Annotated in this window: 52 protein-coding genes, 1 tRNA gene and 1 pseudogene (2 of these 54 running past the window's edge); 19 read left to right on the forward strand and 35 right to left on the reverse strand. The window is 63.9% G+C overall.

Annotated features, from left to right (window positions below; genetic code table 11):
* From ACTJI5_RS01115 to ACTJI5_RS01135, 5 genes are all read right to left on the reverse strand, one after another.
* On the reverse strand, positions 1-2,259 hold the 5' portion of the coding sequence (locus ACTJI5_RS01115) for a BPTD_3080 family restriction endonuclease (RefSeq protein ID WP_440859104.1). The gene continues 756 nt to the left of window position 1, outside the view; the window shows 2,259 of its 3,015 coding nt (coding positions 1-2,259); its start codon is at positions 2,257-2,259; its stop codon lies off the left edge, out of view.
* Between the two features lie 495 nt (positions 2,260-2,754).
* Positions 2,755-3,414 (reverse strand): SOS response-associated peptidase, encoded by a 660-nt coding sequence (locus ACTJI5_RS01120; RefSeq protein WP_440859105.1) that lies wholly within the window; start codon positions 3,412-3,414, stop codon positions 2,755-2,757.
* A 13-nt stretch (positions 3,415-3,427) separates the two neighbouring features.
* Entirely contained in the window at positions 3,428-3,943 is a 516-nt protein-coding gene (locus ACTJI5_RS01125; protein ID WP_440859106.1) for a hypothetical protein, read from the reverse strand.
* Between the two features lie 10 nt (positions 3,944-3,953).
* Positions 3,954-4,283, reverse strand: coding sequence for a hypothetical protein (locus ACTJI5_RS01130; protein WP_440859107.1), 330 nt, complete (start codon positions 4,281-4,283; stop codon positions 3,954-3,956).
* A gap of 1 nt (position 4,284) precedes the next feature.
* Complete coding sequence (locus ACTJI5_RS01135; protein ID WP_440859108.1) at positions 4,285-4,476, reverse strand: DUF6771 family protein; 192 nt, start codon at positions 4,474-4,476, stop codon at positions 4,285-4,287.
* A gap of 165 nt (positions 4,477-4,641) precedes the next feature.
* Between ACTJI5_RS01135 and ACTJI5_RS01140 the strand changes: the two genes are divergently transcribed.
* From ACTJI5_RS01140 to ACTJI5_RS01165, 6 genes and pseudogenes are all read left to right on the forward strand, one after another.
* Positions 4,642-6,861, forward strand: coding sequence for a bifunctional DNA primase/polymerase (locus ACTJI5_RS01140; RefSeq protein WP_440859109.1), 2,220 nt, complete (start codon positions 4,642-4,644; stop codon positions 6,859-6,861).
* Between the two features lie 307 nt (positions 6,862-7,168).
* The gene (locus tag ACTJI5_RS01145) at positions 7,169-7,474 is read left to right on the forward strand and encodes a hypothetical protein (RefSeq protein ID WP_440859110.1); all 306 of its coding nucleotides are present in this window, start codon (positions 7,169-7,171) and stop codon (positions 7,472-7,474) included.
* 72 nt (positions 7,475-7,546) lie between these two features.
* Positions 7,547-7,978 carry a hypothetical protein gene (locus ACTJI5_RS01150; RefSeq protein WP_440859111.1) on the forward strand — a complete coding sequence of 144 codons (432 nt, stop codon included), beginning with the start codon at positions 7,547-7,549 and terminating at the stop codon, positions 7,976-7,978.
* A gap of 63 nt (positions 7,979-8,041) precedes the next feature.
* Positions 8,042-8,194: pseudogene (locus ACTJI5_RS01155) on the forward strand (hypothetical protein); the annotation flags it as partial.
* 20 nt (positions 8,195-8,214) lie between these two features.
* Positions 8,215-9,327 carry a phage integrase gene (locus ACTJI5_RS01160; protein WP_440859112.1) on the forward strand — a complete coding sequence of 371 codons (1,113 nt, stop codon included), beginning with the start codon at positions 8,215-8,217 and terminating at the stop codon, positions 9,325-9,327.
* A gap of 25 nt (positions 9,328-9,352) precedes the next feature.
* Positions 9,353-9,442 (forward strand) — tRNA-Ser (locus tag ACTJI5_RS01165).
* 1 nt (position 9,443) lies between these two features.
* Here the strand turns inward: ACTJI5_RS01165 and ACTJI5_RS01170 are convergent.
* Entirely contained in the window at positions 9,444-10,535 is a 1,092-nt protein-coding gene (locus ACTJI5_RS01170; RefSeq protein ID WP_440859113.1) for a flavin reductase, read from the reverse strand.
* Positions 10,536-10,648: 113 nt separating this feature from the next.
* A complete protein-coding gene (locus tag ACTJI5_RS01175) occupies positions 10,649-11,629 on the reverse strand; it encodes an NAD(P)H-dependent flavin oxidoreductase (RefSeq protein WP_310253481.1) in 981 nt (326 codons plus the stop codon).
* Positions 11,630-11,748: 119 nt separating this feature from the next.
* On the opposite strand from ACTJI5_RS01175, the gene ACTJI5_RS01180 reads away from it, so the two are divergent.
* The 6 genes from ACTJI5_RS01180 to ACTJI5_RS01205 all read left to right on the forward strand — a co-directional run bounded on the left by ACTJI5_RS01180 (position 11,749) and on the right by ACTJI5_RS01205 (position 18,587).
* Entirely contained in the window at positions 11,749-12,930 is a 1,182-nt protein-coding gene (locus ACTJI5_RS01180) for an acyl-CoA dehydrogenase family protein (RefSeq protein WP_440859114.1), read from the forward strand.
* A gap of 110 nt (positions 12,931-13,040) precedes the next feature.
* Positions 13,041-14,135 carry an acyl-CoA dehydrogenase family protein gene (locus ACTJI5_RS01185; RefSeq protein WP_440859115.1) on the forward strand — a complete coding sequence of 365 codons (1,095 nt, stop codon included), beginning with the start codon at positions 13,041-13,043 and terminating at the stop codon, positions 14,133-14,135.
* Positions 14,132-15,337 carry an acyl-CoA dehydrogenase family protein gene (locus ACTJI5_RS01190; RefSeq protein ID WP_440859116.1) on the forward strand — a complete coding sequence of 402 codons (1,206 nt, stop codon included), beginning with the start codon at positions 14,132-14,134 and terminating at the stop codon, positions 15,335-15,337. Before ACTJI5_RS01185 ends, ACTJI5_RS01190 begins: the two co-directional genes overlap by 4 nt.
* A gap of 13 nt (positions 15,338-15,350) precedes the next feature.
* Entirely contained in the window at positions 15,351-16,133 is a 783-nt protein-coding gene (locus tag ACTJI5_RS01195; RefSeq protein ID WP_310253489.1) for an SDR family NAD(P)-dependent oxidoreductase, read from the forward strand.
* A 56-nt stretch (positions 16,134-16,189) separates the two neighbouring features.
* The gene (locus tag ACTJI5_RS01200) at positions 16,190-17,440 is read left to right on the forward strand and encodes an acetyl-CoA C-acetyltransferase (protein ID WP_058538572.1); all 1,251 of its coding nucleotides are present in this window, start codon (positions 16,190-16,192) and stop codon (positions 17,438-17,440) included.
* 16 nt (positions 17,441-17,456) lie between these two features.
* A complete protein-coding gene (locus ACTJI5_RS01205) occupies positions 17,457-18,587 on the forward strand; it encodes a CaiB/BaiF CoA transferase family protein (RefSeq protein ID WP_440859117.1) in 1,131 nt (376 codons plus the stop codon).
* Between the two features lie 4 nt (positions 18,588-18,591).
* On the opposite strand, the gene ACTJI5_RS01210 is transcribed toward ACTJI5_RS01205, so the two are convergent.
* Together ACTJI5_RS01210 and ACTJI5_RS01215 are read right to left on the reverse strand one after the other, a co-directional pair.
* Positions 18,592-19,293: an acyl-CoA dehydrogenase family protein gene (locus tag ACTJI5_RS01210; protein WP_439512296.1), complete on the reverse strand. Its 702-nt coding sequence runs from the start codon at positions 19,291-19,293 to the stop codon at positions 18,592-18,594.
* Entirely contained in the window at positions 19,290-20,429 is a 1,140-nt protein-coding gene (locus tag ACTJI5_RS01215) for an acyl-CoA dehydrogenase family protein (protein WP_440859118.1), read from the reverse strand. Before ACTJI5_RS01215 ends, ACTJI5_RS01210 begins: the two co-directional genes overlap by 4 nt.
* Before the next feature lie 51 nt (positions 20,430-20,480).
* Here ACTJI5_RS01215 and ACTJI5_RS01220 point away from each other — a divergent pair, with 51 nt between their 5' ends.
* Both ACTJI5_RS01220 and ACTJI5_RS01225 read left to right on the forward strand, forming a co-directional pair.
* Positions 20,481-21,284, forward strand: a complete 804-nt coding sequence (locus tag ACTJI5_RS01220; RefSeq protein WP_192645576.1) for a crotonase/enoyl-CoA hydratase family protein — start codon at positions 20,481-20,483, stop codon at positions 21,282-21,284.
* Between the two features lie 2 nt (positions 21,285-21,286).
* Positions 21,287-22,066, forward strand: coding sequence for a tyrosine-protein phosphatase (locus ACTJI5_RS01225; RefSeq protein WP_058538628.1), 780 nt, complete (start codon positions 21,287-21,289; stop codon positions 22,064-22,066).
* A gap of 4 nt (positions 22,067-22,070) precedes the next feature.
* Here ACTJI5_RS01225 and ACTJI5_RS01230 read toward each other — a convergent pair whose 3' ends face one another.
* The 5 genes from ACTJI5_RS01230 to ACTJI5_RS01250 form a co-directional block, all read right to left on the reverse strand.
* Entirely contained in the window at positions 22,071-23,405 is a 1,335-nt protein-coding gene (locus tag ACTJI5_RS01230) for a Xaa-Pro dipeptidase (RefSeq protein ID WP_439512299.1), read from the reverse strand.
* A gap of 74 nt (positions 23,406-23,479) precedes the next feature.
* Positions 23,480-24,103 carry a phosphatase PAP2 family protein gene (locus tag ACTJI5_RS01235; RefSeq protein ID WP_440859119.1) on the reverse strand — a complete coding sequence of 208 codons (624 nt, stop codon included), beginning with the start codon at positions 24,101-24,103 and terminating at the stop codon, positions 23,480-23,482.
* Positions 24,104-24,198: 95 nt separating this feature from the next.
* Positions 24,199-25,596 carry a dihydrolipoyl dehydrogenase gene (gene lpdA / locus ACTJI5_RS01240; RefSeq protein ID WP_440859120.1) on the reverse strand — a complete coding sequence of 466 codons (1,398 nt, stop codon included), beginning with the start codon at positions 25,594-25,596 and terminating at the stop codon, positions 24,199-24,201.
* Positions 25,589-26,017 carry an endonuclease domain-containing protein gene (locus ACTJI5_RS01245; protein WP_440859121.1) on the reverse strand — a complete coding sequence of 143 codons (429 nt, stop codon included), beginning with the start codon at positions 26,015-26,017 and terminating at the stop codon, positions 25,589-25,591. Before ACTJI5_RS01245 ends, lpdA begins: the two co-directional genes overlap by 8 nt.
* Positions 26,018-26,083: 66 nt before the next feature.
* On the reverse strand, positions 26,084-27,412 hold the full coding sequence (locus ACTJI5_RS01250) for a pyruvate dehydrogenase complex dihydrolipoamide acetyltransferase (protein ID WP_440859122.1): 1,329 nt from the start codon (positions 27,410-27,412) through the stop codon (positions 26,084-26,086).
* 160 nt (positions 27,413-27,572) lie between these two features.
* Between ACTJI5_RS01250 and ACTJI5_RS01255 the strand changes: the two genes are divergently transcribed.
* Positions 27,573-28,028, forward strand: coding sequence for a universal stress protein (locus ACTJI5_RS01255; RefSeq protein WP_058538564.1), 456 nt, complete (start codon positions 27,573-27,575; stop codon positions 28,026-28,028).
* On the opposite strand, the gene ACTJI5_RS01260 is transcribed toward ACTJI5_RS01255, so the two are convergent.
* Positions 28,025-28,414 (reverse strand): hypothetical protein, encoded by a 390-nt coding sequence (locus ACTJI5_RS01260; RefSeq protein ID WP_440859123.1) that lies wholly within the window; start codon positions 28,412-28,414, stop codon positions 28,025-28,027. The two genes, ACTJI5_RS01255 and ACTJI5_RS01260, sit on opposite strands and share 4 nt — an antisense overlap.
* A gap of 117 nt (positions 28,415-28,531) precedes the next feature.
* Between ACTJI5_RS01260 and ACTJI5_RS01265 the strand changes: the two genes are divergently transcribed.
* Positions 28,532-29,314, forward strand: coding sequence for a helix-turn-helix domain-containing protein (locus ACTJI5_RS01265; RefSeq protein ID WP_440859124.1), 783 nt, complete (start codon positions 28,532-28,534; stop codon positions 29,312-29,314).
* A gap of 82 nt (positions 29,315-29,396) precedes the next feature.
* On the opposite strand, the gene ACTJI5_RS01270 is transcribed toward ACTJI5_RS01265, so the two are convergent.
* The 4 genes from ACTJI5_RS01270 to phaR form a co-directional block, all read right to left on the reverse strand.
* Positions 29,397-31,766, reverse strand: coding sequence for a ribonuclease R family protein (locus ACTJI5_RS01270; protein WP_440859125.1), 2,370 nt, complete (start codon positions 31,764-31,766; stop codon positions 29,397-29,399).
* Positions 31,767-31,823: 57 nt separating this feature from the next.
* Complete coding sequence (locus ACTJI5_RS01275; RefSeq protein ID WP_440859126.1) at positions 31,824-32,552, reverse strand: hypothetical protein; 729 nt, start codon at positions 32,550-32,552, stop codon at positions 31,824-31,826.
* Positions 32,553-32,684: 132 nt separating this feature from the next.
* Entirely contained in the window at positions 32,685-34,211 is a 1,527-nt protein-coding gene (gene proS / locus ACTJI5_RS01280; protein ID WP_440859127.1) for a proline--tRNA ligase, read from the reverse strand.
* 43 nt (positions 34,212-34,254) lie between these two features.
* Complete coding sequence (gene phaR, locus ACTJI5_RS01285; protein ID WP_058538559.1) at positions 34,255-34,800, reverse strand: polyhydroxyalkanoate synthesis repressor PhaR; 546 nt, start codon at positions 34,798-34,800, stop codon at positions 34,255-34,257.
* 492 nt (positions 34,801-35,292) lie between these two features.
* On the opposite strand from phaR, the gene ACTJI5_RS01290 reads away from it, so the two are divergent.
* Positions 35,293-38,502 (forward strand): TonB-dependent receptor domain-containing protein, encoded by a 3,210-nt coding sequence (locus ACTJI5_RS01290; RefSeq protein WP_440859128.1) that lies wholly within the window; start codon positions 35,293-35,295, stop codon positions 38,500-38,502.
* A 162-nt stretch (positions 38,503-38,664) separates the two neighbouring features.
* Here the strand turns inward: ACTJI5_RS01290 and alr are convergent, their stop codons facing one another.
* Both alr and ACTJI5_RS01300 read right to left on the reverse strand, forming a co-directional pair.
* Positions 38,665-39,714, reverse strand: a complete 1,050-nt coding sequence (alr, locus tag ACTJI5_RS01295) for an alanine racemase (RefSeq protein WP_440859129.1) — start codon at positions 39,712-39,714, stop codon at positions 38,665-38,667.
* Positions 39,715-39,757: 43 nt separating this feature from the next.
* On the reverse strand, positions 39,758-41,383 hold the full coding sequence (locus tag ACTJI5_RS01300; protein WP_440859130.1) for an MFS transporter: 1,626 nt from the start codon (positions 41,381-41,383) through the stop codon (positions 39,758-39,760).
* Positions 41,384-41,493: 110 nt separating this feature from the next.
* Between ACTJI5_RS01300 and ACTJI5_RS01305 the strand changes: the two genes are divergently transcribed.
* The gene (locus ACTJI5_RS01305; RefSeq protein WP_440859131.1) at positions 41,494-42,258 is read left to right on the forward strand and encodes a cyclase family protein; all 765 of its coding nucleotides are present in this window, start codon (positions 41,494-41,496) and stop codon (positions 42,256-42,258) included.
* On the opposite strand, the gene ACTJI5_RS01310 is transcribed toward ACTJI5_RS01305, so the two are convergent.
* From ACTJI5_RS01310 to ACTJI5_RS01365, 12 genes are all read right to left on the reverse strand, one after another.
* On the reverse strand, positions 42,255-42,662 hold the full coding sequence (locus tag ACTJI5_RS01310) for an MAPEG family protein (protein WP_310253538.1): 408 nt from the start codon (positions 42,660-42,662) through the stop codon (positions 42,255-42,257). The genes ACTJI5_RS01305 and ACTJI5_RS01310 overlap by 4 nt on opposite strands.
* Positions 42,663-42,715: 53 nt before the next feature.
* Positions 42,716-43,723 carry an alpha/beta hydrolase gene (locus tag ACTJI5_RS01315; RefSeq protein WP_440859132.1) on the reverse strand — a complete coding sequence of 336 codons (1,008 nt, stop codon included), beginning with the start codon at positions 43,721-43,723 and terminating at the stop codon, positions 42,716-42,718.
* Between the two features lie 67 nt (positions 43,724-43,790).
* The gene (locus ACTJI5_RS01320; RefSeq protein ID WP_058538552.1) at positions 43,791-44,162 is read right to left on the reverse strand and encodes a tRNA-binding protein; all 372 of its coding nucleotides are present in this window, start codon (positions 44,160-44,162) and stop codon (positions 43,791-43,793) included.
* A gap of 89 nt (positions 44,163-44,251) precedes the next feature.
* On the reverse strand, positions 44,252-46,258 hold the full coding sequence (locus ACTJI5_RS01325; RefSeq protein ID WP_440859133.1) for an ATP-binding protein: 2,007 nt from the start codon (positions 46,256-46,258) through the stop codon (positions 44,252-44,254).
* A 5-nt stretch (positions 46,259-46,263) separates the two neighbouring features.
* Complete coding sequence (locus ACTJI5_RS01330) at positions 46,264-46,656, reverse strand: lysozyme inhibitor LprI family protein (RefSeq protein WP_440859134.1); 393 nt, start codon at positions 46,654-46,656, stop codon at positions 46,264-46,266.
* Positions 46,653-47,684 (reverse strand): biotin synthase BioB, encoded by a 1,032-nt coding sequence (bioB, locus tag ACTJI5_RS01335; RefSeq protein WP_440859135.1) that lies wholly within the window; start codon positions 47,682-47,684, stop codon positions 46,653-46,655. The genes ACTJI5_RS01330 and bioB overlap by 4 nt, the downstream gene beginning before the upstream one ends.
* A 19-nt stretch (positions 47,685-47,703) precedes the next feature.
* On the reverse strand, positions 47,704-48,150 hold the full coding sequence (locus tag ACTJI5_RS01340; protein WP_440859136.1) for a hypothetical protein: 447 nt from the start codon (positions 48,148-48,150) through the stop codon (positions 47,704-47,706).
* The gene (gene scpA, locus ACTJI5_RS01345) at positions 48,147-50,294 is read right to left on the reverse strand and encodes a methylmalonyl-CoA mutase (RefSeq protein ID WP_440859137.1); all 2,148 of its coding nucleotides are present in this window, start codon (positions 50,292-50,294) and stop codon (positions 48,147-48,149) included. Before scpA ends, ACTJI5_RS01340 begins: the two co-directional genes overlap by 4 nt.
* A 191-nt stretch (positions 50,295-50,485) precedes the next feature.
* The gene (gene mce, locus ACTJI5_RS01350) at positions 50,486-50,923 is read right to left on the reverse strand and encodes a methylmalonyl-CoA epimerase (protein ID WP_439512319.1); all 438 of its coding nucleotides are present in this window, start codon (positions 50,921-50,923) and stop codon (positions 50,486-50,488) included.
* Positions 50,920-51,378: an OsmC family protein gene (locus ACTJI5_RS01355; protein ID WP_310253555.1), complete on the reverse strand. Its 459-nt coding sequence runs from the start codon at positions 51,376-51,378 to the stop codon at positions 50,920-50,922. The genes mce and ACTJI5_RS01355 overlap by 4 nt, the downstream gene beginning before the upstream one ends.
* Positions 51,379-51,399: 21 nt before the next feature.
* Complete coding sequence (locus ACTJI5_RS01360; protein ID WP_440859138.1) at positions 51,400-52,149, reverse strand: hypothetical protein; 750 nt, start codon at positions 52,147-52,149, stop codon at positions 51,400-51,402.
* Between the two features lie 126 nt (positions 52,150-52,275).
* Complete coding sequence (locus ACTJI5_RS01365) at positions 52,276-53,808, reverse strand: acyl-CoA carboxylase subunit beta (protein ID WP_058538543.1); 1,533 nt, start codon at positions 53,806-53,808, stop codon at positions 52,276-52,278.
* A gap of 204 nt (positions 53,809-54,012) precedes the next feature.
* Between ACTJI5_RS01365 and ACTJI5_RS01370 the strand changes: the two genes are divergently transcribed.
* Entirely contained in the window at positions 54,013-55,422 is a 1,410-nt protein-coding gene (locus ACTJI5_RS01370) for a helix-turn-helix domain-containing protein (protein ID WP_440859139.1), read from the forward strand.
* A 106-nt stretch (positions 55,423-55,528) separates the two neighbouring features.
* Here ACTJI5_RS01370 and ACTJI5_RS01375 read toward each other — a convergent pair whose 3' ends face one another.
* Together ACTJI5_RS01375 and gor are read right to left on the reverse strand one after the other, a co-directional pair.
* The gene (locus ACTJI5_RS01375) at positions 55,529-56,545 is read right to left on the reverse strand and encodes an SDR family oxidoreductase (RefSeq protein ID WP_440859140.1); all 1,017 of its coding nucleotides are present in this window, start codon (positions 56,543-56,545) and stop codon (positions 55,529-55,531) included.
* 61 nt (positions 56,546-56,606) lie between these two features.
* A protein-coding gene (gene gor, locus ACTJI5_RS01380) for a glutathione-disulfide reductase (protein ID WP_440859141.1) crosses the window boundary here: on the reverse strand, positions 56,607-56,711 show its 3' end. Its footprint extends 1,242 nt past the window's final position; 105 of the gene's 1,347 nt are visible here — the last part of the coding sequence; its start codon lies beyond the right edge, outside the window — the gene reads right to left on this strand; its stop codon occupies positions 56,607-56,609.

The following is a 56,711-nucleotide window of genomic DNA, read 5'->3' on the forward strand; positions in this document are numbered from 1 at the left end:
GCGTTCGTCGGCGAGGTGCTCGATCGTGAGATCGGCGGTCTCGCCAATGATGCCGGAGTTCACGGTCTCTGTGGCCCCGACGAGATCGGGGGTCAGCTCCAGCGTCGAGTCTGATGTGAACTCGGCGGTCAGCCGCTCGCTGGGCAATTCGGTGCGATAACCCTCGACACGCGGATAGCGGATCTCCGACACATCGCGCGCAGGGCTGATCGCATGAACGCGGACCATGTCGACGGGCGCTTTTGGTGGCGCCTGCACTGGCTGGGCGGTGAAGTCGAAGGGGATGCCGAGGACATCGGCATACTCGACCGGGAAAAGCCCGTCGTCCTGCAGCTGATAAGATTGTCGCCGCAGCGCGCGGCCGATGACTTGCTCGCAGAGCAGCTGGGTGCCGAAGGCGCGGATGCCGAGGACGTGGGTGACGGTGTTCGCATCCCATCCTTCGGTGAGCATCGACACCGACACGACGCAGCGGATACGCTCGCCAAGCTGTCCCTTACGACCGACGGTGTTCATCACCTCGCGCAAGATCGCGGCGTCGTCGATTTTCTCCGCCGCCATGCGATCGCCAGTGCGCTGGATCAACTCGTCCTTGAACCGCGCGATCTCATCCTTTGCGGCGTCGCGGAAATCGCTGCTGATCGCTTCGCCGCTCTCGAGCTGCTGGCTGTCGATCAGAAGGGTTCGCATACGCGGCAGCGCGGTTCCGTCGGGGTCATAATTCCAGAAGAGCGGGCATTTGCCCTTCATCGGCGTGATGTTGCCGTCATCGTCCTCGATCTCGTAGCCGGCGATATAGTCGTGGACGAGTTTCGAGGTCGCGGTGTTGTTGCAGACAACAATGAATACAGGATCGACACCGATGCCGGCTTCACGCCAAAGCTCGAAGGTCTTTTCGTAGTGGCCATAGAGCGCGTCGATCGCGGTCAGCAGTTCGTTGGGCAGCTTGCGCGGATCGAGCCCCTTCGAGCTGCCGCGGCCTTTTTTGGGAAGATGCTTGCCGACATGCTCCCACAGGTTGCGAAACATCGGGGTGTCGCCACCGGGCACATTGTCCATCACGGGGACGCGGGGCAGCTTTACGATGCCGCACTCGATCGCGTCCATCAGGCTGAAGTCGCTCATCACCCAGCCGAACAGCGATCCTTCGCGGTAGCCCGAGCCGCGGAGGAAGAATGGTGTAGCCGACAGGTCATAGACCATCGACACGCCGAGCTCACGTTTCACGGCTTCGATGCCTGAGATCCACAGTCGTGCGGCTTCGTTATTCTCCTTCGCTTCGGCCAGCTCGTCGCCCTTGAGCGCCTTCTGCTCTTCATCCGTAAGCGGGCGTTCGCGGTAGCAGTGGTGCGCTTCGTCGTTGAGGACGACGATATTCTTGAGCCCCATAAGCTCGCCCGCAACGCGGCGGATCATCGCGCCGTCGCTCTCCGGCTTGAGGGTGGTGCGCAGGGCGGCCTGCTGCACCTTGTTCAGCGAGACCTCGTCCTTCTTCTTGAAGGAATGAAAATTGGTGATGACGATCTTCGCCCGGCCGAGGTCGAGGAGCATGTCATCAGGCACGATCTCGCGGCTCTGGTAATAGCTGTCCGGGTCATTGGGCTGGAGAACGCGCAGCCGGTCCTTGATCGTGATCCCTGGCGCGACAATGAGGAAGCCCTTGGAGAAACGCTTCGCATTGGGATGGCGGACGGCGTTGAGGGTCTGCCACGCAATAATCATCGCCATAACCGTAGTCTTGCCCGCGCCGGTTGCGAGCTTGAGCGCCATCCGCATGAGCTCTGGGTTTGACGCTTCGTTGGCGGCTTCTAGGTGCGTCCAGAAGCGCCGTCCCTGTGAAGACGAGCGCGGCGCGACCTCGGTCAGCCAGATGACCGTCTCGACGGCTTCGACCTGGCAGAAGAAGGGGCGTTGGTTGGCGAATTTGTGCGTGCGCCAGTGGCGGAGCAAGCGCGCGGTTGTCGGCGTCACCCGCCACTGGCTCTCCGGCAGGGAGCGCCAGCTCTCGACTGCGGAGCGGATACCGTTGATGACCTCGGTCGGGTTATATTCCTGGCCGGCTTCGTCGGCGAGGAAGTCGGCCTGGACCGCCTTGCCGCGCACCTTTTTCGCCTTGGGGATTGGGGAAACGAGCGCACTTTGGCGCCTGCGCGGAACGATTATGCTCGTCGGCTGCCCCGCATCGTCGAGTTCCCAATGGCGTCCGGGTTCCTCATACGGCGAGTTGAGGATCGGGGATTGAAAGAAGACATCGCTCATTCAGGCGAGCCTTGACGATACTTGCATTTACATCCCCCAAGACCAAATAGGAGGCGATTTCGACTACCTACGGGCCTCTAGCTCCTAGCGAGGCCATCGACATGCTGCAACGTCGAGTGCGAGCTTTGCGATAATTCCATCGGTGAGATTGGTGCCATTTCGGTTGCGTTTTCGTGGTGCTATCTATTGGTGGGGCGAGAGAGCTCAACGGATCGAAAATCCGAAAAACCGAAAAATTTTAATTTCGGCAGCCTCGGGAGGGTCGGTCTTCTAGACCCCCCATACCCCGTTCATTTAGCCTACTACCCTTCTTGCCAAGTGCAATCAGCTCTAAAGACCGCGCCCGCTACTGTTTCAAAATTCCAATATTGGCGTTGGTGGGCAATCGCCAGAGGATCGACCGACGGTCAACTCGCGCCTCGATGATGCGACCGACCACCGCCACTCGCCATACATAATCCACGCGTGATTTCTGGTTGGTTCCGCTACCGCCCACTAAATTAGCCGCGGCGAAGTTGGTGCGGAGGCCGCACTCCAAGGATCGGACGTCCTCTGGACCACCAGACTTGAGGCAGGATATTTCGCAACCAGCGCCATAGCCTGCTCAGCTGGAGCATGAAGCCAGGCGTCGTGGTCCCGGTGCCGCAAAATCACCGGCATCCGGTCGTGGATGTCGAGCATTTCCGGAACGGCGTCTACCATCACCATGGTGTAGCTATCTCCCCATTCGTCGGTCGGGCGCCAGAGGCCGGCGCAGGCGGCGAGCGGTTGGTCCGCGATGCTGATCCAGGCGCGGGTCATTTGGCCCGCGGGACCGACCGCCTCGGCGAATGCGCTGATCGGGATCAAGCAGCGGTGCGCTGGCTGGAGGAACCATTCGCGCCACATGTTGTAGGGTGACATAAGCTTGTCATCGCGCGCGTTGTTGACGTGCGTCGGCTTGTTGGGCTGCCCTGTTCGCTTGTTCAGCGAGTGCCGGGGGAAGCCCCATACCATCGCGTCGATCTGCCGCCCGCCAGCCACCTCTCGGACGACGAACCCCGTCCCGCCCTTCCAGACTTCGCCGGGGCTCGCGTTCGTCGGCTTCGGTCGCCGGGCCTTGAAGTAGGACGCCACCTCATCGACCGAGGCTTTCAAGGTGATCAGGTTGCACATTCGCGGCTCCGGTTCAGGCGGCGCCGAGCAGTCCTTCGAAGCTCTCCTGGATCGGCGGCGTGATCGTGAAGCTACTTTCCGGGAACCGGCGCAACATATCCAGCGCCGGCCGCTCCTGCAGAAGCCAGTCGAACCAGTCGTCGGGGTGGACCACGGCGACATGTCGATCCTTGTGCATGGCGAGATCAGGATAGGCCGGCACGGTCAGCGCGGCGAAGGCGTCGGGGTAGTCGCGCGTGCCGCGCTGCCAAACGCCCGCGATGCAGAAGAAGGGGATGTCGGTGACGAGGCTCGCGGCATAGAGCGTCTTCCCGTCGCGCTTGATGCCGAACTCGTTCGCGAGGATCAGGCACGGGTTCTCGATGCGAGCCGTCTCGGATTTAAGAAGCGGAATCTGGCCGATCTCGGGATCGCGCGACATCAAGCCCCAATGCGCTTCGATTTGCCGCTCCTCGCGGCCGTCCCAGATCATGATCCGGTGACCGCCCTTGCCGACGCCCTGCAGCGTGTCGTCGAAATCCCGGTCCATCATCTAGCTCCTAGCTGCGGTAGCGGCTGATCGCCCGCTTCCACTCGCGTTCATCGACCAGTTCCTTAATCTGGATCGCATCCTTGTCCCACGCGACCACTTCGAGACGCAGTGGCTGGACCCGGTGACCAGCCTTCCACGCGCATTGCCGACACCGGAAATGGCGGCAGGCAGAGCGAAGATTATCGTCCCAGCCTTTTCGGTGGAAGCGATACCAGAGTAGCCCCGCGTCGAACTTGGCGTGATGGCCGCAGCGGCAGACCGGCTGGACAGCATAATGCCAAATCGCCGCCTCGAAAATATGCGTGGCCCGCGGGATGCCCGATTTCGTATGCTGCACGTCACAGCGCCAGCACCAGCTGGTTCGGGTCGATCGCCGAAGATCGCTCGCCGAACATCTTCGTAATCGTCAGCGCAAGCTCCTGCGCAGCGGCCTCGCGCGTGCTCTCCTTCGGCGCAGAGATGCCGACGCGGGCCCAGCCGGGGGCGGCGAGGATCGCCCTCGCGACTCGGGTTTCGTCAATTTTATCCATAGCAGCATGAGAACAAAAAAGGAACGAAAGCGCAAGCCGGAACCGTCTCGGAAGATTTCGAAACCATAACCTAGACTCGATGTTTGGGAGCGGTCGACGCTCGCGATGTATCTCCTAAATGGGCCTTTCCCGATTGGGGAAGAAAACAAATTTTGGAGTAAAGCATTGAAAAATAATAATCCTGTGCCCAGTCGTTTTAAGGAGGCCGCCGAGTTCGGCTTTCACACCTTCCCGGTCAAGGAAGCAGGAAAGACACCGGCTGTAGCCTCGTGGAAGACCTATGCTGAAAGGGCTGCAACGCCGGATGAACTCTGTGCATGGGACGCCAACAAGTTCGGCGTCGCAATCGTCACCGGCGCGCCGAGCGGCATTGTAGTACTGGACGTCGATAGCGCCGAAGCGCAAGCACTCGTTGACAGCTGGGACCTGCCCCCGACCCCGTGCGTTAGCACCGGCCGCGGGCGCCACTATTATTTCGGGCACCCCGGCTTCAAGGTCGGCAATTCCGTTCGTATCGCTGGCACTAAGTTGGATATCCGCGGCGATGGAGGATACGTCGTAGGTGCGGGCTCGGTCCATGAGAGCGGCGCAATGTACGAGTGGCTGGTCTCACCGGACAACGTACAGTTTGCGGACCTCCCGACCGTCGTGCTTGATCAGCTTAAGGCAACGAAGACCCACTTGCCCAAACCCACCAATGGCAGGGCAGAACTCAATGCGGCGAACGTGTCGGGGCATGACAGCGGGGTCGTCGCGTATCTGCTTGGAACGCAGCGCACGGCTGTAACCAAGATTTCCGAGGCGCCGAATGGTGAACGCAACGACACGCTCTTCCGCTACGGTGCCCGCCTCGCGTCTAAGGTTGCCGCGGCTGGCGCAGATTGGGAAGCCTATTCCGACGCGCTCGTCAGCACCGCTTTTGCATCAGGTCTCGAGGCGACGGAGATCGAACGCACGTTGGCCAGTTGTTGGAAGTCAGGCTCGGAGAACCCCGATCCGTTTATCGCTGCGGCGATGAAGTGGGTTTACCTCAGCAAGCCCAATGCCTTCTACCACCTTGAAAGCGGTCAGTTGCTCGACATGCCGGGGTTCAACAATACGCATGCTCATCTGATCGTCAAAGGTAAGTTCGGCGAGTTTCTGCTCAGCGAGCGGCTCGTGCCGAGCATGTTTGATTTCGTTTTCGATCCTCAGAAGGGCAACGGCGTGATCGAAAAGGATGGCCTCCTCTGGCTCAACACTTATCGCGGCTCCGACGTTGAAGCGATCGAAGGAGATGCCGGACCGTTTGAGGAGTTCATCAGCTATCTCGTCCCGAGCGCCGAAGAACGCCAACATCTCCTTCAGATGATGGCTTGGACCGTCCGCCATCCCGGGAAAAAGCTTCGTCACGCACTGCTGCTGCGCAGCGAGCATCAGGGGGTCGGCAAGACCATGCTCACCGAAATCTGGGCTCATATCCTCGGGTCTCACAATGTGCGGAAGTCTACTACCGAGGAAATCACCGGGCCGTGGCAGGGATTCTTGATGAACACGCTTCTCATCGTGCTGGAGGAGCTCAACCTGGGAACCGGGCTGCGCGACTACAACAAGATGAAGGAGTTCATCACGAACGACATCGTAAAGGTGAACGAGAAATATCAGCCCAACCGGAATTGGCACAACGTCGCATCATTCGTCATGCTGACGAACTTGGCGGTGCCCCTGCACATCGAAGCATCTGATCGCCGGATTTTCTTCATCGATTCCCCCGCACTGCCCCGCGACCGCAGTTACTATGCCGACTTTGCGGCCTGGTGGCAGTCCAACCTGGGAGTGATCAAGTCGTACCTTGGTGGCATCGATCTCGAGTCCTTCTCGCCCGACGCCCCGCCTCCGATGACCGTAGCGAAACAGGCTCTGATCGCGGATAGCCGCACGGATTTGGCTCGCGATCTCGAATTGGAAATCAATCTCCGCACGGGTGTGTTCGAGCGCGACGTCGCGACGCTTGCCGAGATTGAAGCTCAGCTTGGCCGTTCGATGCATGGGAAGACAAAGGTAAAGCTGACGGAGGCTCTGCGGACCGTTGGTGCCGTCTCCTTCCAGCAGCAGCGTGTGCCCGGATGTTGGGGGCAGCATTCCTTCATTCCGCAGCCTGCGCGGGCGAGCCTTTGGGCGATCCGCAACGCGGACTACTGGTCGGCGACTACGGCTCAGGACCGCGGGGAAGAATATGCCCGGACGGAGGGAATGCTGTCTTGCTTTGCGGGCTTCCCGCTCGGCATCAGCCACAGCAGCAGTTGGCCGGGGAGCATGCCTTGGCACGTTACGAAAACCGACGTCCCCTCGCTCAGCGATGAAGAATGGTTCGCGAAGTTGAAACGCGCTCACGACAGCGTCTAACGTCTGAGCGTCTAGGCGCTGATGCGAAAGTCCATGCAGCCTCACCTCGCGCTGCATGGACTTTTCTATCTTCACCTTACTTTTTGAAGAGAGGGTAGACAGAAAGACAATTAGACAACGCGCCCCCCCTCCTACTGACCACGATCAAAATGCCGGCAATTCATAACATAACTAGGATATCATGGGATTTTTGTTCGCTAGGACTTGACCTCGGAATCCCCGACTCCTAGCTGAAAGGCGGAACCGAACGCGGCGGCAACCGCGCCCGGCTCCTAACACACCAACCGATCGAGAAAGGATCGAGTCGATGGCTACGAAGCCCCTTAATGCCTCCGCACGCGCGTGGAAGGCAGCAGTTGAAAAATACCGCGAACTGAACTTGAGCCTGAACCAGGCTCCGGCCGGGAAGGTCGACGCGATCGAACGTGCGATCGCGGAGCAGGAAGATCTGCTGCTCGGGCTCGAAGCCCCCTCCCTCGCCGCTGTGCTCCAGAAACTTGAGCTCTTGTTCGAGACGGATCTCGACAAGCCCGATCGCGATGGCGCCGAGAAACGGCAGATCATCGACGATCTCTGCCGTCTGCACGACGAAGCCGAACTGCTCGTCGGCTAACCCCACTCCCACGAGACCAGACGCGGAGACCGTTACCTGCAACGGGGTTTCCGCTCGCGCGAAAGGAAATTCATGCTTCCCGATTTCATCATGCACGCCGTCATCCAGCAGCTGCCGAAGGCGCAGCTCGACCAGCTCGTCCGCAAGGCCGGTTTTGACCCCGACAACTTGATCCCTCCCCTGCCGCGGGAACTGCTGTTCGAACTGACCTACGGTGGGGAAATGGATTTCAATCTCACGGTCGGCGCATTCGGCGAAATCCAACTGCTGACCTGTCGCGTAGCTTGGACCGCCGACCTGATCGACGATCCCAACACCGGGCAGCGTGTTGCGGGCCAGATCCAGTGCAAGGCCCACATGCTGGCGCCGTCGGAGGATGGTGAGCGTCTCGAATGGCGGCCTCTCGACTACGGCCTGATTTCCCGTTCCGCCCTCGACGAAATGGACGCCCGGATCGAGGAGCAGGCTCGGCTGCAGGAGCTTCATGGGAAATCAGACGCATAACCTAGTTTCGCTGCTCGCAGGCGGTTCCTTTGAGAGGGCACGGCGATCTATCGGGGCAACGTTATGAATATCGAGCGATGCCTGATTGCCAAAGCCCACCTCATCACGGGCAAATCCATCCGAACCCTTCAGTCGATGGCTGCTCGGGGGCTGATCCCCGGTGCTGCGAAGATCGGTGGAGAGTGGACCTTCAATGTCGAGCGCCTGAGGGCGTGGATCAAGGAACAAGAGAATATATGTCACCGCCCGCATCCGCATCTCCCGTCGCGGCTGAAAAAATCCCAAACACGTTCTTCCGGGGCGGGGTCTACTATGGGCGCGTCAAGGTTGCGGGTGATACCCTCCGAGAGAGCCTGGGAACAGGCGACCCAGTAGAGGCGCGCAAGCTCATCAAGAAATGGTTGGCGGAGAAGTCACCGAACCATGAGTATGACGAGCTGACGTTCGCCCAGGTGGCCTCCAGCTGGATCGAGCATTACCAAACTGGATATTCGACGAAGACGTGGCGCCGCTATCGGACGTCGCTCAAAATGCTGAAGCCGTTCTTCGGTGATCTGGCTTGGGCCGAGGTCACTCGGTCGAAGCTCACCGAATACATGAGCGCCCGAAAGTCCGAGGGCCTGTCGAACGCCACGATCAACCGCGACCTTGCGGTCATGTCCAACATCTTCGAGCATGCCGTCGATCAGGAGTGGGCTGAGGAAAATCTCGTGCTCAAACTGTCGAAGAAGGCGCGCCGCGAGAAACGGCTCCCCTTCACGATGCCCACCCCGGGCATGATCGACGCCACGTTCGCCCGTATGCGGTCGACCTTCGGTGAGATCTGTCGCTTCGCGCTCCTCACCGGCCTACGCCGCGACGAGATCGCTCAGCTAACGTGGAGCAACGTCCTCCTCGATCGCCGGCAGCTCCAGTTGTTCGTCACCAAGAACCGGACGGTCCGAGTCGTGACCCTCTGCGAGGAAGCATACCAGATCCTTTGCGGCCGAAACTCCCGCGAGGGTTACGTTTTCGTGACTCGTAACGGGGGTGCCTACAAGCGCGTCAGCGAGATGTGGCGCGAGGTGCAGCTCCGCGCGGAGAAGAAATGGAACGAGCAAGTGGTGTCTCAGCTAGTGTCACACCAAAAGTTCATCCGGTTCCGCTTCCACGATCTGCGGCATATGTTCGCCATCAACTACCTACGGGACGGCGGGAACATTTATCATCTGCAAATTGAAATGGGGCACTCGACAATCCGACAGACTGAAGAGTATCTGCAATATCTCACCGCCGAGGAGCAGGTTGCTGCCAAGGGGGTGTCACAGCAGGTGTCCCATACCACAGCGGTTTCACGGGTCGCAGCTTAGAATAAATGGCGGTAATCCGCCGTGCGGACAGGTGGCCGAGTGGTTTAAGGCAGCGGTCTTGAAAACCGCCGTGGGTGCAAGCTCACCGTGGGTTCGAATCCCACCCTGTCCGCCAGTCAGGCAAAATGCAGTCGCCGGTACTTCCCGCGAAAATAGAGCAAAGGATCGCGGTGCGGTTCGAATTGTGCGCGCACCACCCTGCCAACCAGGATGAAATGATCCCCCGCCTCGTGCAGCGATTCGTGCTGGCATTCGAACGAGACGAGCGAGCTGCCGAGTAGCGGCACGCCGGTCTGGCCGGGCGCCCACGGCTGGTTGGCGAAACGGTCCTCGCCCTTTGCCGCAAAGCGGTTCGACGTTGGCTGCTGGCCGATCTGCAGGACATTCACGCCGAAATGTTCGGCCTCGCGGAGCGCGGGCGCGGTTCCCGCCGTGTTGGCAATGCACACGAGCAAGAGCGGCGGGTCGAGCGAGACCGAGGTGAAGCTGTTGGCGGTGAGGCCAACTGGCATTCCCGCGGCGTCGAGCGCCGTGACGATCGTGATACCGGTGGCGAAGCAGCCCATCGCGTCGCGCAGGGTGCGCGGGTCCGATCCGGCCTGGAACTCCATCGCTTCGCGCGGCTGGCGCCGTTCGAGGAATTCGAGCAGCTGGCCGAGCAAGGCTTCCTTGCGGTCGGACGCGAGTTCGAGGTCGCATTCGTTGATGTCGACGCTCTCGCCCATGGGCAGCGCGGTGTTGAACGTGTCGCTGACCGCGCTGCACTGCGCGGGAGAAAAGCCGCCGCGGACGACGAGCGCCGGGACCGCCAGCCGCGCGGGCACGTCGTTTGCGTTTGCGTCCTCGTCGACCGGCATGTCCACCAGCACCAACCCGGCAGCGAGGAGGGCGCCATCGAGCGCCAGCGCGCGCGTCGCGATCCATCCGCCGCGCCCGGCGGTCACGACGACTGGACGTGAACCCATTTGCGCGAGCACCGCGCGCAGATCCTCGATATGCGGCGCCAGTCCGTCCGCTTCGCTCGTTTCGCGCAGGTCGAGGTTGACGACGCGGCGCCCCGAAAGCACCAGCGCGTCGGCGACGCCGCGCCACGCGGCGCGGCCCTGTCCGACGTCGGGAATGAGCAGCACGGCGGGATCGTTTTCGTCGCCCAGCATGTCGGCCGACAGAGGGACGCCGCCGAAACCCTTATATTCGATGAGACTCAAACGTCCCCCTTGCCGCGCCGGCGGGCGCGGGCGCCGGCGGCTTTCGATGTGATCAAGTTGCGAAGAATCGGANATATCGAAAGCCGCCGCGCCGCGCCAGCGTGCCGGGCGAATTACGCTCGCATCGATGCCAGCCGCTGGTCGACGATCGCGTCGGCCTCGGCGATGATGCGGTCGATGAGTTGCTGGCATGTCGGAATATCGTGGATCAGTCCCTGTACCATGCCGGCCCAGAACACGCCTTTCGTCAGGTCGCCGGTCTCGAGCAATTCGCGGCCTGCCTTGCCGTTCACCAGTTCGGCGACGTCGGCGAAGGTGGCGTCGGGCACCGCAAGGCGGCGCACCACTTCTTCGCTCACGTCGCTCTTGCCGACGCGCGCGGTGTTCTTGAGGCTGCGGAAGATCAGAAAGCTGCCGCGTTCGTCATTGTCGACGTAGGCCTGCTTCACATTGTCGTGGATGGGCGCCTCGACCGTCGCGCAGAAGCGCGTGCCCATGTTGATGCCCTCGGCGCCCAGCGACAGCGCCGCGACGAGGCCGCGACCATCGCCGAAGCCGCCCGACGCGAGCATCGGGATCTTCACCTTGTCGGCGGCGGCGGGGATCAGGATCAGGCCGGGGATATCGTCCTCGCCCGGATGACCCGCGCATTCGAAGCCGTCGATAGAGATGATGTCGCAGCCCGCGCGCTCGGCCGACAGCGCGTGGCGCACCGCGGTGCATTTATGGAGGATCGTGACGCCGTGCGGTTTCAGCATTTCCCAGATTTCGCGTACCGCCTGTGTGCCCGCCGTCTCGACGATCTTGACGCCGCCGTCGATGATCGCTTGGGCATAGGCTTTGTAATCGGGGGCGTTGATCGTCGGGAAGACGGTCATATTCACGCCAAAAGGTTTGTCGGTCATCGACCGGCACTTTTCGATTTCCTCGCGCAGCGCATCGGGGCTCGCCTGCGTCAGTGCGGTGATGATGCCAAGGCCGCCCGCGTTCGACACCGCGCTTGCCAGTTCGGCGTAGCCGACGCTTTGCATCCCGCCCTGGACGATCGGATGCTCGATGCCCAGCATTTCGGTGATGCGTGTTTTGAAAGCCATTTCGATCTCCTGCGCGATACTGCCCTTACGGCATCTTCGCTCCGGTCCATGAAATAACTTGACGCTTACGTCAACGTCGGGTTGACTAAGGTAATAGTTAGATAACGAAGGGAATCGGAATGACGGCGGGCGAAGGCATATCGGATCGGGCGCTGGCCATCGCCGCAAAGGTCGAAATCTTCGTGCGCGAAATCGTGGTCCCGTACGAAAGTGATCCGCGCCGCGACCATCATGGCGCACCAACCGACGAATTGGTAATGGAAATGCGCGACCATGCGCGTGCGGCGGGCGTGCTGACCCCGCATATCTTCGACGATGGCAGCCACCTCAACCAGCGCGAAACCGCAGTGGTGCTCATAAAGAGCGGCCTGTCGCCGCTCGGCCCGCTCGCTTGCAACACGATGGCGCCCGACGAGGGAAATATGTATCTGCTCGGCAAGGAAGGGAGCGCCGAACTCAAGGCGCGTTTCCTGAAGCCGATGGTCGAGGGGCGCGTCCGCTCGGCCTTCTTCATGACCGAGCCCGCCGAAGACGGCGGCGCGGGGTCCGACCCGTCGATGATGAAGACGACGTGCCGCCTCGACGGCAATCATTGGGTGGTGAACGGCCGCAAGACCTTCATCACCGGCGCGCAGGGCGCGCGCGTCGGGATCGTGATGGCGAAATCCGAACAGGGCGCGTGCATGTTCCTCGTCGACCTGCCCGACCCCGCGATCCGCATCGACGATGTGCCGAATACGATCGACAGCTCGATGCCCGGCGGCCATGCGACACTGACGATCGACAATCTGCGCGTGCCCGCCGACCAGATGCTGGGCGAGGCCGGCGAAGGCTTTCGTTACGCGCAGGTTCGCCTGTCCCCCGCCCGCCTGTCGCACTGCATGCGCTGGCTCGGCGCGTGCATCCGTGCGCACGAGATCGCGACGGACTATGCTAATCGCCGTGAGGCGTTCGGCAAGCCGCTGATCGACCATGAGGGCGTCGGCTTCATGCTCGCCGAAAATATGATCGACCTGAAACAGGCCGAACTGATGATCGACTGGTGCGCGGGCGTTCTCGACACCGGATCGCTCGGCACCGTCGAAAGCTCGATGGCGAAGGTGGCGGTATCGGAAGCGCTGATGCGCATCGCTGACCGATGCGTCCAGGTGATGGGCGGCACCGGTGTCACCGACAAGACGATCGTTGAGCAGGTATTCCGCGAAGTCCGGGCGTTCCGCATCTATGACGGCCCGACCGAGGTCCACAAATGGAGCCTCGCGAAGAAAATCCGCCGCGACTGGAAGGCCGCGCTCGCCTGACACGGCCGTCAGTTGCGGGGCTGAAAGCGTAGCGTCAAAGTGCTTGACGTTTACGTCAACGTCCGGTTCACTGGCCGCAACGAGATAATGGGAGAAGGACGGGTGCGCGCATGACCATCCTCTACGACGAAGGGCAGCAAGCGATCGCGACCGAGTCGCGGCGCGTTCTGGAAGCACGGGTCAGCAAGGACGCGCTCCTGCCGCTGCTCGAAGCGGTCGGCGAATATCATCGCCCCTTCTGGGACACCGCGAAGGAACAGGGCTGGACCGCGCTCGCGCTTCCTGAAGCCGATGGTGGGCTGGGCCTTGGCCTGATCGAGCTGGGATTGATCGCGCATCAGGCGGGGCGCAGCATCAGCGGCGCGCCGTTCCTGACATCAAGTTTCGGCGCGGCGAAAGCGATCGAGCTTTTCGGTTCCGACGCGCAAAAGGCGCGCTGGCTTCCGGGGCTCGCGAGCGGCGAAACGATCGGTGCGATCGCTTTTGCGGCGGGTCCGGATGCCCTTCCCCGCCAGCCCGATGTGACCTTTGCCGGCGACCGGCTAGAAGGCACGGCGCGCAGCGTTTCGGCCGGATTGGCGGCCGACGTCGCGGTCGTCCTTGCGAATGGCTCGGATATACCGGTGCTCGCGCTCGTCGATCTGGCCGGCGTTCAGCGCTCGGCTGTCGCAAGCTTCGATAATAGTCGTTTGATTGCGGACCTCAGCTTTTCGGGAGCGCCGGCCGAAAAGCTCGCCGCCGGCGGCGCCGCGCGCAATGCGGCGCTCCATATCCTGGCGTTGCAAGCCGTGGTGACCGCGCACGAACAGACCGGTGGCGCTGAAGCGCTGATGGAAATTGCGCGCGACTACGCACTGACGCGCAAGGCGTTCGGCCAGCCGATCGGCGCCTTCCAGTCGGTGAAGCATCGGATCGCCGAGCTCTACGGGCTCGTTGAACTGGCGCGCGCAAACTGCATCCACGCCGCGGCGCGGGAAGGCGCCGCCGATTTCATCAAAGCGGCGGCGGCGGCGCGCCTGTCGGCGACCGATGCCTATGACACGGCGGCGCGCGATTGCATCCAGATCCATGGCGGAATCGGCGTCACCTGGGAAATCGGGCTGCACCTTCATATGCGCCGCGCGCGCAGCCTCGCGATCGAACAGGGCAGCAGCCTGTTCTGGGAGGATATACTCGTCGACCGGCTGGCAGGAGAAGCGGCATGAGCGATCTTGAAGCCTATCGCGCCAAGGCGGCGGCGTGGCTTGCTTCGATGGCGCCGACCTTTGGCCGCGACGCGCGCAAAGGGCTGTCCGAGGCCGATGATCTGGCGCTCGGCCGCCGCTATCAGAAGGCGAAGTTCGACGCGGGTTATGCCGGGATTAACTGGCCGGTCGAATATGGCGGCCAGGGCCTCGGTCATCTCGAAAAAGTCACCTTCGACGCCGAGGAAATGAAGCACGGCTTCCCGAGCTTCTATTTCGGTATCTCGCTTGGCATGCCAGTGCCCGTGTTGATGCAGTTCGGCAGCGACAGGGAGTTCGTCAAGGAACGTGTGCTGAAAGCGTTGCAGGGCGAGGAAATCTGGTGCCAGCTCTTTTCCGAGCCCTCGGGCGGATCGGACCTTGCGGGGCTGCGCACCAAGGCCGAACCCGACGGCAACGGGTGGAAGATCAACGGGCAGAAGGTGTGGACGAGCTGGGCGCATTATAGCGACTATGGGGTCATCGTCGTGCGCACCGACCCGACTGTTCCGAAGCACAAGGGCCTCACTTACTTCTGGGTCGACATGAAGGCGCCCGGCGTGACCGTGCGCCCGATCAAGCTCGCGGGCGGCGACAGCCACGTCAACGAGGTGTTCTTCGACGATGTGAAGATCACCGACGATCACCGCATGTCACCGGTCGGCGGCGGCTTTGCGGTCGCCATCGCGACGCTGATGATCGAACGCTATGTCGCGACCGACAGCGCGGGCTTTGGTCCGCACCTTCACCTGTTCGTCGATCTGGCGAAATCGGTGCAACTCAATGGTCGCCCGGCGATCGAGGATGGCCGCATCCGGCAGCAGATCGCGCGCAACTATGCGATGCGGGCCGGGCTCGATTCGATCAATGTCCGCGCCCGGCTGATGATGCAGGCGGGGATGATGCCGGGGCCCGAAGGCTCGCTCAACAAGCTGGTCGCGGTGCGCTCGCGCCAGAAGCTGTCCGAGCTTGCGCTCGACCTGCAGGGCAGCGACGGCTTCCTTTTCGACGAACATGCGTCGCAGAAGGAGGATTGGGCGTCGAGCTGGATCAACGCCCCCACCGGACGCATCGCGGGGGGATCGGACGAGACCTTGCTCAATACGATTGCGGAGAAGGTCCTCGGCCTGCCGCAAGACCATCGCCCCGACAAGGGCATCCCGTTCAACCAGATCCCGGCCTGAGGAGGGCGCGCCCATGAAAATCGATTCCACCTTAGCAGCGGTCGTCACGGGCGGCGCATCGGGTCTCGGCCGCGCCACCGCCGAAGCGCTTGCCGCTTCGGGCGTGAAAGTTGCTATTTTCGACATCAACGACGCGCTTGGCGAAGAGGTCGCGGCGTCGATCGGCGGGCTCTTCGTGCATGTCGATATCACCGACGAGCAATCGGTCCTCGATGGCTATGCCAAGGCGCGCGCCGCGCATGGCCAGGAGCGCGTTTGTGTCCATTGCGCGATGACCTCGCGTCGCGGCAAGACGCTCGCCTATGACAAGGAAACGGGCACGTTCCGTCGCACCCCGACCGAGGATTATGCCTATGGCGTCGCGGGCATATTGACCGCGAGCTATCGCATCGGGTCGATCGCCGCCGAGGGCATGGCGAACCTTCCCGAGATGGACGACGGCGAGCGTGGCGCGATCATCTTCACCGCGTCGGTCGCCGCGCAGGACGCGCAGATCGGGCAGGTCATCTATGGTTCGGCCAAGGCCGGGGTGAACGGCCTCGTCCTGCCGATGGCGCGCGACCTGATGGACCTCGGCATCCGCGTCAATTCGATCATGCCCGGTGTGTTCGGAACGCCGCTGCTCGGCAATATGAACCCGAAGGTGAAGGAGAGCCTCGAAGCCTCGGTCCCCTTCCCCAAGCGCCTCGGCAAGGCCGAGGAATATGCGAGCCTCGCAATGGAGATGGTTCGCAACACCTATTTCAACGGCCAGGCGGTGCGTCTCGACGGCGCGATCAGAATGGCCCCTCGTTAAAACTCGGGGTGGTCGCATGGCCCCCCGCTAACTCCCCGACCGAAAGGAATATTCTCATGGCCGAAGCCTATATCATCGACGCCGTCCGCACCCCGCGCGGGATCGGCAAGCCCGGCAAAGGCGCGCTGTCGCACCTCCACCCGCAGCATCTCGCCGCAACGGTGCTCGCTGCGATCCGTGACCGCAACAATCTCGACACCGCGACCGTCGACGACATCGTCTGGTCGACATCGAGCCAGAACGGGAAACAGGGCGGCGACCTTGGCCGTATGGCGGCGCTGTCGGCGGGTTATGACACCAAGGCCAGCGGCACGACGCTCGACCGCTTCTGCGGCGGCGGCATCAGCTCGGTGAACTTCGCAGCGGCCAGCGTGATGAGCGGCATGGAAGATTGCGTCATCGCCGGCGGCACCGAGATGATGAGCTATACGACCGCCTATGCTGCCGAACAGGCGAACGCCGGCCTGCCGCCGCGCCTGATGGGATCGGGTCACGAAGCGCTCGACGAATTGCATCCGCAGTCGCACCAGGGCGTCTGCGGCGATGCCATCGCGACGATCGAAGGGATCAGCCGCGAGGCGCTCGACGCGCTCGCGCTCGTCAGCCAGCAGCGCGCCGACCGCGCGATCAAGGAAGGCCGTTTCAACAAGTCAGTCGTGCCGGTGCTCAATACCGACGGCAGCGTCGCACTCGACCATGAGGAATTCCCGCGGCCCGAAACGACTGCCGAAGGCCTTGCATCGTTGAAGCCTGCCTTCACCGGCCTCGCTGATTTCGATCTCGGCGGCGGCTTCACCTTCCGCAAGCAGGTCAATCGCCGCTATCCCGACGTCGAAATCCAGCATTTCCATCACGCCGGCAACTCTTCGGGTGTCGTCGACGGTGCCGCTGCGCTGCTCCTCACCTCGAAGGATTATGCCGACAAGCATGGGTTGAAGCCGCGCGCGCGCGTCGTCGCCTATGCCAATATCGGCGACGATCCGACGCTGATGCTCAACGCGCCCGTTCCCGCCGCAAAGAAGGTGCTCGAAAAGGCCGGGCTGACCAAGGACGACATCGACGTCTGGGAAATCAACGAAGCCTTCTCGGTCGTCGCCGAGAAGTTCATCCGCGACCTCGCTCTCGACCGCGAAAAGGTGAACATCAACGGCGGCGCGATGGCGCTCGGCCATCCGATCGGCGCGACCGGCTCGATCCTGATCGGCACCGCGCTCGACGAGCTCGAACGCTCGGGCGGCCGCTATGGCCTCGTCACCATGTGCGCCGCGGGCGGCATGGCACCCGCGATCATCATCGAACGTATCTGAGGAACAGGAGAGCATCATGTCCGGGCCGCTGAAGGGTATCAGGATCATCGAATTTGCCGGCATCGGTCCCGGCCCCTTTTGCGGCATGATGCTCGCCGACCATGGCGCCGAGGTGATCCGTATCGATCGCCCCGGCGGTTTCATGGACCCGCGCGACCCGCTGAGCCGCAATCGCACGTCGATCGCGCTCGACATGAAAAATCCCGCGGCGGTGCAGATCGCGCGCGAACTCTGCAAAAGCGCCGACGGGATCATCGAGGGGTATCGCCCCGGCGTGATGGAGCGGCTCGGGCTCGGTCCGGAGGTGTTGCTCGCGGACAATCCGAAGCTCGTTTACGGGCGCATGACCGGCTGGGGCCAGTTCGGCCCCTATGCCCAGGCGGCGGGACACGACATCAACTATATCTCGCTGTCGGGTGTGCTCCACGGCATCGGGCGCGCGGGCGAAAAGCCCGTCCCGCCGGTCAATTATGTCGGCGATTTCGGCGGCGGCGGGATGATGCTCGCGTTCGGCATGTCGAGCGCGCTCGTTCACGCCGCCAAGACCGGCGAGGGCCAGGTGATCGACTGCGCGATGACCGACGGCTCGGCGTTGCTTGCCGGTATGACGTGGGGCTTCCACGCCGCGGGTCGGCTCAAGGACGAAGCCGGGGTCAACATGCTCGACGGCGCGGCGCATTTCTATGACAGCTATGTCTGTTCCGATGGCAAGTATATCTCGATCGGGTCGATCGAGCCGCAATTCTATGCGCTGCTGCGTGAGAAGACCGGGCTGACCGACGATGCCGATTTCGACGCCCAACTCGACCCGTCGAAATGGGGTCCACTCAAGGAAAAGCTGACCGCCCTGTTCAAGACCAAAACGCGCGACGAATGGTGCGCAATTATGGAAATGACCGATGTCTGCTTCGCGCCGATCCTGTCGCTGAGCGAAGCGCCGCAGCATCCGCACAATGTCGAGCGCGAAACCTTCCTGACCGTCGGCGGCGCGGTTCAGCCCGCCCCTGCCCCGCGCTATTCGGCAACGGTCAACGACACGCCGCGGCCGGCACCGGCAGTCGGCGCTGATGGCGACGCCGTGCTGGCGGGTCTGGGTTATGATGCAGACAGGATTGCCGCGCTCCGCGAAGGTGGCGCGCTGCGCTGATTGTTCAAGCGCCGCGCGCGGTCATCGCTTCCCAGAGGCCGCGCCCGCCAAGGGTGGCAACCTGACGGCCCAGCCGCGCCGCCCAATAGGCGTCGTTTCCGTGCGCCCCGCGCCAGCGCATCAGCGGCACCGTCACGCGGTGCAGGTCATATTCCTCGGTAAAGCCGATCGCACCGTGCACCTGATGCGCAATCGCGGTGACCACGCCGACGGCGCGATTGGCACGGAGCTTCGCTGCCGCGATTTCGAAATCGGCGGCTGACGGATCGAGGCTCATCGCATCGAGGCGTGTCGCCAGCGCCGCAGCGGCGGCTTCGACCGCGCGCACTTCGCACGCCATCACCGCGAGCGATTGCTGGACCGCTTGGAACTTGCCGAGCGGGCGGCCGAACTGCTGGCGTGTGTTCACATGCTCGATCGAGAGCGCAAGCGCCTGCCCCATCGCACCGGCCATCAGGCTCACCGTCGCCGCGGGCTGATACGCTTCGCCGGCGATCAGTTCGGCAACCGGGAGATCGGGCACGACCACACCGGCGATTTGCAGCACCGCATTCGCGTCGCCCCAGTCGCCGCCGAAACCGCCATCCTCTTCGGGAACAAGCAGCAGGCCAAAGCCCGCTTCCTCGACCGGAGCGATCCCCGCCGTCGCGGCCTCCGCGAAGACTGCGCGCGCGGTATCGCACAGCATGTCGTGCGCCGCGCTCACCGGAGGCCCAATCCGCGTGCGATGATCCCGCGGATCACCTCGCGCGTTCCGCCGCGCAGCGAGAAGCTGGGCGACGCAATAAGCAGCGCGCGAAGAAGCTTCGCAAGATCATCTTCATCGTCCCAACCGCTTGTCACGATCGCCTGCACGCGGCGCGGCATGTCCTGTTCGAAGGCATTGCCGAGTTCCTTGACCACCGACGCTTCGACCATCGGGTCTTCGCCCGCCGCGAGCTTCGCCGCGGTCGACATCGAGAGTTGGCGCAGCGTCCACATCTCGGCGGTGAGTTCGCCGATCAACGCGGCAATCGCTGGATCAGGTTCGGCGCCCGCCGCATCGATCAGCGCGACGAGCAGTGCGTGGCTTGACAGATAGCGTTCGGGGCCCGAACGCTCGAGGCCGAGTTCGGCGGTGACCTGTTTCCACCCCTGCCCGCGCTCGCCGACCAATGCGCCATGCGGCACCAGCGCGTCGTCGAAAAAAACCTCGTTGAAATCGTGATGGCCCGCCATGTCGATGATCGGGCGGATCGTGATGCCGGGGGTGTCGAGGTCGATCAGCAGCTGGCTGAGCCCGGCGTTGCGCTCGCTGCCCTCGTCGGTGCGGACGAGCGCGAGCATGATGTGCGAGAAATGCGCGCCGGTGGTCCAGATTTTCTGGCCGTTGATGCGCCAGCCCTCGGCAGTTTCGCGCGCAGTCGTTCGTACGGCAGCCAGGTCCGAGCCCGCGCCGGGTTCGGACAGGCCGATGCACGCATAAAGCTCGCCCGCCGCAATTCCCGGCAGGTAGCGCTGCCGCTGTTCCTCGCTGCCATAGCGCAGGATCAGCGGCCCGGTCTGGCGATCAGCGATCCAGTGCGCTCCGACCGGGGCGCCCGCCGCCAGCAATTCCTCGATCACGACATAGCGCTCGAGCGGATGCCGGTCACCGCCGCCGTACTGCGCCGGCAAGGTCATGCCGATGTACCCCGCCGCGCCGAGCGCACGGCTGAACTCGGGGTCAAAACTCGCCCAGCAGTTCGCCCGGGAAACCACGTCACCCCGCGGCTGGTTCACCGCAAGCCATGCCCGCAAATCGGCGCGCAGTGCGGCAATGTCGCCGGGTGGATCGAACGGATAGAGCGCAAAGCCTTGCATGTCGCACCAGCCATGCAATAGCTTTGGTTAGTCAGCAAAGGATAATTGAAGATGGGCGAATTTCTGAGTGTCGAGCGGCGGGGCAAGATCGCGATCCTGACGATGATCAAGCCCGAGAGCATGAATGCGATCGGCACCCACGAAGATTGCCAGGACATCATCGACACGCTGCGCACCCTCGGCGACGACCGCAGCGTCAGCGCGATCATCCTGACCGGCAGCGGCAAGGCGTTCAGCGCCGGCGGGAATTTGAAAGGCATGCAGGACCGCACCGGCATCGGTGTGCTCGACCAGCCCGATTCCACCCGCGCCAACTACCGCAAGGGCGTGCAGGCGGTGATCCGCGCGCTGATGGATTGCGAGGTGCCGATGATCGCCGCGGTCAACGGCCATGCGATCGGCCTTGGCGCCGACCTGGCCTGCACCTGCGACATCCGCATCGCCGCCGAGAGCGCGAAATTCGCGTGCAGCTTTATCAAGGTCGGGATCGTTCCCGGCGACGGCGGGGCGTGGTTGCTCCAGAAGATACTCGGTTATCCGCGTGCCGCAGAACTGTTCCTGACCGGCGACCGCTTTGACGCGGCACAGGCAAAGGAATATGGTCTGGTCACGGACGTCGTGCCCGATGCGGAACTGCTCGACCGTGCAATCGCCATTGCCGAGCGGATCGTCTGCAACCCGCCCCGCGCGCTGCGCCTGACGAAACGCCTGCTGCGCGAAGCGCAGCACAGCCGGATGAGCGATATTTTGGAACTGAGTGCAGCCTATCAGGCGATCGTCCACGAAACCGCGGATAACCGCGAGGCGATCAATGCTTTCGTCGAAAAGCGTCCCCCGGTGTTTACAGGAGAATGATGATGATTGCCGAGCGAGTCCTGCCACTGGCCGGCGTCCACAATTTCCGCGATTATGGCGGCTATGCCGTCGAGGGCGGCGGGCGGCTGCGCGACGGGACGCTGTGGCGCTCGGCGCACCATGAGGCAGCGACCGACGATGATCTGGACGCACTCGATGCGCTCGGGCTCGAGACGGTGATCGACTTGCGCGGCGATGACGAGCGCGAGTTGCATCCGTGCCGGCGCTCCGAGACTTTCTCGGCGCGCGTGCTGTTCGCGGGCGGCGTAACCGCGGGCCTCGCACCGCATCTGCAGGCGGCGGGCGGCACGATCGATGTCGAGACGGCGCGCGAGCGGATGATCGATACCTATGCGGGCATGCCCTATCGCCCCGCGCTCGTCGCGACGCTGCGGCTCTATCTGGCGGCGCTCGCCGAATATGACGCGCCCAGCCTTGTCCACTGCGTTGCGGGCAAGGACCGCACCGGCTTTGCCGTCGCGATCGTCCACCGGCTGCTCGGGGTGCATGAGGACGATCTGATGCAGGATTATCTCCTCACCAACACCGCGGGCAAGATCGAGGAACGCATCGCGCAGGGCGCGGCGCATATCCGTTCGCGTTACGGCGCCGAAATCCACGACGATGCGATCCGCGCTTTGATGTCGGTCAACCCCGCCTATCTCGACGCCGCGCTCGCCACGGTGCGGCGCGACCATGGCGATATCCCGACCTATGCCGAGGCGGTGCTGAACTTCACCCCCGAAATGCGCGAGGCGATCGTCGACCGGCTGGTGCTGTAGGGGCCTATTTGCCCCTGACGAGCACCCCGCCCTTCACCACCGCGTCGACGCTTTCGAGCTGGCGCACGTCGGTCAGCGGATTGCCGTCGACCGCGACGATATCGGCGTAGCGCCCGATCGCGATCGCGCCGACATCCTTCTCGCGGCCCAGCGCCTCGGCGGCGTTCTTCGTCGCGGCCTGGATCGCCTGTAGCGGGGTCATTCCATATTCGACCATGACGCGGAACTGCCCGCCGACCTGCCCGTGCGGCATCACGCCCGCATCGGAACCGAACACCATGCGCACGCCGGCCTTCACGGCTTTGCGGAAATTGTCGCGCTGGATCTGCGCAACTTCGCGGTCCTTGCGCAGATTATCCTCGAGCACACCATTCTTCGCGCCTTCGGCCTGCGTATATTCGGTGTTGTAGATGTCCATCGAGAACCACACCGGCTGCTTGCGCGCGAGCGCCATGCGGATGCCTTCGTCGTCGACGAGGCTGACATGCTCGATCGTGTCGATGCCCGCGGCGATCGCGGCGCGGATGCCCGAGGCACCATGTGCGTGCGCGGCGACGCGAAGGCCCCATTGATGCGCCTCGTCGGCGATCGCGGCGAGTTCCTTTTCGGAGACCTGTAACTGGCCGGGTTCGGTGTTGCGCGAAAAGACGCCGCCGGTGGCGCAAACCTTGATCACCTCGGCGCCATATTTGCGCTGGCGGCGAACCTGAAAGCGCAGTTCCTCGGGCGTGTCGCCGATCCCCTCTTCCTTGCCGTCCTTCTTTTCGAGGCTGGGCGGCAGGAAGGTGCTGTCGCAATGCCCGCCGGTCGCGCCGAGCGCGTAGCCCGCGGGGACGATGCGCGGCCCTGTTGCATAGCCCGCGTCGATCGCCTGCTTCAGCCCGATATCGTTGCGGTTGTCCGACCCGACATTGCGCACGGTGGTGAAGCCCGCGCCGAGCATGTCGTTCGCATTTTTGACCGCGGTCATGCCCCAGAAGCTGTCGGTGAACTCGAGTCCGCGATAGCCGCCGATGTCGGCGGGACCGTCGAGATGGACATGCATGTCGATCAGGCCCGGGACGAGCGTCTTGTCTCCGAGGTCGATATGTTTGACGTTCGACCCCCAGCGCACGGTACGCGCGTCGGCGATGTTCGTGATGCGGCCGTCGGCGCCGACGAAGATCGCGGGAAACTCGACCGTCTTGCCGGTCAGCACGTCGATATAGCGCGCGGCGGTGATGACGGTCTGTCCGGCCGTGTCCTGTGCCTTTGCAGGGGCGATTGACGCGGCAAAAAGCGCCGTCGAGCCCAAAGCGATTCCCCGCAGAAAACTGCCTAACTTCACTCGCGATTGCATGTTTACCCCGCCCGTTGTTGGTGCCCGGCTATCGTGATGGCAAACCGCCGCAAAATAGGACAGCGGAAAATGCGTCAGGCGGCCGCCCTGTGCCTTGCCACCCACCAGGCGCCAAGCAGCGCGAAGGCGGTGCCGAGCATCGTGCCGCCGGCGATGTCGCTCGCCCAATGGACGCCGAGCATGATGCGCGAGAAGCCATTGAGGATGATCATCGCCGCCGCGAGCGTCCAGGCATAGGGGCGCCAGCGCGGCGGCGCGAGCCAGGCGAGGAGCAGATAGACGGCCGCAGCGCTCGTCGCGTGGCCGCTGGGGTAGGAATAGCTTGTCTGATGGTCGAGGTGATCGATCAGGTCGGGCCGCGCGCGGCCGAAGCCGAGCTTCATCAGGCTGGAGGCAAGGTTCGAGAGCAGCGACGCGCCGCCGAGCGCGACGGCGCAGCGCGGGCCGCACCAGTGCCAGACGAGCCCGCACAGCAGGATGACGATGATCCAGCGCGGCGTGCCCCCGCCGATCCAGCTTGCGGCCTGCATGAAGGATATGAAGGCGGGGTCGCGTTCGTCGACGCGGATCGCGAGGCTGTGCGAGATTTGCCAGTCGGCCGCCTGCGTCCATCCGGCACCGACTGTGAGGCCGAGCAGGATGACGGCGGCGAGGAGCGCGGCTGCGATGGCGGGTAGTCGGTTGCCTTCGGTTATCATCTTGTTCCTTCGTCATTTCCGCGAAAGCGGGAACCCAGTTGCAACGTCCGCTCGCTGGGTTCCCGCTTTCGCGGGAATGACGAGGTTGGTGAAGATCAAATATGCAGCGGCCGTCCGAAGGCCGCGAGCACGCCCTCGTGCATCGTTTCGCTGAGCGTCGGATGCGGGAAGACGGTGCCGATGAAATCATCCTCGACCAGCTCGGCGGTCTTGCCGATCGTATAGCCCTGGATCAGCTCGGTGACCTCGGCGCCGATCATATGCGCGCCGAGCAACTCGCCGGTCTTCGCGTCGAACACGGTCTTGGTGAAACCCTCGGATTCGCCGAGCGCGATCGCCTTGCCGTTGCCGATGAAGGGGAAGGTGCCGGCCTTGACCTCGTAACCGAGTTCCTTCGCCTTTGCTTCGGTCAGGCCGACGCTGGCGATCTGCGGGCGGCAATAGGTGCAGCCGGGGATGTTGCGCGGGTCCATCGCGTGCGGGTGATTGCCCGCGATCGCCTCGACCGAAATCACCGATTCGTGCATCGCCTTGTGCGCGAGCCACGGCGGCGCGGTGACGTCGCCGATCGCCCAGATGCCGGGGACGTTGGTGCGGCACATCGCGTCGGTGTCGATATGGCCCTTGGTCGTCTTCACGCCCAAAGCTTCGAGCCCGATATTCTCGGTGTTCGGGACGATACCGATCGCGACGATCGCGTGGCTGAACTCGGCGCTTTCGGTCTTGCCGTCCTTGGTCTTGATCTTGGCGGTGACGCCGGTTGCGGTCGCCTTCAGTTCCTCGACGCCGGCGCCGGTGAAGATCGTCATGCCCTGTTTCTTGAGCGATTTTTCGAGGAAGGCCGAGACATCGGCGTCCTCGACGGGAACGAGGCGGTCGAGCATTTCGACGACGGTCACATCGACGCCCATGTCGCTGTAGAAGCTCGCGAACTCGATTCCGATCGCGCCCGATCCGATGACGAGCAATTTCTTGGGCATTTCGGGCGGGACGAGCGCGTGGCGATAGGTCCAGATGCGCTTGCCGTCGGCGGGCGCGAACGGTAGGTCGCGCGCGCGGGCGCCGGTCGCGACGATGATGTTCTTCGCGGTGAGGGTCTCGGTCCCCTTCTCGCCCTTCACTTCGAGCTTGCCCGGCGCGGTCAGCTTGCCCTCGCCCATATGCACGATGATCTTGTGCTTCTTCATCAGGAAGGCGACGCCCTGGCTGAGCTGCTTCGCGACGCCGCGCGAACGCTTCACGACCGCGTCGATGTCGGCGCTGATCTGCGCTGCCACGAGGCCATAGTCGCCGGCATGCTGCATATAATGATAGATTTCGGCCGAGCGCAGCAGCGCCTTGGTCGGGATGCAGCCCCAGTTGAGACAGATACCGCCCAGATTCTCGCGCTCGACGATTGCGGTTTTCAGGCCCAATTGCGCCGCGCGGATTGCGGCGACGTAGCCGCCGGGGCCCGAACCGAGGACGATGAGGTCGTAATTGGTATCAGCCAAAATCTGCTCCATTATCAATCCCCTCTCCCTTCAAGGGAGAGGGAGGGGCCCATTGCGCAGCAATGGGAGGGTGAGGGGCCGAAAGCGCGGCAAGAACCGCCGTCAAAACTCCCGACAAATTTCCAGTCACATCATTGTTCCAGACTCGCAGAACGCGATAGCCCTTGCCCTTCAAATAGCCGTCGCGCTGGACGTCGGTTTCGGAGGAGGCGTGTTGCGATCCGTCAACCTCAACGATCAGGCGTTGCTCCTGACAGACGAAATCGGCGATGAAGGGGCCGATAGGCTGTTGTTTGCGAAATTTGAAACCGCCTAGCCGCCGATCGCGAAGTGCGCCCCATAATTTCTTTTCCTGTTCGGTCAGTGAACGGCGCAGCGCCTTGGCGCGTTCCAGCGTCAGCTGTGAATAGCCTGCCGTCATACCCTCACCCTCCCACGCGCTTGCGCGCGCGGGCCCCTCCCTCTCCCTTGAAGGGAGAGGGGTTGATCACGCTACCAGACCCAGCGGGTTCTCCACCAGTTCCTTGAAGGTCTTCATCAACAGCGCGCCGTCGGCGCCGTCGATCGCGCGGTGGTCGAAGCTGCCGGTGGCCGACATCACGGTCGCGATCGCGAGCGCGTCGTCGACGATATAAGGCCGCTTCTCGCCCGCGCCGATAGCCATGATCATGCCCTGCGGCGGGTTGATCACCGCGGTGAACTGCTTGATCCCCATCATGCCCATGTTCGAGATCGAGGCGGTGCCGCCCTGATATTCATTGGGCTGGAGCTTGCCTTCCTTCGCCTTGGCCGCGAGCTCGGACATTTCGGTCGAGATTTTCGACATCGACTTGCCGCCGGCATCGGTGATGATCGGGGTGATCAGGCCGCCCGGAATGCTGACCGCGACCGAGATGTCGGCGCGCTTATACTGGCGCATCACATCGCCGCCGAACGAGACGTTGCATGCGGGCACGCGCTCAAGCGCAACCGCGAGCGCCTTGATCAGCATGTCGTTGACGCTGAGCTTGACGCCGCGGCTTTCGAGGCTGGCGTTGAGCTCGCCGCGGAGCTTCAAGAGCGCGTCGAGGCGGATGTCGACGGTGAGGTAGATGTGGGGCGATTGCTGCATCGACTCGGTCAGACGGCGCGCGATCGTCTTGCGCATGCCGCTGAGCTTTTCGTCTTCGTGCGGGATGCCGAAATCGGGGATGGCGCCGGCGGTTGCCGGTGCTGCTGCCGGAGCGGTGGCGGCTGGGGCCGGCGCGGCGGTTGCGGCAGGTGCCGCGGCGCCAGCGGGGGCGCCTTCGAGGTCGGCCTTGACGATGCGGCCGCCGGGGCCGGTGCCGGTCAGGCTCTTGAGGTCGATGCCCTGTTCGGCGGCGAGGCGCTTAGCGAGCGGGCTGGCCTTGATGCGGTCGCCATCTTTCGTCGTCCCAGCGGAAGCTGGGACCGCTGGCGTCGGCGCACTCGCGGGAGCGGCCCCAGCTTGCGCTGGGGCGACGTCTTTGGCCGGAGCGGGCGCTTCGGTCTTCGGTTCAGCTGCGGGAGCTGGTGCCGGTGCCGGTGCGGCCTTCGCGCTCCCGGCATCTTCGCCCTCGCCCGCGATCACCGCGATCACGGTGCCGACCTTCACATTGTCGGTGCCTTCGGCGACGAGAATCTGGCTGACGACACCTTCGTCGATCGCTTCGAACTCCATCGTCGCCTTGTCGGTCTCGATCTCGGCGAGCAGGTCGCCCGATTTGACCGTGTCGCCTTCCTTGACCAGCCATTTGGCAAGGGTGCCCTCCTCCATCGTCGGCGAGAGAGCGGGCATTTTGAGTTCGATTGGCATATTCAGGCTTGTCCCTGTCAGTCTTGCAGGCGTGGGCCTGCCGCTACGGATTCTTCCTCGCCATAAGCCTTGCATCGGTCAAGGTCTAGCGGGCCAACTTGCGTTTCATACGAATGTGACGCACTCTTCGCCCCAAGCAAAAACACGAGGGGTCGGGGCGATGCGGACATATCTGGTGGTGATCGACAACAGTCCGGAAGCGACGCTGGCGCTGCGCTTTGCCGCGCGCCGCGCGGCGCGGACGGGCGGCGGCGTGATGGTGCTGGCGATTATTCCGCCGCAGGATTTCGTCGCGTTCGGGGGCGTCCAGGCGACGATCGAGGCCGAGGCGCGCGAGCATGCCGAGGAACTGGTGGCCGCTGCCGCCGATGCGGTGGTGCAGGAAGCTGGCGTCACGCCGCAGATCATGGTGAAGTCGGGCAAACCCGCCGAGGTGGTGCGCGAAGTGATCGGCGCGAGCGACGAGATTGCGGCGCTGGTGCTCGCGACGGCAGCGAGCGGCGCGCCGGGGCCGCTCGTCGCGCATTTCACCGGACAGGATGCGGGGACGCTTCCCTGTCCGGTGATGCTGGTGCCGGGCGGGATCGATATCGCCCGGCTCGATGCGTTGAGTTAGACGACGAGGCTGCGCGGCGCGCCCGCGTCTTTCCATTCGAGAATCGCGAAGCCGAGCACGCCGAAGGCTTGCGCGACGACGACCGCGATGCCGAGGCCGGTCATCTGCGCGGCAAAGGTCGCGACGACCGCGAAGCTCGCCGCGACCCAGCCGAGATTGCCGATCGCGATAAGCTTGACCAGCGCCGGATTGGGCACCGCCTGCCGCGCGGCGACGATCATCAGGAGCGCGGCGGCGAGGCAGATCCAGCCGCCGATCGCGACGATATTTTCGGGCAGCCCGAGTAGCGCGCCGACGGGCGCGGCGGCGAAGAGGCCGATGGCAAAGACGCCTCCGCAGGTGATGGCGTCGGCGACGAGGATGTTCTTCAGGTTGAGGATCGACATATGGGTTCTCCTTTCGACCTCCTCAAACTGGACTCGAAAGTGAATGGCGTCGATTACGCCGGAGGTAATGGAAATGCGGAAGGCGGAGGTATAGCTCTCCGGACGAAGGAGACGATCATGCAAGTCGCGACGCTGGGCGAGCAATTGCGCGAATGGCGCACCCGCCGCCGGATGAGCCAGATGGACCTCGCGCTCGATACCGAGATTTCGACGCGCCACCTGAGCTTTATCGAGACGGGCCGATCGAAGCCGAGCGCGCAGATGTTGCAGCGAATCGCCGACTGCCTCGACGTGCCGCACCGCGCGCGCAACGCGATGCTGCTCGCGGCGGGTTATGCCCCCGATTATCAGGAGCGACCGCTCGACAGCCCCGAAATGGCCGGGATGCGCGCGATCGTCGAGCATGTGCTGAAGGGGCACGAGCCCTACCCTGCGCTCGCGGTCGACCGGCACTGGAACATGATTGCGGCGAACGAGGCGATCGCGGTCCTGATCGAACAGGTCTCCCCCGCCCTGCTCGCGCCGCCGGTCAATGTGCTGCGCATCGCGCTGCACCCCGAGGGGCTGGCGCCGCAGATCGTCAATCGGGACGAATGGCGCGCGCATCTTCTCGAACGGCTCGATCATCAGATCGATGCGAGCGCCGACGCCGGGCTGATTGCGTTGCGCGACGAGCTGGCTGGCTATCCCGCCGCGGAAGACGAGCATCATCGCAGCGCGGCGAACGGCATTGCGGTGCCGCTGATCCTCGATACGCCGATGGGTCAAATTCGCTTTGTGTCGACGGTGACGATCTTCGGAACGCCGGTGGATATCACATTGTCCGAGCTGGCGATCGAGGCGTTTTTTCCGGCGGATGCGGAGAGCGCGGCATTGTTGCAGACGCTGGCCGCAACATAACCTCGTCATTCCCGCGAAAGCGGGAACCCAGTCTGACGTTGCTGCTGGGTTCCCGCTTTCGCGGGAATGACGAAGGGATGCGTTAGCGTCGCTTGCCCTTGTGCTTGATATTCGCGGGCCGCCCGCGTTTGCCGACCATATGCTTGCCGACCCCGTCTTTCCCGGTGCCCTTTGCTTTCACCCCGTCGCGGCGCGGAGGGCGATTGCGGAAGCCGCCTTCGGGCGCATCGGGAAGTTCGAAACGCAAGGCGCCGCTGATCGGGTTTGCGTCCATCAGCCGCAGGTCGAGTCGCTGGCCGGTCGTGAAGCTGACGCGGCCATGTTCGCTGTCGAGGCTGCGCGCGGCTTCGTCGTAGAAGAAGCGTTCGCTGCCGAGTGTCGAAACCGGCACCAGCCCGTCGCCGCCGAGCCCGTCGACCGTCGCGAAGAAGCCGAAGGGCTGCACCCCGGTGATGCGCGCCGCGACGATCTCGCCCTTCTTGGTCGACAGATAGGCCGCGACATAGCGGTCGACGGTTTCGCGCTCGGCCTCCATCGCGCGGCGTTCGAGCGCGCTGATCGTCTCGCCGATGCGCGATAGCCCCTTGGCGTCGGCCTCGCCCAGCCCGGTGCGTGCGGGCAGATCCTTGGGCTTGCCGGGCACTTCGAGTTTATAGCTGTCGACGAGCGCGCGGTGGACGACGAGATCGGCGTAGCGGCGGATCGGCGAGGTGAAATGCGCGTAGCTGCCGAGCGCGAGGCCGAAATGGCCCGCGTTGGCCGGGCCGTAATAAGCCTGCGTCTGGCTGCGCAGGATCGCCTGCATGATTTCGGGCAACCGGTCGTCTTCGGAAAAGCCGTCGATCAGGCGGTTGAAGACCGCGGGGGTGATCACTTGCCCGAGCGCGAAGCTCCGTTCGAAGGTTTCGAGATAATCCTTGAGGCTGACGAGCTTTTCGCGGCTCGGCGGCTCGTGGATGCGGTACATCACCGGCGACTTCTTCGCCTCGAGCGCCTTCGCCGCCGCGACGTTCGCCGCGATCATATAATCCTCGATCAGCCGCATCGAATCGAGCCGGTCGCGGACGCGGATTTCGGCGATGCCGCCCGCCTCGTCGAGAATGACCTGGCGTTCGGGGAGATCGAGATCGAGCGGGGCGCGCGCCGCGCGCGCCTTGGCGAGCAGCGCCCAGCACGCCCACAGATTCTGAAGTGCCGGAATTAAATCGTCATCCCAGCGAAGGCTGGGATCGCTGGCGTCCTGACCAGCCTCCTGCGGCCCCAGCTTCCGCTGGGGCGACGTGGATTTATCATAGGCCGCCTGCGCGTGCTCATAGGCGATGTTCGCACGCAGCCGCACGAGCGCGCGGGTGAAGCGCCATGACGTCACTTTGCCATGCTTGTCGATGACCAGATGGCACGCCATCGCCGCGCGGTCCTGCCCCGCCTTCAGCGAGCAGACGCCGGCGGACAATGTCTCGGGCAGCATCGGCACGACCTGGTCGGGGAAATAGACGCTGTTGCCGCGCCGCCGCGCCTCGCGGTCGAGATCGCCGTCGGGGCGGACATAATAGCTGACATCGGCGATCGCGACGATCGCGCGGAAGCCGCCCTTGTTCGACGTGTCGTCATCGGGGATCGCCCAGACGGCGTCGTCATGGTCGCGCGCGTCGATCGGGTCGATCGCGACGATCGGCAGGTCACGCAAATCCTCGCGGCCCTCGGGGGTGAGCGGCAGCTTCGCCGCCTTCTCGGCCTCGGCGAGCGTTTCGGCGCCGAAGACATGCGGGATTTCGTGGCGCGCGATCGCGATCATGCTGAGGGCGCGCGGCGCGAAGGGATCGCCGAGGCGCTCGACAACCTTCGCCTTGATCGCGGGCCCGCGCCCGGTCAGTTCGGCGCGGACGAGATCGCCGACATTGGCATCGCCCTTGTCGGCGACGGCGAAGTCGTAGCGTGCGCGCTTGTCGGCGGGGCGCAGCCACAGGATCGGCTTGCCGCCGGGACCCATATCCTCGACGAGCACGCCGATCACCGTCTCGCCGCCGGCTTCGAGCCGCTTCATCGGATGCGCGACATGGCCGCTGCCGCGTTCTTCGGTGCGCGCAAGGATGCGGTCGCCGACGCCAAGCGCGCCTTTGCGTCCTTGCTCGATCACGCGGAGGCGCGGCGCGGGCGTGGCGGCTTCCCAGCGCTCGGGAACCGCCCAGACATTGCTGCCATCGATCGCCGCGACGCGCAGCACGGTCACGCGCGGCAGCCCGCCATGCTTGTGGAACGCGCGTCCGGGCGCCAGATCGACGAGCCCCTCGTCGGTCATGTCCTTGAGTAGCGCTTTCAGCGCGATTTTGTCGTTGCCGTGGAGCGCGAAATGCTTCGCGATCTCGCGCTTGCCGACCGCGTCCTTGCTCTCTTCGATGAAGCGAAGGATCTGCTCAGGACTGGGCAGTCCGTGATATTGTTTGCGGGCCATTGTCTGCGGATAGGGGGTAACGGGCGGCCCGTCACCCCCCTCACTCCGGGGCGCGGATCAATAGGGCGAAATGTCGATGACCTGACCGTTCGATGAAGCCGTGCAGGTCGAACGATAATGGCCGGTCGCCATCGTGAAGACATAATTGCCGCCGCCGGCACTGCGCTGGCTGACCGCGACGCTGCTGCCGCCGGGGGCATTCTGATATTGATCGGCGCGGCGCTCGCATGCAGCGCGTGCCGCATCGGGGCCGCCGCGGGCATAGCTGCGGTTCGCGGCGCGGCGATTGGACGCTTCGGCCTCGCCCGCCATGAAGCCGTCGTGATAGCCTTCGCTGTCGCTGCGGTCATACTGACCGCCATAAAGGCCGTCGTTGTAGCCGCGCGAATATTCGCTGTCGTGATTGGCGTCGCCATCGCCATGCTTCTTCTTGTGACTGGCGAGCGCCGCGATCAGGCCGACCGCGGCAATCGCGCCGATGGCTGCCGCTGCACTGCCGCCCCCGCCATGGCCGCAGTTGCTGGAATCGGTCTTGTCGACGTTCGCGTAGCGTCCGTTGGAGACGACGACGCTGACGCAGGTCTTCGTTCCGCTGTTCCACCAATATTGCGCGCCGCCGCTGGTCTTCGTCATTTCATATCCGCGCGATTCCATCGCGGTTTCCGCGCCCGCGGCGCGCGAACCGGGCAGGTCGGATATGTCCGAAGGCGGCTTGGCCGCGGCGGGCGCGATGCTGCCAAGCAACATCGCTGCGATGATCGACGATCCGGCAATCTGTCGTTTCATGACCTTTTCCCCTGTCAAAAATCTAAGGATGCGCCCGACGCAGGCCGGGTCCATCGCCCGATCCTTGCCGCCGCATCCTACCAGATTTATGACAGGCGCCGAACCGTTTTCACGGCCGTGCCGCGCGATCGCTCAGTAGGTCCGCCCGATCAACACGCGTTCGACCGCGGGCTCGCCGGTGAAGAAGCAGGCGCCGTCCGCCGGCTCGGCGTCGAGCGGTGTGTTGCGCATCGTCAGCTTGAGCGCCTTGAGCTGGGCAACGATGTCGTCGAGCGCCGCGCCGCTCGGCCGCGACCACTGCACCTCGACCCAGCCGACGAATTTGTCGTCGCCGGCGAAATGCGCCTTGAGGTCGGTGACGTCGCGGCGGATGTTCGCATGCAGGCGTTCCCTTGCCTCGGCGTGGAGGCTCGACTGGATGTCTTCCAGCGTCGCCACCGCTTCGGCCACGAAGTCGCCCTTGGCGACGAACGCCGAATTGAGCTTGCCGTCGTCCTTGTACAGCCGGTCGCGGCGGATCACCGCGACATTGCCGCCGGCGACGTCGCGCGGACCGATTTCGACGACGATCGGCGCGCCCTTCTTGACCCAGCCCCAGCGCTTGGTCTGCGCCTTGTTCGCGGACGCATCGAGCAGCACGCGCACGGGCTCGCGAAACGCATTGAGCGCCTTCAGCTGGCTTTCGAGGTCGCGGCAATAGTCGAGGATCGCGGCGTCCTCTTCATTGTCGCGGAGCATCGGCACGATCACGATCTGGTGCGGCGCGATGCGCGGCGGGCAGCGGAGGCCATCGTCGTCGCCATGCGTCATGATGACGCCGCCGATCATGCGCGTCGACGTGCCCCAGCTCGTTGTATGGCAGAGGCTGTGGCCGCCGTCCTTGTCCTGGTAAAGGATGTTCGCGGCTTCGGCGAAGCCGGTGCCAAGATAGTGCGAGGTGCCGGCCTGCAGCGCCTTGCCGTCCTGCATCATCGCCTCGATCGAATAGGTCGCAACGGCGCCCGGGAAGCGCTCATTCTCGGGCTTTTCGCCGGCGATCACCGGCATCGCGAGCACATCCTCGGCAAAGGCGCGATACATTTCGAGCGCGCGCAGCGTCTCGGCCATCGCGTCGGCCTTGTCGGCGTGCGCGGTATGGCCTTCCTGCCACAGGAATTCGCTGGTGCGCAGGAACATGCGCGTGCGCATTTCCCAGCGCACGACATTGGCCCATTGATTGACCTTGAGCGGCAGGTCGCGCCAGCTCTGCACCCAGCGGCTCATTGCGGCGCCGATCACCGTCTCCGAAGTCGGGCGGACGATCAGCGGTTCCTCGAGCTTCGCTTCGGGATCGGGAATCAGCTTGCCCTTGCCGTCTTGAATCAGGCGGTGGTGCGTGACGACCGCCATTTCCTTAGCAAAACCATCGACATGGTCGGCTTCCTTCTCAAAGAAGCTCAACGGGATGAATAGGGGGAAATAGCAATTCTGAACCCCGGCATCCTTGATCGCTGCGTCCATCACCGTCTGGATGCGTTCCCAGATGCCATAGCCCCACGGCTTGATGACCATGCAGCCGCGCACGCCCGATTCCTCGGCCAGATCGGCTTCGGCAATGACATCCTGATACCAGGCCGCGAAGTCGGCCTGCCGGGTTACGCTGAGCGCATGTTTGACCATGATATTCCGTATTTTCCGTAGCTGGGGCGCCGTGGCGGCCCGATTAATTCTTCTTGGCGAGCGCGGCCTTGAGTTCGGCGACTTCGGCCTTGAGCGCGGCGATTTCGGCATCCTTGGCCTTGCCGCCGCCGCCGGCGCCCGGGATGAATGCTCCAGCGGCCTGCTGGAACATCTCCATATTGCGGCGCGTCAATTCGGCGAGCGGGTTCGATCCCAGCGCGCCTTCGAGCGCCGAGCGGACGTCCTGCTGGTTCTTGCGGAAGGCGGTCATCGAGGCTTCGAGATATTGCGGCACCATCGACTGCATCTTGTCGCCGTACATCCCGATCAGATGGCGCAGGAAATTGACCGGCAGCAGCGTTTCGCCGCGCGTTTCCTCGTCCATGATGATCTGCGTCAGGACATTGTGCGTGATGTCGTCGCCGCTCTTGGCATCGACGACGCGGAAATCGCGGCCGTCGCGGACCATCGTGCCCAGATCCTCGAGCGTGATGTAGCAGCTGCGCTCGGTATCATAGAGCCGCCGGTTGGCGTATTTCTTGATCGTGACGACGTCATCTTCCGTCGCCCCCGCCCTGGACTTCGCCATCTTGACCTGCGCTCCCTATATTCCGGTGCAATGGCGACCGCGCCGCCCGGACATTCGAAGCCCCCGCATTAGCATCAAATAATGATGCATCGCAACATGCGCGGATTCGCGGCCTTTCGCGTGAAAGAACCGATTCTTCTTCCGAACCCTGCGCTCCAAATCCGTCGGTTAGAATTTTTTGGCTTGCTAACCGATCTCGTGACGGCTGACCCGCCTCTACGCAATTTAGTTTCAATCGTAATCAAATCTCTGGTATTTTTTTTGCTTCAAGTCGCTGTTTTGGCTCATTCGTTTCTCGAACTAGCACTTTGATTCCAAACGTCAGGCGCTCGACCTTGCGTGCTGTGTTGCAAAAATGGCACAGCGCCGCATCGGAGTCTCCCCACTGTCAGAAAATTTACATCAAAAGCTTGTGCCGCCGAAAATTTGCGTCTTTCTAGCGTGCAATCCGTTCTCTCCAATTTTTTGAACGGCCAACCGGGGAAATACACCATGAAAAAGACTAGCCTGCTGGTGCGGGGCTCTGCCCTGACTCTTGCTTTGTTCAGCGCGATGCCCGCGATGGCACAAGAGGCCGTTGCTGCGGACGAAAGCGCCGAAGCGGCTTCGGAAGGGACGATTGTCGTCACCGGCTCGCGCATCCGCCGTCCGAACCTCGAATCGACCGTGCCGATCACCTCGATCACCGGCGAAAGCTTTTTCCAGCAGGGTCAGACCAACATCGGCGACACCCTTAACGACCTGCCCCAGCTGCGCAGCACGTTCGCCCAGCAGAACCCGGGCCTCGGCATCGGTATCGCGGGTCTTAACCTGCTCGATCTTCGCGGCCTCGGCACCCAGCGCACGCTGGTCCTGGTCAACGGCCGCCGCCACGTTCCCGCCGACATTTTGAACAATGCCGTGTCGCCCGACGTCAATACCATCCCGAACGACCTGATCGAACGCGTCGACATCGTCACGGGCGGCAATTCGGCGATTTACGGCTCGGACGCGATCGCGGGCGTCGTCAACTTCATCCTGCGCCGCGACTATGACGGTCTCCAGCTCCGCGCCCAGGGCGGCATTTCCGAAGAAGGCTTCGGCGGCAACCAGTATTTCTCGGCCATGTACGGCAAGAATTTCGCCGAAGGCCGCGGCAACGTGACGCTGCATGGCGAATATTCGCGCCAGGATCGCGTGTTCGCATCGGACATCCCGGCGTTCCAGCGTCAGGATGCCTTCGGTGTGATCGACGGCGACGCCGGCGCCGGTATCGTCAATGGCGGCGACGGCTTCCCGGATCGCGTTTTCATCCGCGACATCCGCAGCTCGACCATCCACTTCAACGGACTTGTTCCGATCAACCAGCGCAACGCCCCGGGCGCAGCCTGCGGTAACGGCACGCTGGCCAACAACGGCGGCCCGAACAGCCTCGGCACGCCGTACAACTGCACCTATATCTTCACCAACGAAGGCCGCCTGGTCCCGCAGACGGGCTCGCGCTACGGTGCAGGCATTCTCGGCGGCATTGCCGGCGGCAACGGCCAGACGGGCCGCGAAGGCAAGCTGCTTTCGGTGCTGCCGTTCACCGAACGCTACAACTTCAACATGCTGGCGCGTTTCGAGGTCAATGAGCAGTCGGAACTGTTCCTCGAAGCCAAGTGGAACCGCGTCAACGCACTCGGCAACAACGCTGGTCCGGCCGGCATCCAGGGCACGCTGCAGCAGTTCGATTATCGCGAGCGCACGCGCCTCGATAACCCGTTCCTGAACCCCGCGGACCGCACGACCCTGGCCAATCTGATCTCGGCTTCGGGCTGCCGGACCGACCTTCTGGTCACCTGCCCTGCCGGCGGCAACCTCAGCGCAGCAGATCGCGCCGCGATCGCCGATGGTTCGTACCGCTTCGTCCTCGCGCGCTCGCTGCTCGACGTCGGCATTCGCGACGAAAAGTTCCAGCGCGATACCTGGCGCGTTGTTGGCGGCCTCCGCGGCACGTTCAACGATGACTGGAACTACGAACTGTCGATGAACTACGGCAAGTTCCGCGAAGACGTGACCACCACGGGCTTCATCGACCGCCAGCGGTTCATGCTCTCGCTGGACGCGGGCCGTAACCCCGTCACCGGCGCGATCCAGTGCCGTGCGCAGTTCGACCCCGCTTCGGCCGTCCGGTTCCAGAACGCCAGCTTCGGTGACCCGGTCGTCAACCAGAACCGCCTTGCTGCCGATATCGCGGCTTGCGTGCCTTACAATCCGTTTGGCGGCCTCGATAACAGCGGTGCGATCGACTATTTCAGCCGCACCTTCACCGCGTCGTCGGGGCTGTCGCAGTTCATTGCGTCGGGCTTTGTCGCGGGCGACACCAGCGGGTTCTTCAACCTGCCGGGCGGCCCGGTCCGCTTCGCGATCGGCGCCGAATACCGCAACGAGCGGGCGTTCTACGAGCAGGATCCGTTCGTCACCGGTGGCTACACCAATGGCGTTTCGATCCCGTCGTTCCGTCCGAAGCCCTTCGAGGTGAAGGAAGCCTATGGCGAAATCCAGCTTCCGCTGCTGAAGGAAGTGCCTTTCGCCTATGAACTGACGATCAGCGGCGCGGGTCGTGTCGCGAAGTATCAGGGCAATGTCGGCACGGTCTATTCGTACAACGCCGGCATCGACTATGCGCCGATCGAGGATGTCCGCTTCCGCGCCAACTACAGCCGCGCGGTTCGCGCCCCGAACGTTTCGGAAACGGCATTCCCGCTGGTTCCGAACTTCCAGACGATCACCGATCCCTGCAACCCGGGGCAGCGCGGTACGGGCATCCGTAACACCAACTGCACGGCCGCTCTGGGCGCGCAGCTCGGCCTGCTCACCGACGTCAACCAGTCGCTCGGCATCGTCAGCGGCAGCAACCCGAACCTGGTCGCGGAAACCTCGGATTCCTACACCTATGGCGTGGTGATCCAGCCCCGCTTCATCCCGGGTCTGAACCTGTCGGTCGACTATTACGACATCACGGTGGACGGCATCATCACGTCGCTGACGGCGCAGCAGATCCTCAACAGCTGCTATGACTCGGCGTCGCTCGACAATGTGTTCTGCCGTCAGTTCAGCCGCAACCTGACCAATGCTCCGGTCAATGGCGATCAGCCGGGTCGTATTGTGACCAACTCGCTGATCGTGGCGCCGTTGAACTTCGCCCGCCGCAAGCGCGAGGGTATCGACGTCAACCTGGCCTATCGCACGGCCCTGACCGACGATGTCAGCCTGAACACGAACCTGATCTACACGCACAATCTGACGATCAGCAACTTTCAGGACTCGGTGAACCCGGACTTCGAGAACCGTCTTCTCGGCGAACTGGGCGATCCGAAGGACGAGTTCCGCTGGGACGTCGACCTGGGCGTCGGTCCGTTCACCTTCGGATACCGGATGCGCTACATCGGGCCGATGTACCTCGACACCTATGAGAACCTGAACGAACTGAACGGCCTTCCGCCGGCGAACATCGACTATGCCGATGTCGATAAATACCCGCGCGTCTTCTACCACGATCTGCGTTTCGAATGGGACGTCAACAAGTCGTCGGGCGGTCCGAACATCAACTTCTATGCTGGTGTCGACAACGTCCTCGACAAGATGCCGCCGTACGGTTCGACCGCAACGGGCGCGGGTAGCGCGATCTACGGCTTCCGTGGCCGCAGCTTCTATGCAGGTGCCCGCGCTCGCTTCTGATCGCTCAACCTGTCGCAGAATTCGGGGGACGAGAGCTTGCTCTCGTCCCCCATTTTTTAGGCAGGACGGAATGCAGCGCGCCGCGCCAACGGTCCGTTGCGCGATGCGGCTATGCCTTAACGATATCGCTGTGCGGCGCGAAGAGCCGCGCGGTTGGGGGAGCTAGCTCCACAGCCTCGCGAACCGGATGCCAAGACCGGTCAGCAACTCATATTGCGACAAGCCGCTGCGCGCGGCCGCCGATGGCAGGTCGTAATCGAGCGCAAGCCAGTCGCCCTCGCCGATCGCGCCGGCGTCGCTGGCATCAAAGGCGATGAGGTCCATCGAAACGCGGCCGATCAGCGGCAGCGCATTTCCTTGCCATGACGCACCGCCGCCCGCCCCGGCGTGACAACGCAGATAGCCGTCGGCGTAGCCCATATTGGCGACCGCGACCCGGCTGTCGCGCGGCGCGGTCCAGGTCGCGCCATAGCCCACCGCTTCGCCCTTGCGCACCGTGCGTAGCTGCAGCACGCGCGTCTCGGGATAAACGACCTGGCGAATATGACCCTGCGCTTCGCCGCGCGGCGTTCCGCCGTAAAGCGCGATGCCGGGACGCGTCAGGTCGAACGCATAGTCGGAGCCCAGGCAGATGCCCGCGCTGTTGGCGAGGCTGTATCGCCGCGCGGGAACAGCTTCCCGAATGGCCTGGAATGCCGCGAGTTGCCGCGCATTCTGGTCGCTGTCCTCATCGGCCGACGCCAGATGGCTGAGCAGCGTTTCGATGGCAAGCCCGTCGAGCGCGCCGCCCAGCGCCTCGTCGATGCGCAGGCCGAGGCGGTTCATTCCTGTATCGACCATCACATCGCACGGACGTCCCTCGCCCGCTTCGCGCCAGCGCGCGGCCTGTTCGACGCTGTTCAGCACGGGGCGCACCGGGAGGGTGCGCGCCGCGACCATGTCGCTCGCCCCGACGCCGTGCAGCACCGACAGCGATACGCCTTCGGGCAAGGGCATCAATGCCGCCGCCTCGGCCCAGGTCGCGACGAAAAAGTCTCGGCAGCCCGCAGCGGTGAGGTGCTGCATTACGGCCCGCGCGCCAAGGCTGTAGCCGTCGGCCTTGATCGCGGCGCCGCACGCCGCGCCGCCGCTCTGGCCGGCCAGCCAGCGCCAGTTGGCGATGAGGGCATTGCTGTCGAGACGGAGGCGGAGCGGCGATGGGACGTGGATCATGCCTCGCCCCTATACAGCTTCGCGGGCTGCGCCAATGGGGTGATCAGCGGGCTGCCGGCTTGTCCCACTGCCCCTCGACCGGGTCCTTGAGCATGAAGGCGGTGACGAGAAAAGCGACGAGCACGACGCCCCAGGTGTACCACAGGCCCGAATAGGCATTGCCGGTCTTCGCGATGATGAAGCTCGCGATCAGCGGCAGAAAGCCGCCGAAATATCCGGTGCCGAGATGGTATGGGATCGACAGCGACGAGTAGCGGACGTGCGGCGGGAACATTTCGGACAGCAGCGCCGCGACGGGGCCATAGGTGAAACCCGACAGCGCGCTGAGGCCGAGCAAGGCGAGGAAGATCACGGCGATGCTGGCGATGCTCGGGATCTGCTTGGCGAAGTCATAACCCATCGCCTCTAGCGCGGGCTGCAGAAGCGCGGGATCTTCGCTCGCGACTTCGCGGTCGCCGATGCGGATCTTGACGCTGTCGAAGCCGCTATCGGTCTGCGCGACGGTATAGGGGACGCCTAGTTTCGTCAGTTCGCCAAGTGTGCGGCCGCATGCCGTTTCCTGTTTCTGCGCGAACGGGTCGAAGCTGCACTGCGACCCGGTGACGGTCACCGGCGCGCGTTCGGCGGCAGTAGACAGCGCGGGGTTGGCGACGCTGCCCATCAGCCAAAACAGCGGGAACAGCAGCACCAGCGTAACGCCATAACCCCAGACGATCGGTTTCTTGCGCCCGATGCGATCGGAGAGGCGCCCCGCCCAGATGAAGAAGCCCATGCCGACCGCGGCGGCGCAGCCGACGATGATTTCGGCGGCGGTGTCCTCGACCTTCATCGGCCCTTTGAGGAACGACAGGCCCGAGAACATCGCGGTGTACCAGATCACCGTCAGCCCCGCCGCGATGCCGAACAGCGCGATGAAGATGCGGCGCGGGTTGCCGGGGTAGGTGAAGCTTTCCTTCAGCGGATTTTTCGCCAGCTCGCCTTCCTGCTTCATCGCCTGGAACACCGGGCTTTCGGACAGTTTGAGGCGCATCCAGAGCGAAATGACAAGCAGGATGATCGAGAGGAGGAAGGGCACGCGCCAGCCCCAGCTTTCCCAGATGGCGTCGGGCATCAGCGCCTTGCAGCCGAGCACGACGATCAAGCTGAGCACGAACCCGCCAACGACGCTTGCCTGGATGAAGCTGGTGTAGAAACCGCGCTTTCCGGGCGGCGAATGTTCGGCGACATAGACCGCCGCACCGCCATATTCGCCGCCGAGCGCGAGCCCTTGCAGCACGCGGAGCAGGATGACGATGATCGGCGCGGCGATGCCGATGGTGGCGGCCGACGGGATCATCCCGACGCCCGCGGTCGCGATGCCCATCAGCGTGACGGTGACGAGGAAGGTGTATTTGCGTCCGAGGCGGTCGCCAAGGAAACCGAAGAGGACGGCGCCGAGCGGACGGAAACCGAAACCGACCGCGAACCCCGCCCAGACGAGCAGCGTTTCAAGCGTCGCATTGTCGCTGGGAAAGAAAGCCTTGCCGATGATCGCCGCGAGCGTGCCGTAGATGAAGAAATCATACCATTCGAACACCGTGCCCGCCGACGAGGCGGCGATGACCATGCGGATGTCCTTCGCGGTCGGTTCGTAAACGGCGCCGGGTCCGGCGGCGGCACTCTCGGTCATCAGGCTCTCCCCCACCCCGTATTGCATGGGGCTTTCGCCCTTCTCTACCGGGCAAGCGCCGCCGCGCAAGCCTTCTTGGCGTAGCGTCATTCCGGTGGCAGGATGCGGTGATGCAGTTCATCGACCTTTCGATACCGATCACCAATGACGTCGTGTCCGACCCGCCGGTGATGCGCCCCAACATCACCTATATGACTCACGAAAATACGTGGGAGCAGATCGCGATGTTCTTCCCCGGGCTGACCCGAGAGGATTTGCCCGATGGCGAAGGCTGGGCGGTCGAGATGCTGTCGCTGAGCACGCACAACGGCACGCATATGGACGCGCCCTGGCATTATCATTCGACGACCGACAGCGGCGCGTCGCCCGCCCCGTCGATTGACGAAGCGCCGCTCGACCTCTTCTTCCGTCCCGGGGTGAAACTCGATTTTTCGGATCGGCCGCACGGCCATGTCGTGAGCGGCGGCGAGGTCGAGGCCGAGCTGGCGCGGATCGGGCACGATCTCAAGCCGTTCGACATCGTGCTCGTCCAGTCGGGGGCAGTCTATGGCACCGACAATTTCACCGATCAGGGCTGCGGTATGGGCGCCGAGGCGACGCTGTACCTGACGACACGCGGCGTGCAGGTCGTCGGTACCGATGCGTGGAGTTGGGATGCGCCGTTCAGCCACACCGCGCGGCGCTGGGCCGAAACGCGCGATCCGTCGATTATCTGGGAAGGCCATAAGGCGGGGCGCATCCGGCCCTATTACCAGATCGAGAAGCTGACCAACCTCGCCGCGATCCCCGCGACGGGCTTCACCTTCAGCTGCTTTCCGGTGAAGATCGAACGCGCGAGCGCGGGATGGATCAGGGCGGTGGCGCTGATCGACTAAAGGTTCGTCGTCGCCAGCATCCACAACGTCCAGAGGCCGAGTATGAGCAATGTGCCAAAGGTCGCAGCGACGCCGACCTGGCGCCCCAGCGGCGCCTTCCCCGGTTCGGACGGCGTATAGAGCCCGATCACATGCGCGACGCGGCCGACGAGGAAAATCGCGCCGATGACCATAAGCGCCATATGATTGGCGCGCGCCGTCTCCAGCAAGCCAAGCAGGATGATGGTGATCGGCGCATATTCGGCCAGATTGCCGTGGCTGCGGCTGGCGCTGATGAGCTTCGCGTCGCCGTGATCGCCGAACGCGGCTTTCAGGCGCAGCCGCTGGCGCACCGTATCGATCGCAGTCGCAAGCAGCAGCAGCGCGCAAATGGCGGCCACGAACGCGGTTACCGGTAAAGTCATGGTCCCTCTCCCCTGTTTCCCGCGCCCAGCCTAGCCGGTCGTTCGCCGGTTGGCTATTCGCGTGGCTTGTTGCCCAGCCTGGCCTCCAGAAACGCGAGGATGCGGGTCTCGATCGGGGTGCGGCTGACGTCGCTGCCCAGGCTGACCGCGCCCATCGGATAGAAGTGGCCGAAGCCCGGCACCCACGCGGTCTCGGCGGCGATACCCTTGTCGGTCAGCGCCTTGACCGCGAAGCGCGTTCCCGCCTGGATGCCCTCCAGATCGTTCTGACCGACGAAGAAAAGCGCCGGCGGCATGTCCGGCTGGACGGTTTGGGACGGGTTATAGCCGCCAACGGCGCCCGACAGCGCGAACACCGCCTTGACCGGAACGCCGATGCCATAAGCCGTGTTGAGCGCGGTGATCGCGCCCGCCGAAAAGCCGCCAAGCGCGATGCGGTCGGCATCGACGCCGTACTTGCCAGCGTGACTGCGGACAAATTCGGTTGCCATCGCCATATCCTCGGCGGCGGCGAGGATGCTGCGCCAATATTGGTCGCGCGCCTGATCGTCAAGCGGCGGCAAGCCCATCCGTTGGCGCACGATTTCGATGCGCGCGGTGGCGGCGGGTGACAGGTTCACCGACTTCGGGACGAGCTTCTTTTCGTCGACGGGTTTCGCGAGGCCGGGGTCCTCCGGCGTCAGCCGATAATCGATCGAAAAGCAGGCATAGCCATCGCGCGCGAAGCGGCGGCAATAATCGGCCATCGAACTGTCCTGCGCGCCATCCTCTGTAAAGCGTTCCTCGCCCTTGTCGCCGCGATGGAAGGCACCGCCGAACGCCATGATCACCGCGGGGCGGTTCGTGAGCGGCTTGCCGTCGGCGACGGGGCGATAGACATCGACGAGCAGGTCGCGGTCGCGCGGCCGAGCCTTCGAGGCGTCTATCGGGGCGCGGCCGTAGACGAGGTCGCGGGTCAGCTGGACATCATATTCGCGCCGCGGTTCGGCCTCGGCCGCCGCCGATACGGGCAGCAGCATCGCGCAAGCAGCCGCAAGGAAGGCGGCTTTCAGTGGGTTCATCGTCCCTCTCCCCTGTTTCTTTGCACCAGCCTAGCGGCGAAATGGGGCTGAGCAACAGGCGAGACGATCAGAAGAGGCGCGACCCGTTCGGAACGGGGCGGTCGGGCGCGAACAGGATCACCGCGCCTTCCTCATCGGCGAAGCCGAGCGTCAGTACTTCGGACATGAACTTGCCGATCTGACGCGGCGGGAAGTTTACGACGGCGGCGACCTGCCGCCCCGCAAGCTCTTCCAGCGCATAGCGGTCGACGATCTGCGCGCTGCTCTTCTTCACTCCGATTGCGGGCCCGAAATCGATCTTCAGCTTGAACGCGGGCTTGCGCGCCTCGGGGAAGGGGTCGGCCTCGACGATCGTGCCGATGCGGATGTCGACGCGGAGGAAATCGTCGAAGGTGATTTCATTTGCGGCGCTCGCACCCGCATTGTGATTTACGTGCATTCCAAACCTCCGTCATTCCCGCGCAGGCGAGAATCCAGCTTATCCGTGCTTTAGCTGGATTCCCGCCTTCGCGGGAATGACGAAAGTGGTTATTCCATCTCCAAAATCACCGCGTCGACCGCGAGGCTGTCGCCCTGCGCGGCGTTGACCGTCTTTACCGTGCCCGATTTTTCGGCGCGAAGGATATTCTCCATCTTCATCGCCTCGACCGTCGCGAGCGGCTGGCCCGCCTCGACCTTGTCGCCCTCGCCGACGTGCAGCGTCACGAGCAGCCCCGGCATCGGACAGATGAGGAATTTCGACAGATCGGGCGGGATCTTTTCGATCATATGCGCGGTGAGCGGCGCGATATGCCAAGGCAACACGCGGACGTCGTGGATATGCCCGCGCGTCGTCATGCGCCAGCCGGTGCGCGTCTTCGCGACCTTCACCGCGAGTTCGCTATCGTCGATCTCGGCGACCACCAGCCGGTCGCCGGGCGTATATTCGAGCGCGATGTCGATCCGGTCGCCTTCGACCTTGATATGCTTCTCGCCGACCTTGACCTTGTGCGGCGCGCCGTCGATCGACACCTGCCATTTCGCGGGCGGCTCGAGCCGGTCGCCGAGCTGGCCGTCGGTGCGGCGCGCGCGATCGGCTTCGGCGCTCGCCATGAAGCCCGCGATCGCCGCGAGCGCGCGCGTGATCGTCGCATCGGTCGGCGCGCCGTGGAAGCCTTCGGGATATTCCTCGGCGATGAAGCCCGTCGTCAGCTCGCCCGAGCGGAAGCGCGGGTGCTGCATGATCGCCGAGACGAAATCGATATTATGCCCGAGACCTTCGAGTTCGAACCGGTCGAGCGCCGCGATCTGCAGGTCGGCGGCCTCGTCGCGCGTCTTCCCCCACGTCACCAGCTTGGCGATCATCGGGTCGTAGAAGATCGACACTTCGCCGCCCTCCTCGACCCCGGCATCGACGCGCACGCCGTCGACGCCGCGCTCGTCGCCTTCCCACGCCGGAACGGGGGTGCGGTAGCGCACGAGGCGCCCGGTCGAGGGCAGAAAGCCGCGATAGGGATCTTCCGCATAGACGCGGTTCTCGATCGCCCAGCCGTCGATCTTGATGTCGTCCTGCGTCATCTCAAGCTTTTCGCCCGCGGCGACGCGGATCATCTGCTCGACGAGGTCGATGCCGGTGATCGCTTCTGTCACCGGATGCTCGACCTGCAGGCGCGTGTTCATTTCGAGAAAATAGAAGCTCTCGCCCGTCGGATCGGCGCCACTGACGATCAGTTCGACCGTACCCGCGCTATAATAGCCGACGGCCTTCGACAGCGCGACGCACTGCTCGCCCATCGCCTTGCGCATCTTTTCGGTGACGAAGGGCGACGGCGCCTCTTCGACGACCTTCTGGTGGCGGCGCTGGATGCTGCATTCGCGCTCGTTGAGGTAGAGGACATTGCCGTGCTGGTCGCCGAGGATCTGGATCTCGATATGGCGCGGGTTGAGGATGAATTTCTCGATGAAGACGCGGTCGTCGCCGAAGCTGTTCAGGCCCTCGCGCTTGGTCGCCTCGAAGCCTTCGCGGACGTCCTTTTCGTCATAGGCGAGGCGCATGCCCTTGCCGCCGCCGCCGGCGCTGGCTTTCATCATCACCGGATAGCCGATTTCGTTCGAGATGCGCACGGCATGCTCTGTATCGTCGATCTCGCCGACGAAACCGGGGACGACGTTGACGCCGGCTTCCTTCGCGAGCTTCTTCGACTCGATCTTGTCGCCCATCGCGGCGATCGCGTTCACGGGCGGACCGATGAAGGCGATATTTTCCTTCGCGAGCGCCTCGGCAAAGCTGGTGCGCTCGGAGAGGAAACCATAGCCCGGATGCACCGCCTCGGCGCCGGTTTGCTTGCACGCGGCGATGATCTTGTCGGCGATCAGATAGGATTCGGATGCGGGCGAAGCGCCGATATGCACCGCCTCGTCAGCCATCTGCACGAAGGGCGCGCGCGCGTCGGCGTCCGAATAGACGGCGACGGTCGCGATGCCCATGCGGCGCGCGGTCTTGATGACGCGGCAGGCGATTTCGCCGCGATTGGCGATCAGGATTTTCTTGAACATGGCCTTCAATATTCCTCAATCAAATCTTTGAGTTGTTTCGTGCGCGCCTCGGTAAGCTGCGCCTGGCAACCGCTGATCACCATCGGCTCGGCCGAACCGCCACGCATCGTGTAGCCCTCGCTGGCGCATTGCTTGTCGCGGTACGTCAGCCACGCGCGCTGCGCGGCGAGCAGCGTGTCGAAATAGGCGGGGCGGTTGTCCTGAGTACGGTCGAAGTCGGCGTCGATTGCCTTCATACGCGCCGCCGTCACCTTCCACTGGGCGTTCATCGCAGCGTCGGCGCGCTCGAACTCCTTATAGGCGCAGGCGTTGAGCTCGAACTGCGCCATCGCATTGTCGCAATCGATCTCGGGGTCCTGTGTGGCCGCTGCCAACGCCAAAAGGGTGGAAAGGATCATTCCGCCGCTTCCATCTGCGCGCGCATCGGCTCTTCGCTCTCCATCGGGCGCAGCCCCAGCTTCGCGAACAGCGCCGCGTCGGCATTGTCGCCGCGGTTGCCGGTGGTCAGCAGCTTGTCGCCGGTGAAGATGCTGTTCGCGCCCGCCATGAAGCAGAGCGCCTGCGTCGCCTCCGACATGCTCTCGCGCCCCGCCGACAGGCGGACCATCGATTTCGGCATCGTGATGCGCGCGACCGCGATCGTGCGGACGAACTCGATGTCGTCGATCTTCGCGAGCGGGGTGTCGGCGAGCATATCGCCGAGCACGGTGCCCTTCACGGGAACCAGCGCGTTGACCGGCACGCTTTCGGGATGGCGTTCGAGCGTCGCGAGCGCGTGGATGAAGCCGACGCGGTCGCTACGCGTTTCGCCCAGCCCGACGATCCCGCCCGAGCAGACGTTGATCCCCGCGTTGCGGACCTCTTCCAGCGTATCGAGGCGGTCCTGAAACGTCCGCGTCGAGATGATATTCTCGTAATTCTCGGGGCTCGTGTCGATATTGTGGTTGTAATAGTCGAGCCCCGCGACCGCGAGCGTCTGCGCCTGCTCCTTGCTGAGCATCCCCAAGGTCATGCAGGTTTCCATACCCATCTGGCGCACGCCTTCGACCATCTCGACGATCGCGGGCATGTCGCGCTCTTTGGGGTTGCGCCAGGCGGCGCCCATGCAGAAACGCTTCGATCCCGAATCCTTCGCCTGCGCCGCGGCTTGCAGCACCGCGCGGACGTCCATCAGCTTGGTCGCCTTCAATCCGCTGTCGGCGCTCTTCGACTGCGAGCAATAGCCGCAATCCTCGACGCAGCCGCCGGTCTTGATGCTGAGCAAGGTGCAAAGCTGGACCTCGCCGCGCGCATGATGGCGGCGGTGGACGCCCTGCGCCTCCCACATCAGTTCGTCGAACGGCAGGTCGAACAGCTCGGCGATTTCTTCGCGCGTCCAGTCGGTGCGCGGCTGATCGTCTTGCGGGGCAGCTTGGGAGAGGTTCATGGATTTCGACCCTTTGTTGTTACTTGCAAAAGCGCTCGAGCGCGGCGCCATAGAATTCGATCGTCGGCGTTTCGCCGAACATGTCCTGATAATTGCCGTCGGCCCATGGACGGCGGTCGCCGTAGCTGACCGTCACCTGCCGCCCGGTTTCGGCGCCGCCATATTCGCCGACGCCGTAGAGGGTGAAGTCGATATCGGCTTCGGGATCGTCGCAGTTGAGGCGGATCAGCCCCTTGTTCACATATTTGTCGCTCGTCTCGAAATAGATGTCGCGCCAGGGGCCGTCGCTCTTTTCGAGGCGGCCGTTCCAGTCGGTGAAATAGACGTCGTCGATCTGCTGCCGGTAGATGAACTCGACCGCGACACCCTTGCGATATTCGCTCGGGCGGCTCGCAGGCTCGGCGTGCGCAGCAATCGCCGCGACGGTGCCGAACCCGGCAATCATCAGGCGAAGCGAATTGTTCAAGCGGCATCCTCCAGCGGCGGCATATTGTGGCCGAGCAGGCGCAGCACGTCGGCGGCACATTCGACCACGTTCGAGCCGGGGCCATAGATGCCCTGCACGCCCGCGTCGCGCAGATATTGATAGTCCTGCGGCGGGATGACGCCGCCAGCGATGACCTTGATATCGCCGCGTCCGGCCTCCTTGAGCTTGCCGATCAGTTCGGGGATCAGGGTCTTGTGCCCCGCCGCGAGGCTCGACGCGCCGACCACGTCGACGCCGCTGTCGAGCGCGAGCACGACGGTCTCGTCGGGAGTCTGGAACAGCGGGCCCGATACGACGTCGAAGCCCATATCGCCGAATGCCGAGGCGATGACGTTCGCGCCCCGATCGTGGCCGTCCTGCCCCATTTTGGCGACGAGCAATTTGGGTTTGCGGCCCATGCGGCGCTCGACCGCCTTCACGCCGTCGAGCACCTGCTGCCAGCGGTCGTCGCCTTCATAGGGTGCGGCATAGACGCCCTTCACCGGGGTCGGCTGGGTGCCGTAGCGGTTGAAGCTTTCCTCCATCGCCGACGAGATTTCGCCGAGCGTCGCGCGGGCGCGGGCGGCTTCGACCGCGAGTGCGAGGAGATTGTTCTCGATGCTCGAAGGCCGCGCGGCGCCGTCGCGGAGCGCCTTCAGTGCGGCGGCGCATGCCGCTTCGTCGCGGCTTGCCTTGATGCGGTTGATGCGCGCGATCTGCCCTTCGCGCACCCTGGCGTTATCGACCTCGAGTGTTTCGAGCAGATCCTCATCCTTCAGGCGATATTTATTCACCCCGACGATGACATCGTCGCCGCGGTCGACACGTGCCTGACGGGCGGCAGCGGCGGTCTCGATCATCGCCTTGGGCCAGCCCGCGGCGACAGCCTTCGCCATGCCGCCTTCCTTCTCGACGCGTTCGATAATCTCCCACGCCTTGTCGACCAGCTCCTGCGTCAGCGCCTCGACATAATAGGAGCCGCCGAGCGGATCGACGACCTTGGTCATCCCCGTCTCTTCCTGGATGACGATCTGGGTGTTGCGCGCGATGCGGGCCGAGAAGTCGGTGGGCAACGCGATCGCCTCGTCGAGCGCGTTGGTGTGGAGCGACTGCGTGCCGCCGAGCATCGCCGCCATCGCCTCGATCGTCGTGCGCATGACGTTGTTGTACGGATCCTGCTCGGTGAGCGAGACTCCCGAGGTCTGACAGTGGGTGCGCAGCATCTTGCTACGCTCGTCCTTGGCGCCAAGGTTGGTCATCACGCGGTGCCAGAGCACGCGCGCGGCGCGGAGCTTCGCGATCTCCATGAAGAAGTTCATGCCGATCGCGAAGAAGAAGGACAGGCGTCCCGCGAACTTGTCGATATCGAGGCCGCTCGCGACGCCGTAACGCACATATTCGGCGCCGTCGGCGATGGTGAAGGCAAGCTCCTGCACCTGCGTCGCGCCGGCTTCCTGCATGTGGTAGCCGCTGATGGAGATGCTGTTGAACTTGGGCATCTCGCGGCTGGTGTAGCCGAAGATGTCCGAGATGATCCGCATGCTCGGCTCGGGTGGGTAGATATAGGTGTTGCGGACCATGAACTCCTTGAGGATGTCGTTCTGGATCGTCCCGTCGAGCAGCTTGCGATCGACGCCCTGCTCCTCGCCCGCGACGATGAAGAAGGCAAGGATCGGGATCACCGCGCCGTTCATCGTCATGCTGACCGACATCTGATCGAGCGGAATGCCGTCGAAGAGGATCTTCATATCCTCGACGCTGTCGATCGCGACGCCCGCCTTGCCGACGTCGCCGACGACGCGCGGGTGGTCGCTGTCATAGCCGCGGTGCGTCGCGAGGTCGAAAGCGACCGATAGGCCCTTCTGTCCCGCGGCGAGGTTGCGGCGATAGAAGGCGTTCGATTCCTCGGCGGTCGAGAAGCCCGCGTACTGCCGGATCGTCCACGGGCGGCCCGCATACATCGACGCGCGCACGCCGCGCGTGAAGGGCGCGAAACCGGGCAGGCCGGGATCGGTCTGGACGTCCTCGGCGGTGTAAAGCGGCTTGACGTCGATGCCCTCGGGCGTCGCCCAGGTGAGATCCTTGCCCTTCACTTCCTTGTCGGCGGCGGCGGTCCATTGGCCCAGCGTTGGCTTGTCGGTCATATGCAGTCTCTTGTCCCTAACCCCCTCTCCCCTTGCGGGAGAGGGTTGCGAAGACTTGGCGGCCAGCCGCCTAGTCGAAGCTGGGAGAGGGGGCGTGAGCCACCGGCTCGCAACCCGCCCCTCTCCAAGTTCCGGTAGGGGACACGTCCCCAACCTTCACTTTCCTCTCCCGCAAGGGGAGAGGAGAATGTTCAATGCGCTTCCTTCGGCGTCTCCATAATCTCGGTCAGCACCCCGCCCATATCCTTGGGGTGGACGAAGAAGATCAGCGTCCCGTGCGCCCCGATCCGCGGTTCGCCGAGGACGCGCTTGCCTTGTCCCTCGAACTCGGCCTTGGCGGCGTGGATGTCGGGCACTTCGTAACACAGATGATGCTGGCCTCCTGCTGGGTTCTTTTGCAGGAAAGCCGCGATCGACGCATTGCCCGGCAATGGTTCGATCAGCTCGATTTGTGTGCCGTTGAGGCCGCTGTCGGTGGGCGTATCGACGAAGCACACTTTGACGCCCTGATCGGGCAGGTCGAACGGCTCATGGATCTGCGTCGCGCCCATCACGTCGCGGTAAAAGACGATGCTGTCGGCGATCGACGGCGTCGCGACGCCGACATGGTTGAGGCGGCCGAGTTTCATGTCACCACCTCGATCGGGAATTTGACGCTGTTGGCGATAAAGCATTGGTCATGCGCGTCGTGGTGCAGGCGTTCGAGCGTTGCGGCGTCGGGCGCCGCGCCCTGCCATTCGATATCGGGGGAAAGCTCGACCCCGGTTATCTGGACGCGCCCGTCATCGCCTTTCGCCATCGTGCCCACCGCGGCATCGCGATAGGATTGAACGGCATAACCCGCCTTGGCCGCGAGATAGAGGAAGGTCAGCATATGACAGCTCGACGCGGAGGCGACCAGCGCCTCTTCGGGGTCGACCGCGGCTTCGACCGACCAGGGCAGCGGCACGACATGCTTCGACGACGACGCCGGAACGCTCACATTCTCATCGAACGTCCAACGATGGCCGCGGCCGTATTTGCCGCCCGGAACATCGTCGGTGGCCGACGCTTCCCATTCGATCAATGCGTGATATTTCGCCATTTTCCTATCCTCAGATCCGCCTTAACACCCCGGAATCTGGTCCTTGCCGACCAGTTCGTACTTGCCGTTCTTGAGCACATATTGCTGCTTGATCGCGCGTGTCCCCGTATAGGTGACGGTAAAGCTCTTGTCGGGAACGGCTGCGGTGATCTGCCCGTCGAAGCTCTGCTCCTTCTGGTTCAGACCGGCCCCCGAGCTCATGCCGTCGGTGAAGCTGCCGCGATCGACCGGTGCATCGGGTGCCAGCTCGGTCAACGTCGCGCTGCTGATCGCGCAGCCCTGCCACACGCCGCCGCCCGAGGTGACGAGATAGGGATTCTTGCCGAGCGCGTCGCTGAAGCCCCACGCGGTTGCCGCATTGCCGACCGAGCCGACCGCACCGAGGTTCAGCCACTCGCCCTTGCGCTGCCAGCCCGACGGGCCGCCCTGCAGATAATGGATCGCGTTGATCCCGCCCTCGCTGTGCCCGGCTTCGTCAAGGCTGCCGAGGCTCAGCAGCACGCCGACCCGGTTCGGCAGCAGGTGGATGGCGGCGGGGCGGAATGTGTAAGTTCGCCCGTCAATCTCGCGCGTGGCCGTCGCTTCGGCCCCTTTCGGAAGCCCGAAAGCCGTCCGGAACGCGAGGCCGATCGTGCTGTTCTCTTCACTGTCCAACGTCACCGGAAAAGCGGGTTTCGGCTCGCCGACAGGGGTATCGGGGTCGAACGCAAACGCCGCCGGCGAAGCCAGCAGGGCGGGAGCAATCAGAGCACCAAGAAGGAATTTACGCATCTTCAAACCTCTTTCGGAATCAAGGACATGGCGGCCATCTTCTAACCGCCTCCCGTCCTTGCCTCCAGTCCGGTATTTCTCATGTGCCGGGCATCACACACACGGATAATATCCGCGCCCCCGCGATCAGAGCGGAATATTGTCGTGCTTCTTCCACGGGTTTTCGAGTTGCTTGTTCCGGAGCTTGCGCAGACCCAGCGCGATCCGCTTGCGCGTATTGTGCGGGTGAATGACCTCGTCGATATAGCCGCGCGACGCCGCGACAAACGGGTTCGCGAAACGGTCCTCATATTCCTTCGTGCGCTGCGCGATCTTTTCGGGGTCGCCGATGTCGCTGCGGAAGATGATCTCGACCGCGCCCTTGGCGCCCATCACCGCGATCTCGGCGGTCGGCCAAGCATAGTTCAAATCGCCGCGCAGATGCTTCGACGCCATCACGTCGTACGCACCGCCATAGGCTTTGCGCGTGATCACCGTGATCTTCGGCACCGTCGCCTCGGCATAGGCGAAGAGCAATTTCGCGCCATGCTTGATGATGCCATTATATTCCTGCGCGGTCCCGGGCAGGAAGCCGGGGACGTCGACGAAGGTGATGATCGGGATTTCGAAGGCGTCGCAGAAGCGAACGAAACGCGCGGCCTTCTTGGACGAGTTGATGTCGAGCACGCCCGCGAGCACCAGCGGCTGGTTCGCGACGATGCCGATCGTGCGCCCCTCGATGCGTCCGAAGCCGCAGATGATGTTCGCGGCGTGCGCCGGCTGCACCTCGAAGAAATCGCCCTCGTCGACGGTCTTCCGGATCAGCTCGTGCATATCGTACGGCTGGTTCGCGTTCGGCGGGATCAGCGTGTCGAGGCTCGCCTCGGCGCGGTCATAGGGGTCGCTCGTCGGGCGCACCGGCACGCCGCTGCGGTTGTTCTCGGGCAGATAGTCGAAGAAATCGCGCGCCGCGAGCAGCGCCTCGATGTCATTCTCGAACGCGAGGTCGGCGACCGAGCTTTTGGTCGTGTGCGTGATCGCGCCGCCGAGCTCTTCCTGCGTCACGACCTCGTTGGTCACGGTCTTCACGACATCGGGGCCGGTGACGAACATGTACGAGCTGTCCTTCACCATGAAGATGAAGTCGGTCATCGCGGGCGAATAGACAGCGCCGCCCGCGCACGGCCCCATGATCAGGCTGATCTGCGGCACGACGCCCGATGCGAGTACGTTACGCTGGAACACTTCGGCATAGCCGCCGAGCGAGGCGACGCCCTCCTGGATGCGCGCGCCGCCGCTGTCGTTGAGGCCGATGACGGGCGCGCCGACCTTCATCGCATTGTCCATCACCTTCATGATCTTCTCGGCGTGGCGCTCCGAAAGCGAGCCGCCGAAGACGGTGAAATCCTGGCTGAAGACATAGACGAGGCGGCCGTTGATCGTCCCCGAACCCGTAACAACGCCGTCGCCCGGGACGATCTGGTCCTGCATGCCGAAATCGGTGCAATTATGCTCCACATAAGTGTCGAGCTCTTCGAACGAGCCTTCGTCGAGCAGCACGTCGAGCCGTTCGCGCGCGGTCAGCTTGCCCTTGCTGTGCTGTGCATCGATGCGTTTTTGCCCGCCACCCAGAGCGGCGGCGGCGCGGCGGCGTTCCATTTCGGCGATATTGGCGGACAAGGCGACTCTCCACTGGATTTGGAAGAGCGTCGTCTGCTCCGATTGCGCCGCCCACGCAAATGTGAATTTGCAAAGTTGTAAATTGATACTTTGCAAAGAGCCGTATATTGTCCGCTCATTCGTTTTAAGGGTGTCGAGACGTCGCAATACCCCTCCCTAAACCCCCGCGGCGGCTCGACACCCATCGCAATGGAGCGCATTTCGATGGCACGGCAGCGCATTTTTGCCGGAGCAAAGCTCCGCGAACTCCGCATCGCGCGGGGAGCCAAACAGGCCGATTTTGCGGGCGGGCTCGGCATTTCCATTTCCTACCTCAGCCAGATCGAGCATGATGACCGCCCGCTGACGCCGGCGCTGCTCGACCGGCTGCAAAAGCTGTTTCCGCTGGAGTGGGAAGAGGTCGCGGCGGACGCCGGCGACCGCCGCGCGGGGGCGCTTCGCGAAGCCGCCGCCGATCCGCTTTTCGCGGCGTCGCCGCTCGCCCCCGAACAGCTCGAACGCGCCGCGCTGCAACAGCCGCAGCTCGCCGACCAGTTCGTCGCGCTCCACGCCGCCTATCGCCGCGCGGGGCAGCGATTGCAGATCATCGACGAAGCGCTGACCGGCGGCACCGCCGAGGGCAGCCGCCTGCCGTGGGAAGAGGTGCGCGACTGGTTCCACGACGCAGGCAATTATGTCGACAGCATCGACCGCGCGGCGGAGGCGCTGGCGGGGCAGCTGCGCGGGCGCGATCCCTCGCCTCCCGTCGAAACGATCGAGCGCCGGCTGCGCGATGCGCTCGGCATTTCGATCGTTTACGGCCAGACGCAGGCGCTGCGCGATTTCGACGCCACGATGCGGCATCTGGTGATCGATCCGTCGCTGCCCGCCGAAAGCCGGCGCTTCCAGCTCGCGCACCAGCTCGCCGCGCTCGCGCTGGTGAACGAGATTGCGGCGGTCGTCGAAGCATCGCCGCTGCGCACGGCGGCGGCGCGGCAACTGCTCCATGTCGGCCTTGCCAACTACGCCGCGGGCGCCGTTCTGATGCCCTATACGCCCTTTCGCGCCAGCGCGCGCGCGGTGCGGCACGATATCGACCGTCTACGGATGCAATATGGCGTCAGCTTCGAACAGGCGTGCCACCGCCTTTCGACGCTGCAGCGCCCCGGCGCGCGCGGCATCCCGATGTTCTTCTGCCGCGTCGACATGGCGGGCAATATCACCAAGCGGCATTCGGCGACGCGGCTGCAGTTCGCGCGCTTCGGCGGCGCCTGCCCGCTGTGGATCGTCCACGAAGCCGCCGCGATCCCCGACCGCATCCTCTTCCAGCTCGCCGAGACGCCCGATGGCCTGCGCTATGTGTCGATGGCGAAGGGGTTGGTGAAGCCGTCGGGCAGCTATGCGCGCAGCCCGCGCCGATACGCCGTCGCGCTCGGCTGCGAGGCGCAATATGCGGGCGATTTCGTCTATGCCGACGGGGTCGATGTCGCCGCGCCGCAGGCGGCAACGCGCATCGGCCTGTCGTGCCGCATCTGTCCGCGCGACGATTGTGACCAGCGTGCGTTCCCGCCGAGCGACCGGCCGATTTTGGTCGATCCGGATCGCAGGGACGTGGTGCCGTACCGGATCGGGTGATCTTCTCCCCTCCCGCTTGCGGGAGGGGTCGGGGGAGGGCCTGTTACAGTTCGCGCGAGGCAGACATGCCCTCCCCTAGCCCCTCCCATAAATGGGAGGGGGATTCTCAGACCTTCACGATCCCGCGCTCGATCAGACTATGCGCGGTCGCGAGGATCGCCTCCTCGGGCGGGCGCATCGTCCATCCCAATGTCTGCATCGCATGGCTGCTGTCGCCGCCGCGGACGTTGCCGAGTTCGGCGACGAGCTGCTTGAGTTCGGGACGCACCAGCGCGAGCAGCTTGAGCAGCCAGTCGGGCATCTTCCGCTTCGGCACTTTTCGCGCCTGTTCGCCCAGGTTCGCGCGGAGCAGGTTCGCAACATCGATCATCTTCAGGAATGGACCCGAGCAGACGTAGCGTTCATCGCGCATATCGGGCGCGGTCAGCGCGCGATAGTGAAGGTCGGCGACGTCGCGGACGTCGATGATCCCGAAGCCGATGTCGGGGCACATCGGCACCTTGCCCTCGAGCAATTGCTTCACCAGCTCGATCGAGGTCGAAAGGTCGTCCGACAGCAACGGCCCGAACACCGCGGCGGGATTGACCGAGGCGAACTCCATGCCGCCGCCCTCCGCCCTCGCCCAATCGCGCGCCGCGCGTTCGGCGACGGTCTTCGAGCGCGGATAGGGCATGACCTCGGGGTTATCGAGATTGGTCCAGTCGGCTTCGCTATAGATGTCGCGGCCCTTGCCATGACCATAAGCGATCGCCGCCATCGATGAGGTCAGGACGAACCGCTTGACCCCTGCCGCTTTGGCGAAGCGCAATGCGCGGAGCGCGCCCTCGCGCGCCGGAACAATTAGCTCGTCGGCATGGTTCGGCACGTCGAGCGGAAAGGGCGATGCGACATGCGCGACATGGCTGCACCCTGCCATCGCCTCAGCCCAGCCAGCGTCGTTTTCGAGATCGGCGGCGAAGAAGTGCAGCCTCCCGTTGTCGACGCCCAGCCAGCCACGAACCTCGGCTTCGCGCTTCAGGCTGCGAACGGTCGTGTGGACGGTCCAGCCGTTTTCGATCAGCTGCCGGATCAGGAAGCCCGCGATATAACCGCTGCCCCCGGTGACCAATGCCGTGCCCGTCATGCGCCCCTCCCCTCGCTCCTTATGCAGGGAAGATAGCGCATGCGGGTTGCGGGCCGAAACCTTATTTCAGCAGTACCAATTCCTCGGCCATGCTCGGGTGCAGCGCGACGGTGGCGTCGAAATCGGCCTTGGTCAGGCCTGCTTTCACGGCGATTGCCGCCGCCTG

Origin of the sequence: Sphingopyxis sp. 22461 (assembly GCF_052044915.1) — a bacterium.
In the GTDB taxonomy this organism is placed as follows: Bacteria; Pseudomonadota; Alphaproteobacteria; order Sphingomonadales; family Sphingomonadaceae; genus Sphingopyxis.

Bases quoted from the DNA above. Each gene is read 5' to 3' on its own strand.
- ACTJI5_RS01120 (WP_440859105.1), bottom strand. From the start codon at position 3,414: ATGTGCAACCTGATCACCTTGAAAGCCTCGGTCGATGAGGTGGCGTCC.
- ACTJI5_RS01125 (WP_440859106.1), bottom strand. From the start codon at position 3,943: ATGGACCGGGATTTCGACGACACGCTGCAGGGCGTCGGCAAGGGCGGT.
- ACTJI5_RS01135 (WP_440859108.1), bottom strand. From the start codon at position 4,476: ATGGATAAAATTGACGAAACCCGAGTCGCGAGGGCGATCCTCGCCGCC.
- ACTJI5_RS01145 (WP_440859110.1), top strand. From the start codon at position 7,169: ATGGCTACGAAGCCCCTTAATGCCTCCGCACGCGCGTGGAAGGCAGCA.
- ACTJI5_RS01150 (WP_440859111.1), top strand. From the start codon at position 7,547: ATGCTTCCCGATTTCATCATGCACGCCGTCATCCAGCAGCTGCCGAAG.
- ACTJI5_RS01160 (WP_440859112.1), top strand. From the start codon at position 8,215: ATGTCACCGCCCGCATCCGCATCTCCCGTCGCGGCTGAAAAAATCCCA.
- ACTJI5_RS01175 (WP_310253481.1), bottom strand. From the start codon at position 11,629: ATGGCTTTCAAAACACGCATCACCGAAATGCTGGGCATCGAGCATCCG.
- ACTJI5_RS01180 (WP_440859114.1), top strand. From the start codon at position 11,749: ATGACGGCGGGCGAAGGCATATCGGATCGGGCGCTGGCCATCGCCGCA.
- ACTJI5_RS01185 (WP_440859115.1), top strand. From the start codon at position 13,041: ATGACCATCCTCTACGACGAAGGGCAGCAAGCGATCGCGACCGAGTCG.
- ACTJI5_RS01190 (WP_440859116.1), top strand. From the start codon at position 14,132: ATGAGCGATCTTGAAGCCTATCGCGCCAAGGCGGCGGCGTGGCTTGCT.
- ACTJI5_RS01195 (WP_310253489.1), top strand. From the start codon at position 15,351: ATGAAAATCGATTCCACCTTAGCAGCGGTCGTCACGGGCGGCGCATCG.
- ACTJI5_RS01200 (WP_058538572.1), top strand. From the start codon at position 16,190: ATGGCCGAAGCCTATATCATCGACGCCGTCCGCACCCCGCGCGGGATC.
- ACTJI5_RS01205 (WP_440859117.1), top strand. From the start codon at position 17,457: ATGTCCGGGCCGCTGAAGGGTATCAGGATCATCGAATTTGCCGGCATC.
- ACTJI5_RS01215 (WP_440859118.1), bottom strand. From the start codon at position 20,429: ATGCAAGGCTTTGCGCTCTATCCGTTCGATCCACCCGGCGACATTGCC.
- ACTJI5_RS01220 (WP_192645576.1), top strand. From the start codon at position 20,481: ATGGGCGAATTTCTGAGTGTCGAGCGGCGGGGCAAGATCGCGATCCTG.
- ACTJI5_RS01225 (WP_058538628.1), top strand. From the start codon at position 21,287: ATGATTGCCGAGCGAGTCCTGCCACTGGCCGGCGTCCACAATTTCCGC.
- ACTJI5_RS01230 (WP_439512299.1), bottom strand. From the start codon at position 23,405: ATGCAATCGCGAGTGAAGTTAGGCAGTTTTCTGCGGGGAATCGCTTTG.
- ACTJI5_RS01235 (WP_440859119.1), bottom strand. From the start codon at position 24,103: ATGATAACCGAAGGCAACCGACTACCCGCCATCGCAGCCGCGCTCCTC.
- ACTJI5_RS01245 (WP_440859121.1), bottom strand. From the start codon at position 26,017: ATGACGGCAGGCTATTCACAGCTGACGCTGGAACGCGCCAAGGCGCTG.
- ACTJI5_RS01250 (WP_440859122.1), bottom strand. From the start codon at position 27,412: ATGCCAATCGAACTCAAAATGCCCGCTCTCTCGCCGACGATGGAGGAG.
- ACTJI5_RS01255 (WP_058538564.1), top strand. From the start codon at position 27,573: ATGCGGACATATCTGGTGGTGATCGACAACAGTCCGGAAGCGACGCTG.
- ACTJI5_RS01260 (WP_440859123.1), bottom strand. From the start codon at position 28,414: ATGTCGATCCTCAACCTGAAGAACATCCTCGTCGCCGACGCCATCACC.
- ACTJI5_RS01265 (WP_440859124.1), top strand. From the start codon at position 28,532: ATGCAAGTCGCGACGCTGGGCGAGCAATTGCGCGAATGGCGCACCCGC.
- ACTJI5_RS01270 (WP_440859125.1), bottom strand. From the start codon at position 31,766: ATGGCCCGCAAACAATATCACGGACTGCCCAGTCCTGAGCAGATCCTT.
- ACTJI5_RS01275 (WP_440859126.1), bottom strand. From the start codon at position 32,552: ATGAAACGACAGATTGCCGGATCGTCGATCATCGCAGCGATGTTGCTT.
- proS (WP_440859127.1), bottom strand. From the start codon at position 34,211: ATGGTCAAACATGCGCTCAGCGTAACCCGGCAGGCCGACTTCGCGGCC.
- phaR (WP_058538559.1), bottom strand. From the start codon at position 34,800: ATGGCGAAGTCCAGGGCGGGGGCGACGGAAGATGACGTCGTCACGATC.
- ACTJI5_RS01290 (WP_440859128.1), top strand. From the start codon at position 35,293: ATGAAAAAGACTAGCCTGCTGGTGCGGGGCTCTGCCCTGACTCTTGCT.
- alr (WP_440859129.1), bottom strand. From the start codon at position 39,714: ATGATCCACGTCCCATCGCCGCTCCGCCTCCGTCTCGACAGCAATGCC.
- ACTJI5_RS01300 (WP_440859130.1), bottom strand. From the start codon at position 41,383: ATGACCGAGAGTGCCGCCGCCGGACCCGGCGCCGTTTACGAACCGACC.
- ACTJI5_RS01305 (WP_440859131.1), top strand. From the start codon at position 41,494: ATGCAGTTCATCGACCTTTCGATACCGATCACCAATGACGTCGTGTCC.
- ACTJI5_RS01310 (WP_310253538.1), bottom strand. From the start codon at position 42,662: ATGACTTTACCGGTAACCGCGTTCGTGGCCGCCATTTGCGCGCTGCTG.
- ACTJI5_RS01315 (WP_440859132.1), bottom strand. From the start codon at position 43,723: ATGAACCCACTGAAAGCCGCCTTCCTTGCGGCTGCTTGCGCGATGCTG.
- ACTJI5_RS01320 (WP_058538552.1), bottom strand. From the start codon at position 44,162: ATGCACGTAAATCACAATGCGGGTGCGAGCGCCGCAAATGAAATCACC.
- ACTJI5_RS01325 (WP_440859133.1), bottom strand. From the start codon at position 46,258: ATGTTCAAGAAAATCCTGATCGCCAATCGCGGCGAAATCGCCTGCCGC.
- ACTJI5_RS01330 (WP_440859134.1), bottom strand. From the start codon at position 46,656: ATGATCCTTTCCACCCTTTTGGCGTTGGCAGCGGCCACACAGGACCCC.
- bioB (WP_440859135.1), bottom strand. From the start codon at position 47,684: ATGAACCTCTCCCAAGCTGCCCCGCAAGACGATCAGCCGCGCACCGAC.
- scpA (WP_440859137.1), bottom strand. From the start codon at position 50,294: ATGACCGACAAGCCAACGCTGGGCCAATGGACCGCCGCCGCCGACAAG.
- mce (WP_439512319.1), bottom strand. From the start codon at position 50,923: ATGAAACTCGGCCGCCTCAACCATGTCGGCGTCGCGACGCCGTCGATC.
- ACTJI5_RS01355 (WP_310253555.1), bottom strand. From the start codon at position 51,378: ATGGCGAAATATCACGCATTGATCGAATGGGAAGCGTCGGCCACCGAC.
- ACTJI5_RS01360 (WP_440859138.1), bottom strand. From the start codon at position 52,149: ATGCGTAAATTCCTTCTTGGTGCTCTGATTGCTCCCGCCCTGCTGGCT.
- ACTJI5_RS01370 (WP_440859139.1), top strand. From the start codon at position 54,013: ATGGCACGGCAGCGCATTTTTGCCGGAGCAAAGCTCCGCGAACTCCGC.
- ACTJI5_RS01375 (WP_440859140.1), bottom strand. From the start codon at position 56,545: ATGACGGGCACGGCATTGGTCACCGGGGGCAGCGGTTATATCGCGGGC.